Origin of the sequence: Nitrospira sp. ND1 (assembly GCF_900170025.1) — a bacterium.
Classification (GTDB): domain Bacteria; phylum Nitrospirota; class Nitrospiria; order Nitrospirales; family Nitrospiraceae; genus Nitrospira_A.
Genome location: NZ_FWEX01000005.1, coordinates 230,686 through 288,356 on the forward strand (window position 1 = coordinate 230,686; position 57,671 = coordinate 288,356).

Consider the following 57,671-nt stretch of genomic DNA (forward strand, 5'->3'; position numbering starts at 1 on the left):
ACATACTTGCCCGCAATGAGCGAAAGCCGCTCCGTGGACGAGGCCGCCGCAATCGTCCCATCCGCCCGTGAGTACACGTACTTGATCGTGTACTTACCGGGGGAACCGATGAACATCAATATGTCGTAGAGTTCTTCGGGACAATCGAACGAGATCTTCTTGTGCTCGTAGATATCGTGCACTTCGAACCGGAATCCCTGGTGCAGCGTGGGCGCGATGACGAGACCCGCCGTATTGAAGGGATCGGCGAACATCTTATACAGAGGGAGATTCCAGGCACCCGCCGACGTCTTGTCCGCCATGAAAATCAGCACCGGATCGGACTTCCGCTCCACGAATTCCATTTCAGCCACACCCGGCCCCTGCCCGCGGACATTTCCACTGAAGGCATCGGCCAGTAGATCCTGCCCTGCGCCGTAGAGATGCAGCTCCTTCGCGACCGCAGTGCCGGCCTCGAATGTATCCCACGCAAGCCGGTGGATCCCCTCGTGATCGACGCCCTGGCGATGCGTCATGATCAACTGCAGATCATCCCCGCAAGCCGAGACGTGATAATCGACAAGCAACCCGCTGGTCTTCGCTACCGCAAGCTTCTCCTTCGCACAATCCATCAAGGCCGGATGCATGGCCGAATGCCCGACGAACCCGCCGATGTCCGCCTTGATCACACTTAACGTGATGCTCTGTGTGCTCTCCGCTGCCTTCTGTTCAGTCGCCATAATGCACCCCTGGGTGAAGAATGGTTTGAGTTGGTCTCCTCGCCGTAGAGACTCTAGTCCTCGAAGATCTTCATCATGGAATGAGCAAAGGCAATGCCTGGGCGTGGAGAGAGTGGGAAAGTCGAATGTGCGGTGTTTGTCGCTTGAACAGCCGCCGCACGTATCAAACCCGTGGAGAGGCGCTACAATTGGGCGCCGTAGACTGTAGCAGAAGGCAGCAACGGAACAGTCAGAGGTGGCACAGTCCGAAAGGAGGCCGGGAAAGACATTATCGACGAAACGGTAGAATGGACTTTGGCATGAGGATTCTCCGTCCCCAAGATCGGAGGGCGATCGCAGTTACCAATGAGCAGAAGGTTACTGCGCTAGGATGTATGATGCTTTCTGCCGAACCTTTCAACTGCATCCGTGGCGAGTTCTCGAAGAATGTCCCTCCACTGTTGTGTTAGTGATGGTTGATCAAGAACTGGTTGCGCTACGATTGCGCCTCTCTGATCATATTTCGCGTGAACGACGGCATTCCGAAAATCATAGATTGCTGAGCCAAGGAGCTCTCCCTTTGGCTCAGCAATGAGACCTGCCTTAGCCGCACGACGTAGGAGCGAGGTACGCGCAAGTTTGCCAACTAGGCGTATGATTGGTGTTCGCTCATCTCGAGCTATCGTGTTCGCTACCTTCACCAAGAAGTCCCGGTCGGTTAGTTTTCGGTCGTGACGAAGATTGGAGATATTAGTCTCAAGATCGAAGAAGGCGTAAAACTCAAGGATTCGATAGTACTGCACACAGGCAGCCGAATCATCGGATTCGCGACTTGCATGGTATTCAAATCGTAAGGGCTCTAGATCAATCGGTACGGCAGATTGACTGGTTGGCGGCTTCTTATTTTTGTCGGAATCCCAATACTCAATAGGTTCGATACGCATAACTGATGGCTCGATTCTGTACCGGCTACTATACAGCCTCATCGCATTCAGGAAATACGCTTCGGCATACTCGGACGTCACTCCTATTAGCCGGACGCTTGCAAGATCTTGCCACTCACCATGCACATCGTCATCATAGTAACGGTCGAACAAGAATATCCCAAGCGGAGTGATTTCGCCCATGGACACTGCCACAGTTCCAAGCCGGAATGAGCAGTATTCTGGCAAACCTTGGAGAAAGAATTCATGGAATTCCTGGATTGAGTAGCCGGAGTGCCCATGAAAATAGAGCCCCGGGGTATGACGCATTGCTTCGTCGTGCGGTGGATATTCGCGCTTAGTGACCAGGAGTTCGATCCCGATCAGAGGCCATGACACCGTAACCAATCCATCTCCTTCGATTTCATTAAATATAAGATGGCTTTCATCATACGCCGGTGGATCAAACGAGGTAGGTAGGTCAACCATTGATATCACCTCTTACTGGTTCACTACAGTGATCCGTTTGCTCAATACTCGTAATCAGCCATGTATGATGTCGCTCTCAACCCACTCGGACAGTCCTTCATCGTCTAGGCTACTTGGCGATGTTCAGGTCATTCTGACAAGTTCTACTCGTTCCCCATTCTCGGCAAGCACTACACCAATCCTCGCGCATCTCATAGACGGCCAGAAACGGCGAAGGGGATGCAGCCTCAGCTGCATCCCCTTCCCGATTTCTACAGACAGCGCGCTATTTCACTCGCCAAGATTCTTTTGTCGTCCTCTGATACCGAGCTGATTAGCAGGCCTACATTGCATCAAGTTAAACTTAACGGGTTAAATTCGCCTCGGACATTAACCTCGCCACAATGCCTACACGGAACAATCCAATTGCCAGCTTCACGTTTCACATTCGGGCTAAAGCCCACTGGCTTCGCACGTAGGTTGTCCCAGCGGAGAATCGGACGACGACAGTGAAAACAAATGAAAACGCTTTCTCTAGTTCCCACGATCTATCTCCTTTTCTTCTATGAGCAACCGCTCGTTTCTCCGCAGCTCATGCACTTGAGGCAGGTTCCGTTCCGCACCAGCGTGAACTGTTTGCAATTCTGGCAGGGGTCGCCTTCGTAGCCTTTTTCTTTGGCTTCCTGCCGCACCGAAGTGACGGTGACGGTCTCGCGTTTGAGTTCCACCTTGTGCGCGACGCTGCCGGTTCCCGGTCGGTGGCTATGGCCGTTGCCGCCGTTCATGCCGTTGCGTCGCACGGGCAGATGTTCGGTGAGGATCGACGACTTGGCGAGCGCGGTCATGTCCGCTTCTTCATCCACGCATTCCGGATCCTGCTCATCCTTCTTCATCGAATCCATGCGCAGGTCCTCTTCACGCACCTGCGACAGATCGGTCCGCTCAAGATACGTGATCGCGAGTTCGCGGAAGATGTAGTCGATGATCGACGTCGCCATCTTGATGCGATCGTTCAGTTTCACCGGCCCGTTCGGCTCGAAGCGGGTGAACACGAACGCTTCGACGAACTCTTCCAGCGGCACGCCGTGCTGCAGGCCAAGAGAAATGGCGATGGCGAAGTTATTCATCAAACTACGGAAGGCGGCGCCTTCCTTGTGCATATCGAGGAAGATTTCGCCGAGCGTCCCGTCCTCATATTCGCCGGTGCGAAGATAGAGTTTGTGGCCGCCGATGATGGCCTTCTGCGTGTACCCGCTGCGTCGCGCGGGGAGCGACCGACGTTTATGGAGGTAGCGAACCAGCACGCGCTCGGCCACTTTCTCAGCCACGGTCATGACGCTGGGCGACGCCTCCGCGCCCTTGCCGCTGTCGGACGAGGCGTTCAGCGGTTGGCTCAGCTTCGACCCGTCACGATACAGCGCCACGGCCTTGACCATGCTCTTCCACGCGAACAGATACGCCGCCTTCACATCTTCCAACGTGGCATCGGCCGGCATGTTGATGGTCTTGCTGATCGCGCCGCTGATGAACGGTTGCGCCGCCGCCATCATGCGGATATGCGCATCGACGGCGATATATCGCTGACCGATCCGTCCGCAACGATTGGCGCAATCGAAGATCGGCAGGTGCTCGAGCTTGAGGTGGGGCGCGCCCTCGACCGTCATGGTGCCGCAGCAATAATCGTTCGCGGCCGCCACATCTTCCTGGGTAAAGCCCAGGTGCTTGAGCATGTTGAAGGTCGGGTCCGCCAGCTGCGCATCGCTGATGCCCAGTTTCTGCCGGCAGAAGTCTTCTCCCAACGTGTACTTATTAAAAACGAACTGGATTTCGAACGCCTGCGCCAACGACCCTTCCAGCCGATCCAGCGCCGCATCGTCGAAGCCCTTTTGACGCAGCACTTCGTGATTGATGAAGGGTGCGCCTTTCAAGGTTTGATGTCCCGCGCAATAGGCCCCGATGTCCCTGATCTGGGCATCGGTGTACCCGAGCGCCTGCAAGGCCGGCGGCAGACTCTGGTTGATGATCTTGAAGTACCCGCCACCCGCCAGTTTCTTGAACTTGACCAATGCGAAATCCGGTTCGATGCCGGTCGTGTCGCAATCCATGACCAGTCCGATCGTGCCGGTCGGAGCGATGACGGTCACCTGCGCGTTGCGGAATCCATAGGCCGCGCCCAATTCCAAGGCGCGATCCCAGGCGCGTCGCGCCGCCAGCAACATGGCCGGCGGACAATGCTCCGGCTGAATCGAGGTCGGCAGAATCGTGAGGCCTTCATACTCTTCATGCGCCGCGCTGTACGCCGCCCGCCGGTGGTTCCGGATGACGCGCAACATCGATTCACGGTTCTTGTTATAGCTCGGGAACGGGCCGATCTCCGCCGCCATTTCCGCCGAGGTCGCGTACGACTCGCCGGTCATGATCGCCGTGATGGCGCCGCAGATCGCCGTCGCTTTCGGTGAATCGTAGGGAATGCTCTGCTTCATAAGGATGGTGCCGAGGTTGGCATACCCCAATCCAAGCGTCCGGTACTCATAACTCTTCTGCGCGATCGCGCGACTGGGGAACGAGGCCATCAATACGCTGATTTCCAGCGCCACGGTCCACAAACGCACCGCATGGCGGAACGAATCCAGGTCGAACTCCCCTTCCACATTAAAAAACTTGGACAGGTTCAACGAGGCCAGGTTGCACGCCGTGTCGTCCAGAAACATGTATTCGGAACAGGGGTTGGAGGCGTTGATCCGCCCGTCTTCAGGGCAGGTGTGCCACTCATTGATCGTCGTATCGTATTGGGTCCCGGGATCGGCGCAGATCCAGGCCGCCCAGGCGATCTTGTCCCAGAGGTCCCGGGCCTTGACCGTCTTGCTGATCTTGCCGTCGATCCGGCGGCGCAATTCCCAGTCGCCATCCCGCTCCAATGCGTCGAAGAACCCGTTCGGGATTCGCACGCTGTTGTTGGAGTTTTGCCCCGAGACCGTCTGGTAGGCCTTGCCGTCCCAGTTGGTGTCGTACTCGTGAAAAACAAAATGCGTGTAGCCCTGCTTCGCGTAGTCGAACATGCGATGGATATAGGCCTCCGGCACCATATCGCGCCGGGCCGCCGTCACGGCATCACGCAGTACCTGGTTCTTCTTCATGTCCAGTTCGATTTGGCCCAATCCCTGCGCATCCACCAGCAGGCAGGCCTTGAGCACAGCATTGAGCCGTTGCGCGCAAATCTTGGAGCCGGTGACCATAGCGGCCACCTTCTGCTCTTCGACGACTTTCCAATCGATGAACTCTTCGATATCCGGGTGGTCGAGGTCCAGACAGACCATCTTGGCTGCGCGCCTGGTCGTCCCGCCGGACTTGATCGCCCCGGCCGCACGATCGCCGATCTTCAGGAACGACATGAGGCCGGACGAGCGGCCGCCGCCCGACAAGGATTCACCGTCTCCGCGCAACCGCGAGAAGTTGGTGCCGGTGCCGGACCCGTATTTGAAGAGCCGCGCCTCACGGACCCAGAGGTCCATGATGCCGTTCTCGTTCACCAGATCGTCTTCAATCGATTGGATAAAGCAGGCGTGCGGCTGCGGATGCTCGAAGGCATTCGTCGCCCGGACGACCTCGCCGGACTTCGGATCGACATAGAAGTGGCCCTGCGCCGGTCCCGAAAGCCCGTAGGCATAGTGCAACCCGGTATTAAACCACTGCGGGCTGTTGGGAGCGGCCATTTGAAAGGCCAGCATGTAGCACATCTCGTCGTAGAACGCGGTCGCATCTTCCGGCGTCTTGAAGTAGCCGTGGTTCTTGCCCCAGAAAGTCCAGCAACCGGCCAGCCGGTTGAACACCTGGCGGGAGTCGCGCTCCCCGCCGAGCACGGGCTTGCCTGCGGCGTCCACCACCGGCGTGCCGTCCTCATGGACTTGCGGGACTCCGGCCTTCCGGAAATATTTTTGCGCCAGAATATCGATTGCCAGTTGCGTCCAATGCTCCGGGATGTCGATATGGTCCAATTTAAACACGGTCGATCCGTCGGGATTGCGGATCTCCGAGGAACGTTTTACGAACGCAAGACCCTCATAGGGGCTCTGCCCACGCTTGGTGAATCTTCGTTCAATCCTCACTGGTTCCTCCTTCGGCAGATGCGAGACGTTCGGTGCAGAGAACGGTCGGCGATGATGTGTCGGGGTGTGATTGAAAAAGACGGTTTCTCAACGGAGTCAATCTCATCCATAACCGCGTTACCTACTAGATATAGTGATCACATTTTTTTGTCAAACAAAATGTTGTGGCACACCTGTGATTAATGGGGATAAGCTGGTGATAGCGCCGACGCCAGATTTGATGCTGGTTTTATTCATTTTTCACAGAGTTATCCACAGCGATCCTGAGGCTGTGGAAGGAGGTTTTTCACAGGGAGGCGAGAAAATTTCTGGCACAGGCTAAAAAGCCAGCCGACCGACCTTTAACGTCGCCTCCTCGACCCCCCGCAAGGGTACAAATTGACCGGCCACACCCAGCACCAATACCGGTTGATCCAATACGTTGGTCTCGAACACACTGAGCAGGCCCCAGTTGTTTCTCGTGGTGTTCGGCCGAACGACGCCCTCCACCAGTTTGGGGCCCTGCGCGCGAAAGACGGCTTTAATGACGTCGCGATCGTGGCGCGGCCCGGACTGGTCCATCTTTTCGATTTCGGCCAACAGGCGGGCTTCGACAAAATGCACATAGGCATCCATCGTGGGATTGGTCGCCGCCAATCCCACGGCAACCAGCAGACTCCCCACCAACCCGGCCAACGTCACATTACTCATCGTCTCCCTTCGTCGAAGGCAGTACGCACAGGCTTCATGTCCGTCGAGACCACAATCTGGCGGTTTGACAGATTGGACCCCGTCCGTTTAGCTTACGCCCGATTTCTGAGGAATGGAACCCTCACCCGGACTTGAGAGCAGCCCCGGCAGGCTTCGGTCTCAACGCCTCGCGGCGGCATTCATGAATGATCCGGGCCGGCTGATTCGATCACACTGGTTCGACGGTAACGGAAGGAGCGCCTATGTTCGTGTGGAGTAAACGCCTGGTGACAGCCCTCCTGGCAGGGTTCGTCCTCCTTATCGGAGTCTTCCTCATTCAGGGAGAGCCGGAATCGGCCAGCGGATTGAAGATTCACACCACGCGCTGGATGGCCGTGAATTACATCGGCCTGCTCGTGTGGATCTTTATCTGGATGTTCGATCAAGCCCGCGTGCGAGGGAAGAACGTGCTGCTCTGGCTGCTGCCGTTCGCGCTGGCGCCGCTCCCGACCCTGATGCTGTTCATTTTGTTTTTACAGAGGAAGGTGAAGTAGGAGGGAGCAACTTAATGACCTGCCCAGGCCCATACTGATCGCAGGATCCAGCTGTCAGCAGGGAACCTCAGCTCCCTCTCTCCCTGCATTAAGCTCCGCATGCTGCGTCACCGGCTTGCGGAGCACCCACAGCAGCCAAAGGCCGGGCAGCGCGGCGAGGAAGGTCACGAAGAAGAAGGGTCCCCACCCGGCGAGCCCTACCAGCTTCGCAGCGGGCCAGCCGAGAAAAACCCGTCCGAGAGCTTCAACGGAAGAGAGCAGGGCAAACTGAGTTGCTGTGTAGCGATGATTGCAGAGCGACATAACCAGCGCCACGAAAGCCGCCGTGCCCATGCCGCCGGTGAGATTTTCGAATCCGACTGCGAACGCCATAACGGCGTAACTCTTCCCCACCCAGGCCAGCCATAAGAACGACAGGTTCGACAGCGCCTGTAACACCCCGAAGACCATCAGCGAACGAAAGAGGCCTAACTGCGGCATCATGCCGCCGCCGATGAACGCGCCCAGAATCGTCGCCCCGATGCCGAAGGCCCGGACCAGGCCGATGTCTTCCGACGAAAATGCCATCCCGCGCAGCAGGAACGAGGTCGTCAATGCGCCGGCGAAGGCGTCGCCCAGTTTGTAGAGGACGATCAATCCCAGCAGCGCCAGCGCCATAGGGCGAGACAAAAATTCGGACAAAGGTCCCCAGACCGCCTCCGACATCGACTGCGGGGCCGCCCTCGCCGCCTCCGGTTCCGGGATCATTAAGATCGTGACAATTCCGAGCGCCATCAACCCGGCCATGCAGAGATAGGCCGAGGACCATCCCAGGCGCGCCGCAACGATCAAGGCCAGCGAACCGGACGCCATCATCGCGATGCGATACCCCATCACCCAGGTGGCCGCGCCCAGCCCCCGCTCATCCGGTTTCAACAAGTCAGTGCGATAGGCGTCAAACACGATATCTTGCGAAGCAGAGAGAAAGGCGACACCCAATGCCAATGCGGCAAAGATCTGGGCGCCCGAGCCTGGACCGATGAAGGCCATTAGCGTCAGTGCCAGTGCAAGACCCGTCTGCGTGACGATCATCCAACCGCGGCGGTGCCCGAGCCAGGGCGGCACGATGCGGTCCATCACCGGGGCCCAGAGAAATTTCAACGTATAGGGAAGGCCGACGTAGGCGAACAGGCCGATCGTGGTCAGGTCCAGACCCGCTTCGGTCAGCCAGGCTTGAAGCGTCCCACCGGTGAGGGCCAGAGGCAACCCGGAGGCAAACCCCAGGGGCAGCATGATGCCGAGACGTGGAGTGAGAACGGCGCGCAGGGTCGCTCTGTTCATGAGATTGAAGGAGACCGGGAGATCACGAGGTGCAGCATACCACCGCCACGCCTCCCCTGCGCATCAGAATCGAGTTTTTTAAGTGAAGTCCGTTACGAGACCGGCTCTGTGCGGAGATAGACGAACCAATAGACCAGCGCGACCAGCACCGTCCCGCCGATGATATTGCCGAGGGTCACCAACACCAGATTGCTCACAGCCCCCATCACGGACAGCGGCGCCGATCCGCCGGCGGCCAGCGCGATGCCCAGCGGCAGAAAAAACATGTTGGCCACGGAATGTTCAAAGCCACAGGCCACAAAGGCCGTGATCGGGAACACAATGGCGAGGATTTTATCCGCCACGCTCCGCGCTCCCATGCATAACCAAACCGCGAGACAGACCAGCACGTTGCACAGGATCCCGCGGGCAAAGGCCGAAACCGGATCCAGCGCGATTTTGCTGCGCGCGATCTGAACCATGGTTTCCCCGACGGCCCCGTCTGCCAATGTCTGCACGCCCGCGAGCAGGACCAGCACCGCCGTCCCGCCGGCGCCGAGCAGGTTCCCCAGATACACCCATACCCAATTCCTCACCACCTGCCGCGTCTGCACACAACCGACGGCCCAGGCCATGGCGATCAGATTATTCCCGGTGAAGAGTTCCGCGCCTCCCACGACCACCAGCACGAGGCCCAGACTGAATGTCACGCCTCCCGCCACGCGCAACAATCCGAACGGCAGCGCCGGACCGCTTTTCCCGGTCGTGATCGTCACCGTGTAGAACAGCGCACCCAACGAAATAAACGCGCCTGCCAGCACGGCTAACGCGATCATGGTCGGCACAGGGGTGGTGACCTTGGCGAGCCCCACCTTGCAGACTCGTGCCGCAATCTCCGGTGGCGGATAGGCGTCGGCAACAGGATTGGTGGCGGCAGGAGTGGGTTCTACGGTCATGTGATCAACATCACACGCATGGGTGTGGAGGGCGTCCCCGCCGGCAGTATCTTCTCGATTCGCACCGTCGAGACTTTATACTCCGGGCATTTCGAACTCTCATCGGCGCTGGAGGAGAGCAACACGTTCAGATCCGTGTCGGGAAAGTGAAAACTCGTGAACAGTTCCCCCGGTTGTACCCGACCGCTGACCATGACGGGCAGCCTGGCTTCGCCGCGCGCGCTCACCAACCGGACGATCTCGCCCTCGCGCAGATCCAACCGGGCTGCATCGGAGGCATGTATTTCCAACACATCGGTATCGACCACCTGCATGATCCCCGTCCGTCTGGTCTGGGCACCGCAATTATAGTGCTGCAGAATACGCCCCGTGATGAGTACCAGCGGATAGGTCTCCGTCGGCGACTCCCCTGGCGGCAGATAATCGACCGCCACAAACTGCGCCTTCCCTTTTGGAAACGATCGCTCGTGCATCAATGAGGTGCCGGGATGCTCCTTCGACGGCACCGGCCACTGCAACCCCTCCGGCGCCTCCAATCGATCATACGACACGCCGGCAAACATCGGCGCCAGCTGCGCAATCTCATCCATGATGGCAGAGGGGTGTCCGTACCACATGGGATAACCCATCCGCGCGGAGACTTCACAGACCACCTGCCAATCGGGCAGGATGCCGTCCGGTGGTTCGACCACTTTTCTGATGCGCTGAATACGCCGCTCCAGATTGGTGAACGTCCCGTCTTTCTCCAGGAAGGAGGCACCCGGGATCACCAGATGCGCCAGCTTCGCCGTCTCACTGAGAAACAGATCCTGCACGATGAGGAACTCCAGATTCTTGAGCGCCGCATGCACCTTCTTGAGGTTCGGGTCCGTCTGGGCCACGTCATATCCGATAATCCAAAGGCTCTTCAGTGTGCCGGCTAACGCCGCATCCCACATATCCGGCGTCTTCATCCCACGCGTCGTCGGCAAGGGCCGCCCCGTTATCGCCAGATGCGCAGCCACCAGTTCGGGATTGTCGAACGGTTGATAGCCGGCAAAATAAGTCGGCAGCGATCCGACATCGCACGCGCCCTGCACATTATTCTGGCCGCGTAACGGGTTGATGCCGGTGCCCGGCTTGCCGATGTTGCCGGTGGCCAATGCCAGATTCACCAGCGCCATCACCCCATGGCTCCCCCAGCGATGTTCGGTCATGCCCAGGCCATGCACCGCCATCGAGCCGCCGCTTGTGGCATACCGGCGCGCCGCTTCGGCAATCAGATGAGCCGGAACACCGGTCACCTTCGACGTGGTCTCCGGCGTGCAGGACTCCACCACCTTCACCCACTCTTCAAAGCCCTGCGTACGGTCGCGCACAAAACCCCGATCGATCAGGCCTTCCTTTACGAGGACGTGCCCGAGTCCGTTCAAGAGCGCCACGTTCGTGCCGGGATGCATTTGCAGGTGGAGATCCGCGAGGCGGGCTAGCTCGGTGCGCCGTGGGTCGATCACGATCAGCGCGGCACCCCGCCGTACGGCCTGTTTGATACGCGCGCCGACCACCGGATGCGATTCCGTGGGATTGGCCCCGACCACCAGGATCAACTTCGCCAGATCCAGTTCCTGAATGGAATTGGTCGCCGCCGACGCGCCGATCGTGTCCATCATGCCGGTCACGGTGGCGCTGTGGCAGACCCGCGCGCAGTTGTCGATATGGTTGCTGCCGACCACGCAGCGCATGAATTTCCCGAACAGATAATTTTCTTCATTCGTGCCGCGGCTCGATGAAATCGTCGCCAGCGCATCAGGCCCGTAGATGTCTTTCAGACGTACCCACTCGTGTGCGATCCGGTCCAACGCGTCGGGCCAGGAGATCTCCACCCACTTATCGCCCTGCCGGAGCAACGGTACGCGCAATCGGTCCGGCGCATAGTTGTACGTCCAACCGAATCGCCCCTTCATGCAGGCGTGACCCTGATTGGACGGGCCGTCATCGGCAGGCACCATGCTCACGACGTTGCCATCGTGCACTCCGGCGTCGAAGGCACAGCCGACACCGCAATAGGCGCAAGTGGTACGCACGGTCCGTTCGGGCGTCCCCTGCTCAGCGACGGTTTTTTCCATCAGGGCCCCGGTGGGACATTCTTTCACGCAGGCACCGCAGGAGACGCAGTTCGAGGAAGCAAACCCGGCCGCCTCCCCGGTTAACGACGCTGCCCCCGCGACCGGCCGGCTCGCAAAGCCGCGATGGAGCATCGTCAACGCATGGGTCCCTTGAATTTCGTCACAGGCGCGCACACAGCGGGCGCAGGAAATACAGGCTGCATTGTCCAAGGTGAAAAAGGGATTGGATCGATCGACGACATCCAGCCGGTGGGAGGGCTGCGGATACCGCACCTGTCGGAGCCCGAGCGACTTGGCCAACCATTGCAGGGATTCCGGAGCCCGATCCCCCGCCGGTTGTTCGGACATATAGAGTTCGAGGATGTTCCGTCGGAGCCGATTCAGCCGCTCGCTCTCCGCGTGGACCACCATGCCCTCGCGGACCGGAGTCGTGCAGGAGGCAGGCAAGCCACTCTGGCCCTCAATCTCGCAGAGACAGAGCCGGCAGGAGCCGAACGGCGCCAAATGGTCCGACGAGCAGAGTCCAGGAATGACAATCCCGGCTTTTTTTGCCGCGCTGTAAATCGTGTCGCCCGGCGACGCCAGCACCAGACGCCCATTAATTTCCAGCTTCACGCGGGTGGCTCCGTATCTCGTCGTTCGTCTCTCGTAGCTCGTGAACAGCGCTTCACGAGAGACGTTTCACATTTCACGAACAACGCCTCACGTCCTCAACTTGCTCCGGAACTCGGCGGAGAAATGTTCGATCGCCGTCAGCACCGGATAGGGCGCGCGCCCGCCGAGGGCGCAGAGACTGGCGACCTTCATCGTGTCACCCAAATCGTGCAACAGCGCCAAGTCCTCGATGGTGCCGCTCCCGGCCTGAATCCGTTCGAGAATTTCACGACCCCGCACCGATCCAATGCGGCAGGGCGTACATTTCCCGCAGGATTCGTCGGCGGTAAACGCCATAAAATGCCGCGCCAAATCCACCATATCGGTCTCGTGGTCGTAGACGACGATGCCTCCGTGTCCTAACACCGCACCGGCCTTCGCGAATGCGTCGTAACAAATCGGAATGTCCATCTGGGAGGCCGGAAAGAGACTTCCGAGCGGTCCCCCGACCTGCACGGCCTTGAAGCGCGATCCGGGCGCCATGCCTCCGCCGAATTGCTCCAGAACCTGATGCAGACTCAATCCGAACGGCACCTCGACCAACCCGGGATGTTTCACCCTCCCGCCGAGCTGTAATGCCATGGTGCCGCGCGACTGCTCCGTGCCGAGCGCCGCATGCCAGGCGCCGCCGCGCGAAAGAATGTTCGGGATGGTCGCAAAGGTCAGCACGTTGCTGACGATCGTCGGTCGTCCATACAGGCCGGACTGTGCCGGATAGGGAGGTCTCGCCCGTACCACGCCCCTCTTCCCTTCCAGCGACTCCAGGAGCGCCGTTTCCTCTCCACAGACATACGAACCGGCACCTTCCACCACTTCGATTGAAAACGGTTCGCCGTCCAACTCCAACAACTCCGCTTCATCCGCCTTCTGAATGGCTGCCCGCAACGTCTTCGCAGCCGCCGGATACTCCTGCCGGCAGTACACGTATCCGCGGCCGGCCCCGATGGCTCTCGCGCAGATCAACATCCCTTCCAGCAACCGGAACGGATCGCCTTCCAGAATCATCCGGTCGCAGTAGGTTCCCGCGTCGCCTTCGTCGGCGTTGGCGACCACGTACTTTTGGTCGGCCCGCGCCTGTTGCGCCACCTTCCACTTGTTCCAGACCGGGAATGCCGCGCCGCCACGGCCACGCAACTGCGACACCTGCAGTTCTTCGATGATCGCATCCGGGCCGATCCGTAAGGCCGTCTCCAGGCCGGACAGACCGCCGCGCGCCTGATATTCATCGAGCGCCAACGGCTCCGTCTCGCCGAAGTCGGCAAACGTGAACCTGGTTTGCTGAGCAAGAAAGGGAATGGATCGCACCGGAGTGCCATCTGTGCCGGATAGAATGAGCGGTAAATCCTGGGCTGTGACATTGAACCAGGCGACGCGGCCGGCGGGGCTATCGCGCTCCACCATCGGTTCAAGATAGAACGCGCCGCGCGAGGAGATGCGAATGAGTTGGACCTCGGGATGTTCCGACCAGGCGTCGGCCAGCACACCGGCCCCCGCGGCCCGTGCCGACGTATCGTTGGACAGGTAGAGTCTGGTGACCGTACGCATGCTACTTGTACCGCTCCAGCAACGTATCGAGCTGCGAGGGCAGCAGGCGGCCATAGAGGTCACGGTCGATCATCACCGTGGGAGAGACCGCACAGTTCCCGGCACAAGACATGGTATCGAGGGTAAACTTTCCGCCCGCGGCAGTCTCGCCCACGTCCACACGAAGGCGATCCTGCAATTCCCGCAGCAGCCGTCCGCAGCCGTTGGCGTAGCACGATTCTCCCATGCAGACACGGATCAGGTGCCGGCCCGGATGCGTCAGGCGTAAATCGGGATAATAGGAAAGCACGCCGGCGACTTGCGCGGTGGTGGCGCCCAACGCATGAGCGATGTCTGGAACCGCTTCTGTCGGTACATGCCCGAGTCGCTCCTGCAAAGCCAGCAGGGCCTTGAGAATATTGGGCGGCTCACTCCGAACCTTCGCGAGAATGGTCTTCACCTGCTCATGCATAGGTGCGCTCGGTCCACGCATTTCGTATCTCGTCGCTCGTATCTCAATGCGGAACGGGAGCAAATAGCGTATTGCTTATGGCGTATAGTTGGGACCGACGGCAACCCGCGGCGTTCTGCCTTCATCCATTAGCCATACGCTCTTCTTTCCTGCCATCAGCTATGCGCTCGGATGCCTGCTGAGATACGCTTCACGAATCGACGTCAACAAAGCCCCACGTGAGCGCGGAGTTTGTTGTAATCGAAGGCCGTGACACCACTCCGAAGGCGGCCGAAATCGTTCCGTTCCATCTCATCGATCAGCGCCGCCACCTGACTACGCCCGGACTGGGTCGTCATCACATGCCGAGGGGTCTCACCGCCGACTGCGGGAGACTCACGGTCGGCCCACTCGAGGTAGACGGTTTCCAGGAAGGCATTCATCAACGTGCGATCTTCTTCATCCGTGACCACCACCGTCAACGGCTCTGCGGCGGACAACTCCGCCTGCGTCACCTGGCGCATCGGCGGTTGAACCGCTTCACCTCGGAAGTGCAGCGAAAACCCGAAGGCGGCCGCCAAACTATGTTTGACCGTATCGAGCCGCTCCCGCGAGTCACATTCGAGAAACAGTCCTGTGGCCGTCACGGTCACTCTGGCTGTCAGGCTTGCTCCCGCCGCTGCCTCATTCTTCCCCTGCACGAAGCGCCGGAGCTTTCCGGAAGCCGTCGTACCGGCAGAACGAACCGGAGCCTCCTCTTTCCATCCCTCCAGCTCAGCCATACCTCCCGCGATAAACGTGAACTCGTGGTGTTCATACAATGCCATGACATAGAAATAAGAGGCGCCGGCAGTCGTCCGATAACGAATTTCGCTCACCGCCTCGACCAGCGCCGCCAGGCGCATCCGCGCAAAATTCCGCAACAGCAGATGCCCGAACCGCTTGGCGAATTCCGGCCAGTCGCCCAGCTCGAATGAGCCGCCGACGACCTCCATCTCGCGACGCTCTTCACCGGTCGTTTCGTAGAGTGCCTTGGCGTCCTCCGCCGACAACATCAAGACCGGCCCAGCCGGCACAGCCAGCGGGCTTTCAGGATCACCCGGCTCCCGAACGAGCCTCGTGAACAACACCTGTCCGCTTTCTGCGTCCGATCCCAGGCTGTCGGCCGGCACCTCGTACACGCGCCCGTTTCCGATCGACCGTAGATTCCGCCGTTCCTTCCCGATCTCCTGTGGCAGCAATTCGACGAGATCCATATAGGAATGTTTGAGCGGATCCAGCCAGACCCGCTCTTCCTCGGGAATATGTTCAGTGATGACGTCACGCAGCTGCTCGATCAGGGTCAGCTGGCCGTCTTCCGGGTAGAAGTCTGCATAGAGCAACAAATCGGCCAGCCCGACTTCTTCCGGCAACGGCGACAGAGGGGCCTGGCTACCCAATTCAACGTACACTTGCAACGCGCGCGTGAAGGCAATCCGGCGCTGTTGGGCAAAACCCGGCGTCATCGACAGCCGATCGAGCCGCATCAGTATGATGTCCAGCTCCTTCGTCACCGGCACCGATCGCCCGACGACTCGTTCATTCGCGAGCTTCATGAATCTCCTCCATGACGGCCGTTTCCGCATCCAGCCAATCCTGAAGCGCGTGTCCCTCCCGACACCCTCGCTCCCTCCACAACTCAAAGGCCTTCTGAGAGATTCGTTCCCACATGCCTTCCGGCAGCTCGATTGGATTCGTCACGGCCGAGCTGACGGCTCGAACCTTCGATTGCGGAGCGGACGGCTTTTTCACTTTGGGCTTCATGGGGGACTCCTTTACGACAGCCTGCTGGTTATGCTTCCCCGAGAGGCACGACACGTTGATAGTCCGCGCCGAAATTGAACTGACGCACCGTGAGCACAGGACAGGGCGCGTGGCGCAGCATCGCGCCGGCAATGCTGCCGACGAGGACGTGGGAGATGCCACGCCGCCCATGCGTCCCCATGATCATCAAATCGTACCCTTGCTGGGTGACGTAGGATGCGATCGAATCCGCGGGCAGTCCCGGTTTCAAGACATGATCGACTTGAAGACCCTGCGCCTGCACACAGGCGACCAGCACGGTGAGGCGTTTCTCCAGATAGGCCCGCTGCTCCTTCCACTCCTTGGCATGACTCAGACTGAAGTCCAATCCATACGCCACCGGCTCCATGGCATGCAGAATGGTGATCGACGCTCCGAGCGGTTTGGCAAACTGGACGGCATATTCCAAAGCATCGAGCGAACAGGCCGAGAGATCGATGGGCACCACAATCCGTTTGATATTCGCCATCGCGGGGACAGCCTCACTGCCCTTGTCGGCCTTCACCGCCAGGACCGGACAAGGCGCCATACGGACGACCCGCTCCGCCGTGCTGCCGATCAGAACATGATCTAATCCGGTGCGCCCATGTGTACCGACCACCAGCAGGTCCGCGCCGATAGTGTGGGCGACCGTCTGGACCGCCTGGCTCGGAATGCCGGTTTCAATGCGCACCGTCACCGGCTGTCCGGCCGCCTTGGCGCGTGCCTCCACTGCCGCCAGCTGACGGCTGGCCTCGGCGCGCAAGTGATCCAGGTACATCTTGTTGACGGTATAGTCCGGATCCATCCCCGGGTAGAGCTCCAGGACCGTCATCACACAGAGCTCCGCCTTCCAGGCCGACGCCATCGCTAAGGCATAACCCATGGCCCGGTCCGCACAGGCCGAAAAATCCGTCGCAAAGAGCACTCGCTTGATCAGGGTCATGACTTAGACCGCCTCCACGTTCAACAGGAGCAGTTCGCCTTTCATGTTCGGATGAATGGAACAGCGGAACTCATGCCGGCCCGGCCGTTCCATGGTAAAGCGAACGACGGCTTCCTTCTTCGCATCCAAAAACAATCCGCCGATCTGCTTGCCATACGACACGATCCCGCCGGACTCGACGCGCGTCGGAATGCCGTCGAACATGGTCGACCCGAAATCGTGGCGCACCTGATCCTGATTGACGATGGCAATGACCGTCGCCACCCCCAGCCGGAGCGGCACCTGTTTGGTGACAAAGACGGAGTCCTTGATCGTCACTTCGATCCGCTGCTCCGCCTGCGCTCCACCCTGAGAACAGAGGGCCAGAACGAAACAAGCCGCCAACCATACCCGTCCTCCGCTCAACGAGTCCGACACCTTCCTCACACCCATAAGTGACCTCCTTTATAAACTCTTGCCCGTTTTCACTTTCGCCCGTTTCGTGGGGAGCGGCACTGTCAATACAGGACACCCGGCCGTCCGGACAACCTTCTCCGCCGTGCTGCCGAAGAAAATCTTATCGACCCCGCCGATCGCGCCCCCGTAGCTTCCCATGACCACCAAATCGACCCCCTCCACCCGAGCCGTGCGCGCAATTTCCTCGAATGGGCAGCCGTCCGCGAGCAGCCGGCGGATCGTCACCCCCTTCGCGTCATCCCTGGCCAACAGTTGCCGGGCATTGAGGCGGGCGAAATGATGCAGCTGCTTTTTCTGTTTCGCGGCTTCAGTGGCAGGCGCCAGCCCGAGTCGATTCAGCGCGTCTAAACTCTTGGTATCGACGACATGCAGCAGGAGCACCTCCGCCTGATACGATTTTGCGAACGACAGCGCAAGCCGGAAGGCTTCTTCGGAGCAGGGAGAAAAATCCACCGGCACGAGGATTTTCGTGAACAGACGATCGGCCATTACACCTCCACTCATCACTCCTACCTCTAGCACCAGTATTAGCAAGATCAGCAAGGCCGATGCCATGCAGAAAGGAGCGAGGGGCATAGAGCCTCTGGCTTATGGAACAGAGGATTTTGCAGACATCAGGGCCATTGGCCATACGCCCTAGGCTCTTGAACTTCATCTCCGGGGGGTGTCCTGCTACAGCCAATACCAGTGTTCTGTAGCGGAACGCCACAGAGCAACAAAGAGCTTATGGCTTGTAGCAAATAGCACATGCTGACAGAGATTTCTCCTATCGTGCCATCAGCTACAGGCGCTTAGACCTCCCCTTGCCGTCCACCCCTGTGCCGATGCTCGGATGGCATTCCTCTTGCTCCATCAGCGTTCAAGAGGACTGAACCATGTCGAGAACGCAATGGCTCTTGTTCGGAGCTGTGCTGGTGGGAGCAGCAGTCGCACTGTATCTGATCTTCTTCTGTCCGACCGATTGTCACTAACGGTCGCCGAGCTTTCACGTTGCGCGACCTGAGGGCCATGAACCGACAGGATCCACATCAATCTATGGAAGCGGAGAGCATCTTCCAGGTCAGAATCAGCCATGACGGCATCACGCTCGATGGAATCCTGGGTCTCCCTGCGCACCCGAGGGGTGTCATCGCCTTTGCCCACGGCAGCGGCAGCGGACGATTCAGTCCGCGCAACCAGTTCGTCGCCCGCCATCTGGAAACGGGAGGGTTCGCGACATTGCTGATGGACCTCCTCACCCCGGATGAGGCGGACGATCGCCGCAAAGTCTTCGACATCGACCTCCTCGCCGACCGGCTGCTGCTGGCAGAACGTTGGTTACAGGCACATCGCCAGACAGCCGGACTACGGGTCGGGTATTTCGGTGCCAGCACGGGAGCCGGCGCGGCGCTCCAAGCAGCTGCACGTGAACCCCAGGCGGTCGGCGCCATCGTGTCGCGCGGCGGACGGCCCGACCTGGCCGGCCCCTACCTGAGCCGGGTCACGGCACCGACGCTCCTGCTTGTCGGCGGAGACGACGGTCCCGTGATCGAGATGAATCAGGACGCGCTCAGGCAACTGACCTGCCGGAAAGAGCTGGTGATTGTCCCGGGAGCCAGTCATTTATTCGAGGAACCGGGCACGTTGGAGCAGGTCGCCCGGGAGGCGCTCCGCTGGTTTCAGCGGTATTTCCAGCCGGACGCGCACGCAGCAAAGGAGTCTCGATCATGAACGTGCTCTTGGCCGTCGATGGATCCGATCACTCCTATGAAGCCGTGCGGGCGCTGAAATATCTGCGCCGCCCGGATGAGCTGACCCTGCTCCATGTCGTCGATGCTCCCCGACCGGCCTACCCGATGATGGTGCCGGAAGTCGCCCAGGAGCTGTATTCGCAACTGGAGCGCAGTATGAAGGAGGATGGCGAGCATTTACTGACCAGGATCCATTCACTGCTCCCGCCTCACAGCGGGCCGGTCACCAAACAATTGGCCTCAGGATCCCCGGCGGAAATGATCGTCGCGACGGCTGAGTCACGCCATGTGGACCTCATTCTCATGGGAGCCAGGGGACTGGGACCGGTGAAGGAACGACTGTTGGGAAGCGTCTCCCATCGTATACTGAGCCTCGCTCCCTGCGCCAAACTGATCCTACAGGGCTCGCTCCGCGACTTGAAACAGGTCTTGCTCCCGCTGGAAGGACAATCGGACGCCGAGGCGGCGCTGCGGTTCCTCCGGAAGCAACCCTTCCATGAGCCGGTGAACATCAATCTGCTGGCTGTCCTCCCGCCGACCCGTCCGCCCTGGCCCGTTGACGACTCGGCAGCGGAAAAACTGGAGACGCAAGCCCTCAGGCATGCCCGTGACTTTGTGGATGGAGTGGCTACCGAACTCCGGACACTCGGGTATACCACCCGTAGCGCAAGCGTCCTGGGAACGCCGGTGACGATGATTCTCCATGAGGCGGAAAAGATGGGAGTAGACCTGATCATGGTGGGTTCGCGCGCCAGGCAGGGCATCACCCGATTCGTCCTGGGCAGCGTCTCGCATGCAGTGCTGCATCGCGCACCCTGTCAGGTGTTGGTGTTTGAATGAGTGCCGGAGGGTAACACGCGCAGAGGACGGCTGAAACCAATCAGGAGAAACGAGATACGCTTCACGAATGATGAACGTATCGCTTGAACGTTTTCAGGTGAGAAACAACAATAAAGAAAGTCACCACAGTTCCTAGGCTGGTCAGAAAGGCCGTCCGGCAAGGCCGCAGGGAGGCGTGCGATCGAGAACGCCGGTGGCGGTCTTTCTCAATAACCTGACTCAGCAGGGCTGTCCATTGAAAAGGCAGGGCTTATATCGCGCGATATCGAACTCGATGTTCTCCTGGTAGACACGCTCGTTCCCGTTCACCCCGTCCTGATCCGGATCGTTGAACATCGTGTGGTCCCACCAATAAAACAGGGGGTACGGCTCGGTGTAGTACACCGGATTCCCGTAATTGCTCCTCGTATACTCCTGCACCAGACGACCCGTAATATAGTCGACCTTCCCGTCGCCATGTAGCGAATAGAGCATGATGAACAGTCGCGCCTCATGGTCGTACAGTTCATCGAGGCGACTATTCAGGTCGGGCTCGATAGGAAGCGGATCCTGTGACCAAGCGGAGGTAGCCGGAATAAAGAGGAGCACAGCGAGCAGAAGACTGGCGGCAACGCGAAGGTTCGTCATGGTTCAGAAAGCAGATCGACGCCATGATGGAGACAATTTCACTCATGCTACCACCCAGCTATACCCCGTTCAAGCGCTCGGCTGACTTTTTCGGGTCCTCGTCACCTTGCCGATCGAAGGTGCGCGCTCTTATAATCGCAGACGATGTCCACCAGCATGCCACGCGCGTCACTTCATACATTGGGCTGCCGTCTCAGCCAATCCGAGACCTCCATGTTAGCCGATACCCTGGCACGCCGGGGGTACCGACTGGTGGAGTTCGGCAAGGAGACGGACCTGCTCGTCTTGAACACCTGCTCGGTGACGGAGAATGCCGAAAAAGATTGCCGTTATGCCGTCCGCAAGACCTTGCGCCACTCGCCGCATGCCTTCGTCGCGGTCACGGGCTGTTATGCCCAGACCGGTGCCACGCAGCTGCAGAAGGTACCCGGCATCGACCTGATCGTCGGCACCCAGTTCAAAATGAATCTCCCTGACTATCTCCCGGCGCCGGCCAAACTCCTGAAACAGCCGGAGCCCGAACTCCGCCATACCCGTACGATCGATCGCGAAGACTTCGTCCTGCCCGGCACCGCCTATTCCGACTCGACCCGCGCCCTGCTGAAGATTCAGGACGGATGCGACTTCATGTGCAGCTTCTGCCTGATTCCGTTCGCGCGCGGGCGGGAGCGCAGCCGGACCGCCGAGGATGTCTTGCGGGAAGCCCGTGAGCTCGCCGCCCATGGCTATCGCGAACTCGTTCTCACCGGGGTGAACATCGGCCAATACTCATATCAGGGTCTCGGACTGGTTGAACTCCTGCGGGAACTCGAAGCGATTCCCGACGTCGCCCGGATCAGGATTTCCTCGATCGAACCCACGACCGTCCCTGCTGCCTTGCTGGAGCACATGGCCGGCTCCACGAAACTGTGTCATTACCTGCACCTTCCCCTGCAAAGCGGCGACGATGGAATCCTGCAGGCGATGAACCGGCGTTATGCCGTTCGCGAATATGAGGAGCTGGTCGAGCAGGCCATCGCGCTGATGCCGGATCTCGGATTGGGAACCGATCTCATGGTCGGATTTCCCGGCGAAAACGAACAGGCGTTCGCGAATACGGTCCGGACAGTCGAGCGACTCCCCTTCTCCTATTTCCATGTCTTCAGTTATTCGGCGCGTCCGGGTACGGCAGCTGCGCGACTGGAGGGCCAGATTCCGCCTGCCGTCATCCGGCAACGCAGCAAGGCCCTGGCGGAACTGTCACGGACGAAAGCGCTGGCTTTTTATCAGCAACAGATCGGCCGCACCCTCCCCGTCCTCTTCGAACAAGGGGAACGCGATGGATTTCGCACCGGCACCACAGCCAACTTCACCCGGGTGGCAGTCGCGGCCGATGCCGTCGAGGCCGGCTCGATCCACCAAGTCACCATCACCGGCATCATGGACGGGCTGGCCTATGGCCGGCCCGTCGCCACAGTCTTAGCGCCCTCGCACAGGCCACTTGTATGACACAACCCAATAAGCCCCATACCGTCCATATCGAAACCTTCGGCTGCCAGATGAACGAGTACGATTCCGAACTCGTGCGGTCGTTACTCCGCAAAGCGGGATTCGAGTTTACCGAAGATCGCGAGCGCGCCGATGTCATGCTCATGAACACCTGTGCCATCCGTGAGAATGCGCATAACAAGGTCTATGGCCATCTCGCCGAGTTGAAGGCGGTGAAGGAACAGCGCCCGCTGGTCGTCGGGGTGCTCGGCTGCATGGCGCAAAACCTCAAAGAGGAGCTGACGGAGAAACAACCGCTGGTGGATGTGCTCGTGGGCCCGGACGGATACCGGCAATTGCCGGGACTATTGACGAATGCGCTGAATGCGGAAGAACAGGGCCTGGTGCGACGGGGCATGGCCGTAGACCTGTCCGAATATGAAACCTACGACGACATCCTCCCCGAGCGCGACGGCAGCAGCAACGCCTGGATCGCCATCATGCGCGGTTGCGACAACTTTTGCAGCTTCTGCGTGGTGCCCTACACGCGAGGGCGCGAGCGTTCACGCGATCCCCAGGGAATCCTCCGCGAGGTCGAGGCGTCGGTCGCCACCGGTCATACGCAGATCACGTTGCTCGGACAGAACGTGAACAGCTACCGGTATGAAGACTGGGACTTTGCCCGCCTCATCCTTGCGGTCGCCGAGGTGCCGGGAGTCCGGCGGGTCCGCTTCACGTCTCCGCACCCGAAGGACTTTCCTGCTGCGTTGCTGGATGCCGTCGCCGGCCATCCGAACATCTGCAAACATATCCACCTGCCCCTGCAATCCGGCAACGACCGCATCCTGGAACTCATGAACCGGACCTACAGCCGGAAAGAATATCTCGATCTGGCCGCGCATATTCGACGCCGCCATCCCGGGATCGCGCTCACCACCGATATCATCTGTGGCTTTTGCTCGGAAACCGAGGAGGAGTTTCTGGATACCTATCGGGTCGTCGAGGAGGTGCAGTACCACTCCGCCTATGTGTTCAAGTATTCGGAGCGGAAAAATACCATCGCGGCGCGGAAGTTCCCGGACGACGTGCCGGAGGCCGTGAAGGGCGAACGGGTCAGCCGCCTGGTGGACCTGCAGCGCCCTATCACCGCGCGCCTCAATCGGGAATTGATCGGACAGACCCTGCCGGTGATGGTCGAAGGCGACTCCAAACGCTCCAGCGATCAATGGATGGGCCGCACCGATACCGGCGTGTACGTCATTTGGAACAAGAGCGACGCCCCGGCGTTACTCGGCAGCATTCAACCGGTCACTATTCTCGACGGCAGCGCCGCAGTCCTGATGGGACGGCGCGAGCCCTCTACGAGAGTCGCGTGAATTATCCCCGCACTCCGCACAACTCATCGCCCGGCCGCCTGCGACAGGTCTACGAGAGACCAAAGATTGCCGTCGAACGGCGACATTCTTGCCCAGTCCTGAACAACAGTTGCCAATTTTTAGACACCCGCACTCGTCAGACTGACGGGAAAAGAGCAGGCATCGGCGCCTCTCGCCGTCTTCAGCGCCTGGCTCGCGTGTCGGCTCACCATCACCTGCCTCTCAATGGAGCGACTTCACCGCCTTGAAACTTCAATAGCTTAGACGGCATCTTTCGCCCGCGATCAATCACGTCGCATCAGCCGCAGCCACAGCAGAGATCGACTCTCAGGGGATTACCACTAGGGTCTCCGAAGTCCATGGAAAGAGGGCATAGCCCTTGCTTGGTCCATTCTGGCGTCCACAATTAACCAGGTTCATCAACCACCGACCGGCCCCAGAGGATTTCGCATCATGAAGAAAGACATCGCCCAGAGTCATGCAGAAGAGGCCCCTCGGGGCATGAGCCTGGAAACCATTATCGCCGTCGGGGTCTTCGGGTGGATGGCCCTCGGCGTGGTGATGATGGGCTTGGGAATCTGGTAGTCCCGATTCGTTACGACGCGCCTTCGTCCTGAAGCCGCGCCGCCTCTGTTCGCACCGCATCGACCAGCCGAGAAGGATGACCGCCATGCGAATTCACGGCTCCCGCACTCCTTTCACCAAGACCCTGAACTCCGGACTCCTTGGGTTGACCCTGTTGGGAGCCATGGCTGCCGGTTGCTCATCGACCGCCGCCACCGTTCAACAGAAGGCCGCTGCGCAACCCCAGGGTTCTGTCCGGCTCGAAGAAGTCGCCGATTGGGAATTTGAGGCCAGCCACCCCAGCACGATCGCTCTCGCCACCCTCGATAGCCTGCTGCGTGGGGTCATGATCTCGGACGCACAGACGGATCTCTCGAATCTGCCCGTGGATGGCAGCAAGCCGATGAAAGTATTCAGCGATGAGGACGTGCACTATCTTGCTCCCCTGCTAGCCCAAGCGTTGTCTCAAGCGCAACCCGAATATGTGGTCGCTTTCCGTCTATCCTCATCGGCAGGGTCAGGCTCTGAACCCACCGCGGGCACCCTTTACGTTCAGAACGAACGGTTGTATCTCACCGTGACCGAGCACAACGGTACGCTGGCGAAAGTCGAGTCTTCCCTGTTCAGCAGCGGGCGACCGGCTCGCATCGTGAGCATTACGCCGGAATCAGCCGGAAAAATCGAGCAGGCATTACCGGCGATTGCGCAGGGCCGGCAGCCGCTCAAATCCCTCGCCATCGACTACAAACTGTTTGCCAAGAACCCAGAACCGGCCCCGGCGGTCGCGGCAACGATCGCAGCGCCGGCGCCTCAACCGGTCCAAACCTCTGCACCCCGGATGGTCGTCGCCTCGGTGGTAGAAGAGGCGCCGGTTAAGAACGCCCCCCCTGCGCAGCCGGCAGGCCCGGCATCCCATGCGTCGAAAGCTTCTTCCGCCGAGGATGAACGATTGACCGAAACACTTCAGGAGTTACAGGACGCGCGGGAAGCGATGGCCCGGAAAGACGCCAAGATCAGCGCCCTGCGAAGAGATCTGGAATCGATGCGTACGCAGTTGGAAACGAAGGACAAGGAACTTCGGGCCGTGAAGAGCACCCCGCAGACTCAACCCAAACGCGAGACCCGGAACAAGGCCGAACTCACGGTTCGCTGACCGCCTGCCCGTTCATTCAGCCCACATCGATGACTTCCGGCCGCAGAAGCACGATCTCCCGTGAGATCGGCTGCCGGAAATTCATGCGGCAATAGCAGCCATACGTGACATAGGTATCCTGCAGGCAGTAGAGAGCGATTTCCTTGCCCTGCCCGTCCGCCCACATCTGCGCCACCTGCGACCCGCTGCCCGATTTACTTTCCACGTTCAACGCCCGCGCGAGCACGTCCAGCTTGACCCACCCACGATTGTCCCAGTTGCTCCAGATCGCCATGGTGTCGTACACCGGCTCCGCCCGAAACTTGGCCAGGTTGATCTCCATGGTCGGCTTCACCTGCTGAATGATCGAGCGTTTCTTGATGAAGGGCAGGTCGAAATTCAGGCCGTTGTGGGTAATGAACAACGAGGGCCGGAGCTGCCCGAGATGACTCCAGAAACGACGTAATAGCTCCTGCTCGTTCGCCCCGTACCAGGAGGTGGCGCCACGCGGTTCGAGGTTGTCGGAAAACTCCAGCAACCCGATACACACGATGCGGCTGAAGGTTCCGTCGAAGGAGGATTTTTCATAGAGTTCTTCATCGAGCCGATGCTGCGCCTGCGCCTCCCCGACTGCGAACAGATCCCCTCCGGTCTCGGAAAAAGCCGCCTCCCCCGAAGCCAGTTGGCGACCGGCCAGCCGGGCCCATTCCTCCCGGGGAGCCTGGACCGTTTCGATGTCGAGGACCACTTTCATACACCCCTACACTTTCCCCTGCTGAAGCGCCGCGATAACGGGCTGATCGGCCGAAGGAAACTCGAACGCGGCCATCTCATGAGGATAGACCCATCGAAGTTCCGCGCAGTCCAGCGCGATCGCAACACCGGTCTCGATCCGGCAGCGAAAGAAATGCAATTCCACAATCTTCTCGGGATATTCATGTCGTACGACCTGAAAGGGAGTGGGAGGGCCGATACGCACATTCAGCTCCTCCCTTAACTCCCGATGCAGACACTCCTCCAACGTTTCGCCCGTTTCTCGTTTCCCGCCCGGGAACTCCCATAAGCCGCCGAGATGCACCCCGGCCTTCCGCCGCGCGATCAGATACCGACCCTCGTGAACAATGATCCCTGCCGCAACCTCGATCACTTCCATCATGCACCGCGTCCGGGAGAAGAACGTATGGCCTATGGCATGTAGCTCGGCACTGAAAAGCAGGTACGTCTCGCTTCCAAACTATGGGCCATTGGCTATGCGCCATATGCTCCTGATCCGCTACCTGGCCGGATCGAACGGATAGGTCTTGCAGAACGGTTTCATCGGGCACAGGAGGCAGTAGGGGTCGCGCGCCGTACAGACCGTAGCGCCGAAATCCATGAGGGCCTGATTGAAGTCATACCCCTTACCGCGCGGGATCAGGGTTTCAGACAACTCCCAGAGGGCGGCCTTTTGCGCCTTGGGGTCGCCCTGCGCAATGAACACACGATGCAGCACGCGGATCACGTTCGTGTCCAGAATCGGAGCGTCTTCGTTGAACGCAAACGAACGAATCGCCCCCGCGGTGTACCGCCCGATGCCCTTGAAGGACAACAACTCCTCCGCATCGTTCGGCAACTGCCCGCCGTAGCGGGCTACGGTTTCACAAGCGATGCTGTGCAACCGTTCCGGCCGGATGTTGTACCCCAGCGGATACCAGGTCTGCTTGACCTCCGCAACCGGCGCATCGGCTAACTGTTCAAACGACGGATACCGTTCCAAAAATTCATGGTACTTGGGAATCACACGATCGACCTGGGTCTGCTGGAGCATCACTTCCGACACCAGGATGTGATAAGGATCGGAGGTCCTGCGCCAGGGTAGGTCACGCCCATGTTCCTTGTACCACTTCAACAACCGGTTCTGAAAACGCTGCTTCAGCCCGCGTGCAAGCGGGACCGAGGACTGAGGCGACTTCTTCTTACGGCGCGGGGATTTCTGAACGCGAGACTTTGTAGACATAACTGTTCGTGATGAGTGGCGGCATTCTAAGAGGCGGGCGGGCTGAAAATCAAACTACGACGCCTCGACGAGCGGAGCCGCAGAGCGCGATCCACCAGGACGAATCCTTGCTTCGCGCCCTGCGGTCCCTCGCAGCGCTTGTGATACCGCTCGCTACTGCGGCGAAGCCTGCACCTTGGTCCCTTCCTTCACCGGCGGATCGATCACAATCTGAGGGCCTTGCACCTTCGGCAAGATCCCGGCCCCCGGTTTTTCCAGGAGTCGCTGATTCTGCTCGTCTTTCGGAAGCTGTTGCGACACATGCCGGTCGTCGAACGCCGCCGCTCCGTTGAGCGCCTTCTCCCCGACCGCATTGGCGCGGCCCGGATCGTTGGCAAGAGACTGCCCATTGACTGGATCAGTCGCCTTGCCCATTGGATAGCCGGGATGTTGCGGCAACATCACAGGGTTGCCGAACGCCACGCCGGCCATCAGCATTCCGGTCAGAGTAAATGGAATGATAATGATATGGAATGAGGCTTTCATATCAAACCTCCTGTTAAGCGGGTGAAATGAAAACGCCCTCCTGTCAGGACGATCAGAAGGGCGCAGGAAGACATCGATGGAATAACAGGGAACTGACGAGCGTGGTTGGATCGAGGTCACCCCGGCTTCATGGTCACCTCCAAGACTATTGTATTCAGCTTGCTCTCGTTGAACCCAACAATCAAGTCCGCCCAACCTCGTAACAACATCCACGACGCCGGGAAAAGTCCCGGCGCAGGCCCTCCCATACCCTAGGGTTTTTCCCAACTCCAAATGGTCGGGGACATTATCCTGATCGCGCCGCGATTAGGGACATGTTATGTCCTTCTGACGAAACACATTATCCGCGCTCGTTGCTCGCTCCCCATTACAGAGATCACGAGGCGGTTTCCGACGCTGATGGCGCGGCTCTACGCACCGCCTCCCGCCGGACTACAGATTCGACAGCTCGCGCGATGATTCAATTCACGTAAGGATACAGACCGGCCCATGACCATGAAAGTTCACTATCAGGTCTCTCTCTCGAAGGAGTCGACCACAAGCGGAGAAGGACGGCTTCTGGATCTCTCGGTGGAAGGCTGCCGTATCGAGGGTGCGCACCATTTGCCCGTCAACACCTACCTTTCCCTGCGGCTGATCATTTCACCGAAGGAGATGCCGGTCCTCGTGGATCTGGCCGCCGTGCGATGGACGCGTGGAATCGTCTGCGGCATACACTTTCTCTCGCTCCAGCCGTTACAGACCGCACGGCTGAAAACGTTTCTCGCCTCCGCCGCGCCGCAAAAACCACCGAACACACCCGACAAGGGCTAAGTCACCGGCCCCCTCTCTTCTTCTCACCCCCCCTAGGATTTTCCCTTGCCTTTTTCGTGCCGCTCTTGCATCCTTGGGCCGCCCCTAGAGATAACCCTAGGTCTCTCGAAGCCCCATCGACTACTCAAGAGGAACGATGTCATGAACGAAGAGAATCAAACTCGGCGCATAGACGTGCTGGCAATCGGCCTATTCGGTCTGGCAGTGGGCGCGCTGACGCTCGGGGTGGCGCAGTTAGGATGGATTCAACAGAAGAACATGGTCGGCGCGCTGGTCATCGCCTTGATCTTCGGCGGGGTGGTGCAAGTCTTGGCCGGCATTACCGACATTCGCTACAACGAGCAACTGGGCGGAACCGCGCTGACCATGTACGGTTTCCTTTGGATCACGCTCTGCACCGTCAAACTCGTGAGCACAAGCGGCACGTTTCACTTCGATGCGGTGCTCTATCTCCCTATTAATCTGGTCTACGCGGTCTTTTCAGGGGTCATGGTCTTTCTCACGGCCTATCGAAACCTCACGCTCAGCGCCCTCCACGTCGTCATCACCCTTACGTTTCTTGCCACCGTATTCGCCCGCCTGGATTTCATCAGCGAACTCCTGCCGGGGTGGGGCCACATCATTGTCGGTCTGATGGCCTTTTATCATGCGGTCGGCAGTTTGACTCAGGCCTTTACCGGGAAATCCATCCTCCCGCTCGGCCCGCCGCTCCTGTTTCACACACAGAAGCACGTGCACTCGATCGCCAAGGTGGTCTAGCCCGGACCATTCTTGAATCCCTGCTCCGTCGTCCGATTCTCTCGCCCGGCGAGGCTTTTCTCGTTCGGCCTCCTCGACGGACTGCAAGTACGCCTGCGTCGGCCTTACGTGCGAGAAGCCTCGGCGGGCTTCGGTCTCGAACGTCTCGCGCCGGCATTCATGAATAGTCCGGGCTAGCGGCGCGCTCCTCGTCGTGCGTCGTTCGTGAAACGTCGCTCTTCTCTGGTCCGCATACGTTTGACGTTTCACGTTTGACGCTTCAACAGCCTCCTACCAGTCCGCGCCCATCCGGTCCACCACGATCTGATGCACGGCCGACTGGGGAGCGAGGCAGGCCAGGTAGAGCGCGGTCTCGGCGATGTCGAACGGATCGATCTTTTCGCTGCCGGCCCGCTCCCCAGCCGAGGCATCGACCAGATCATCCGCCACGCCGCCGGGACAGATCGCGCTCACTTTGATACGGTGCGCGCGCCCCTCGTCCGCCAGTGCCTTACTCAACGCCATGATCGCGTGTTTCGACGCGCTGTAGGTCCCCGTTCCGCTCCAAGCCTGCACGCCCGCCACGCTCGACATATTGAGAATCGTGCCGCCGCCCTGCTTCTTCATCTGCGCAAAGGCGGCCCGGCAGCAGAAGAACGTCCCGCGCACATTCGTATTCATCACTTCGTCGAAGGCTTCGGTGCTGGTCTCGGCCAGCCGGCGTCCGCCGAAGATCCCGGCGTTGTTCACCAGGATATCCAGGCGCTGGAAACGTCGAACGATTTCACCGATCAGTCGCTCCACCTGCGACTCGTCCGCCACGTCGGTCTGCAGCGGTAAGGCGGTTCCTCCGGCCGCCTCGATCTGAGCGACGGTTTCTTCGCATTTGTACAATCGCCTGGCTGCAACGACGACCATCGCGCCCTCTTGCGCGAACCGGAGCGCGATGGCCTTGCCGATCCCGCTACTGCTACCGGTGACGATCGCGACTTTGCCGTTCAAGCGTTTCATAGCTCCGACCTCCTCAATGAATTGCTCCTGCCGGACTGAGAGCCGCCTCTACCATACAGGGAAACGGATTGCAGAAATAAGCCCTGACGTGAATGGATCGAAGCGTGTGAGGTCAGGCGGCGGGTCGTGCCGGCACAGCCTGCCAACGGAAAAGCAGCTAACGGGGATTTTTCTCGGTCGGGTTCTCTACACGCGAGGTATGACGATCGACATTTCGCCCAAGTACTTCGCCGACTCGTGCCAGCACTTCCTGTTCGGCCGCTTCCGGTGTGGAGCAAGGCCCTGAGGCGACCGATTGCTCGGCAAGGTTGTGCCCCACCCCGCAACCGACGGTGGCATCCGCGGACCAGCGACCATCACCGGCGGCATGGAATGTCACATGGACGTCGCACCCGGTGATGCGGATATCCTTCGTGTCATTCGACATCTATCAAACTCCTCCCCTGCTGGTAGAAACCGGAAGGCATGAGGCACAGGTTCAAGGTAATCCTGCAATCGGAAACCGCACACTAGGAGGACCCCCTGGATGCAGAGGCACGCTCTCAGAACCGAGCATGGATGAAACCGAAGGCGTTATGTGTCTCCGAGATGATGTGCGACGAATGCATGATCGCCGATCGTTCCTCGAGCCAAATCCAGGAGATGCCGATGGTGCGTGAACAGCATGACCTGGCTGCCCTCGGCGAAACGCGCCAGGGCCCGCAGGATGTTGACCGCACGCGCGTCATCGGATGTGATGAGGGTATCATCGAGCACCAGCGGCATTGGCGGATGGGAGGGGCGCCGTAACTCCAGTGCCGCCAGCCGTAGCGCCAGGTACAATTGATCGGCGGTGCCTTCGCTCATCTCCTCAATCCCGATCGTCAGGCCGCCGGCCCGTTGTGCGCACAGAACCGGCCTGTCCTCACGCTCGTCCGTCACCAGCCGTTCGTAGGCGCCGCCCGTCATCAGCGAAAAGTAGGCAGATGCGGCAGACACCATGGGCGCCTGGGCCCGTTCACGAAACCGGTTCAACGCCTCCTGCAGCAACGAGCGGGCGAATTTCAGCCTGGCCCAGGGCCTGATGGCCGAACGGTATCGCGCCGCCGCAGATTCCATCGCCTCACGCGCCAACGCCGCGCGATCCGACGCGTCGATGACTTCCAACGCTCGCCTGGCCTGCTCCTCCGTCCGTTGCGCCGCGGCCTGTTCCTGTTCAAGCCGTACCATCTCGGTACGGCAACGTTCACGCTCGCCCTCAAGGGCCGGCACATCCAACCCCGCAAGACGCGCCCTCAACTCACCTTCCGACTGAAGCGAAGCCTGAGCCAGTTGCTGGCGCAGGAGCGCGAGCGATTTCCGGAGCTCCCGTTTTTTCGCCGCCTGCTCTTCCAATTCCGGCAGCTGGTCGATCGTGGCCCCCTTCGCGCGCGTGCAGAGTCCGGCCAACAAGGCGGCCTCCGTGACCTGTACGGCCGCGGCCTGTCGCTTCCTCTCCTGGGCCTTCGTGCGCTCGCGAATGAGCGCATACCCTTCCTGCTGATGTTGCCGCGAAACAGCCAACCGTTTGCGGAGACGATCCGCAAAATCATCGAGCACCCGGGGAACCGCCTCCCCGAGTAACTCCGCCACCTGCACAGCCTGTGTCATGAGGTCATCGACCACAGCCTGTAGTTGCGCCTTTCGTTGTTGCGCGTCCGCTAAGGCCGACGCCTGTCGTGCCAGCCCATCCAGTTCGTCGAGCCGCGACTTCAGGGCTTCGGGCAGCGCGTCGCCCGCGAGGAAGAGTCTGGTGTGCCAGGCCTGCAGCGCGTCCAGATGACGGCGACGTTCAGCCTCGGTCTCGCTCACCTGACGACCGACCTTCTCCCGCTCGATCCGCTGGGTATGAGCCGTCTTGAGACGAGCCTGCTGCTCGGCCTCCGCTTCGGTCGCCGATTGTTCCCAACGCACGGCCTGTTCGATCAGCGCGGAGAGTTGTTCCGCCTCTCCCGCTTGCGTCGCGGCGGGAGAACAGCCGACGGCACGCAACCCTTCAATAATCGCTCCGACGGAGCCTGCGGCATCGGCCAGCAACCGGTCGCGGTCGGCACGCAGGGCCGTCACACGCTCAACCAGCTGCAGCGCCTCATGCCGGCGCCCCTGCCATTCACGCAACGTCTCGGGATCCAGGTCCGGCAACCCGGCTTGCGTCAGGCGCTGCCGCCAGGCTCCTTGCAACCCGTCGCGTTTCAGGCGCAGCGCAGCCATCTCACCGGCCAGTTCCTTGCGGCGCAATTCCATCTGCTCGATGCGCACCGAGCACTCTTCCAATCCGGCCGCGCGTTTGGTGTCCGCACGCAGTAGGTCCGCCTGACGATCGGCTTCGCCCACTGCCGCTTCAAACGCCTCCGGCAAGGCCTTCGCGGCGTCGAACCCCAGCGCCAACTGATCCGTTCCGCCGGTCCTCTCGATGTAGGTGCGACGAATCGCCGTCCATTCTTCAAGACGTTTGGCGCGGGCCTGGCGCAGCGTCTCCGCCGTCACCACCTCACCTTCCGCAGCGAGCTGCCGTTGCCGCAACCGTTGCCCGTCGAGGTCGCGACCGACCAGTTCGGATTCGTCACGCCACTTGGTGAGTTGTACCTCAATATCCGTCAGATCCTGTTTCGCCTGCGCGATCTGAGCCTCTAAAAGCGGTTGGCTGCGACGCAACGCCTGCTCCGATTCGAGACCGAGTTCGGAAAGCGCCAGGGTGAGCCGGCCGTCCAGTTCACGAAGCCGGCGATCCAGCTCGCTCTTCTGCCTGACCACATCACCCTGTGCCTGCCCCGCTCGTAGTGCCGCCGTTAACGCCTGCCTGTGCAGTGAATCCGGTACTGTATCGGGCAATGCGCTGGCCGGTTGCAAGGCTGCATCCAACGCTTCGGCACGCTCACGATAGCCTTCAAGCCGCTCGCCCAATCGACTCACCTCGGCAAGGTGCCCCTCCAACGCCACACGGTCGGCGGCGGAAGGCACGGCCGCTAGAATGGTCCGCCGATCCACGCCCGGCGCCAGCCTTTCCACGACCAACTCCAGCTCACCCTCGATCTTCGCAATGAGGCTATTTTGCTGATGGATTTCATGGCGGTTTCTGGCCGCGGCTTCCACGCCCGAGATCAGGCGCTCGACCGCTTCGGCATGGTCGAGCAACAACGGTTCGATGACGAGTCCATCCAGCGCGGCGGCGCAACGCGCAAGCTCCTCTTCGGCTTCTCGAAGATCTACCTGCGCGCGCTGCAACGCCTGTTCCGCGGCCAGCCGTTCCTCGCGTTGCTGCTCGGACAGATCGGGAACCGCCGCATAGGACTGGAGCGCGCCCGCCAGGCGATCATGCTCACGCAGCAACGGTTCAACCGTGCGTAGTTCGGTCAATTCGTTCTCCCGCCGACGCAACGTTTCCAAGGCCTTGGTGAGGTCGTCGAGAGCCGCCTTGGCGGTTTCATGCGCGCGATTCAACGCCTGCCACTCAGCCGGTTTGGTCTGCGCTTCGCGCCAGGCTTTCCGCTGCTCATCGAGCTGACGGCGCGCCTCGTTGATCACGGCATTCTGCGCGCGACCGTGCTGGCTATAGAGTTTTTTGGCATCGCCATCCAGGGCTGCCAGCAACGCCGCAATGCCGCTGGTGCCGGCGCTCGCCTCAAACAGCGCTGATCCCAGATCGCCTTCGCCGCTCAGCAACACGGCGCCGCCCTCGCGAAGCCGGGCATGATTCAACCCGAACATGGCTTCGAATTCCTGGCGCTCTAACCCGCCGGTCAGTTCCCGCTCCAACCTGCTGTCCACGGCAAAACCAGGATCCGTCTGTTCCGTGCGGACATCGAGTCCAGAGAGGGTCGTCCCCCTGCCCTTGCGTCTGATGAGTCCGACCGGTCTGCCCGCCTGGTCGATGAACACACCGCCGATCCGCAATTCGCCGGCCGGGTGGACGAAGTCGTCCGGGCTGCGCAGCGGAATGCCGAAACGGAGATCCGTCATGGCCCGCAAGGCTGACGACTTGCCTGCTTCGTTGGGTCCATAGATCAGATGCAAATTGCCGGAGCCGGTGGAAAAGTCCAACGTCTTATTGGTGAAAGGGCCGAAGGCGAGCAGCAACAGGCGCGCGAGTTTCATGCCTCTTCTCCGGAGGCGGACAGGCGCGCCAAGACTGTGGCTTCCGCATCCATCAGGAGACTTCGCAATTCGGCAGGATCGTCGAGACGCGGCACATCACCGGCCGTGACTTCCGCGGGCATGGCGCCAAGGAGGTCGCCCAGTTCAACCTGTGCCCGGCGCATCAATTCCGTATCGTCGCCCGCAATCGTATCGACCAGACGGACCAACTCTCCCACCGCATCCTGACGCTGCGCAGCCCGGGCACGATCCAGCGGGGTGGAAAGATCCAGCCGCACCTGCTCGATCCAGATCTCCGCCGTGCCGATGTCCTGCGCCGCCGCATGCATCGCCGCCGCGAGCGTGCCCGGCTGTGCCGCCTCCAACCGGTGCAACTCGGTCGATCCCGTCAGCGTCACGCGCACCGCATGCAGCCGATCCGTCGTCCCGGCCAGCACCGGTTCCAACGCGCGGGCGAAGGCCTCGTTAAGCGATTCCAAGCGGTCCACGCCATCGAGCGGCACGGAGAGCTGACTCCAACGAACCACATCCAGCGCGATAAACTCGGCCTCGACCCGTCCCGCTTCCACCGTGACCAATTCGCAACCCTTCGCGCCCGTTTCCTTCGCATGACGGCCCTGCAGGTTGCCGCAAAATACGATGCGCGGCCGCTCGTTCAGCACCTCACGCGCGTGCACATGGCCCAGCGCCCAGTAGTCGTATCCCTTAGCAACCAGCGTCGGCAGATCGGTGGGCGCATAGGTATCGTGGCCGGCACGCCCTGTCAGACTCGTGTGCAACAGACCGATATTAAAAAACCCGGGTACCGGCGGCGGGTAAGACGGGACCAGGTCTTCGTTCACCTCGCGCTCCGGAAAACTTCGGCCATGAATCGCCACGGAGAGGTCATCCAGCCGGATCGTCTGAGCTGCGCGACTCGAAAAGACCGTCACGTTCGACGGCAGGGTCAACTGGCGCGAGATCACCCCCTGCGCGTCGTGGTTTCCCTGCACGATGAAGCAGCGGATGCCGGCGCGCTCCAATCGCACCATCTGACCGCGAAAGAAGAGGCCGGTGTGAAAATCCTGCCAATCTCGGTCGTAGATGTCGCCTGCGAGCAGGAGGAAATCCACTCGCTCGGTCAGCGCCCGGTCTACCAACCGCTCCAACGCACTGCGGGTGGCGCTACGCAACCGATCAACCGGCGCACCGTCGTACCGGTCCAAGCCACGTAACGGACTATCGATGTGAAGGTCGGAGGCGTGGATAAAGCGCATGAGGAATTAGCTCCCGCCGGTTTCTTCGAGAAACGACGATCGAAACGACCTATGGCCGGGACGATTCGAGGTCAATATACGATCCCTCATATACCACATCATCTCCATCGTCGCACTTGAGTCGTATATGTCACGAATGCCAGGCCGAATAGGCGGGTGAGCGCCCTTTCCTCCGGTTCGATTTGGAAACGATTCATAGAGAGGGCGAAGCCGGGAAGAACCAGGAAAGCCGGCGCGTTCGAAAGGAATATGCCCCAGCCGGGCAAGATCCACAAGAAAGCCCAGATACATCGCCGGCACACATGGCCCTGCCTGTAGAAATCTGTGTCCCCGCCCGCCACAGTCCGGCGGGCGGGGCACAACCGCCCTACCGACCCGGAGTTTGCGCGCGGCAACCACATTGGCAGTTGATTTGCTCGCAGCGACAGGCATTTGCCTGGCATCCGCAGGAACAGGATGCGCATTCGCAGGTTCCGCAACAGCTTGTCTTGGCAATCTTCTGCGCGGTGGTTTTTTTCATTTCGGCCATGTGGGTCTCCTTTGAGATGCCGACGCGTGATTGCGCCGTCACAGAGGCTGACGGAGGGCCACCGGAAACCTTACAGTTCCGCACACAGTTTGGTAAGCTGCTCCCATGAACCTCGAATCCAACCCCTCGACAGCACTTTCGCCGGAGGCCATCGCGCAACTGGTGAAAGGACACCGTGAGTTCCTGGCCTTCCTGGAACGGCGCGTGGAATCTCGCGCTGTGGCAGAAGATATTTTGCAAGCGGCCTTTACCCGTGGATTGGAGCGCGGGGGCGACGTGCAGGACGAAAAGGTCGTCGCCTGGTTCTACCGGGTGCTTCGCAATGCCGTAATCGATCACTACCGGCAGCGGTCCACCACTGCGCGAGCGATGGAAGCCTGGGGGCGGGAATTCCCGGATGTGCAGGAGCCTGAAGCGGAATTGCGGCAGGAGATCTGCCGATGTGTCTCGGGCCTGTTGGAAACGCTCAAGCCGGAATATCGCGAAGCCCTGCGGATCGTGGATCTGGAGGAAGGCAAACTGAAAGACCTCGCTCAGCAGTCAGGCATCACCGCCGAAAATGCGGCCGTGCGCGTGCACCGAGCCAGGGCCGCGCTTCGTCGCCGGATCGAACAGGCCTGCGGCACCTGTTCCGTGCATGGGTGTCTGGATTGTTCGTGCGAGACAGCCGACGGGGAGCCGTGCAGTGGGTGAACGCTCCACCTGCCCGGATCAATGCAGTTACACACGGCTTTGCTGGGCCAATCACCCCACTGTCACAGGCATGAGCGTCATGGTGTCGTTGCCGAAGATGTCGATGACTTTGACCGCAATGACATAGCGGCCAGGTATCGCGGTAGGCGATCTGTTCGAGGAGGTTCGGCTCCTTGTGGAAGGTCTCACCGCCGATCTCGATGTCCATGCTGAAGTCCGCGCCCACGTCGAAGGGCGGGTCGATGTAGATGAGCTTGAGGCCACCAGCCTCTTCGATCTGGCGTCGAAGCGCCCCGGCCTTGAGGGACGAAAGAATGAGCTTGTTGTCGCCCCAGATGAGTTTGTTGGTCCAGCCCTTGACCTGCCCGCCCGCCCATATCGAGATCCAACTCCCCATCGCCGCGCTGTTCTTTCCGGGGCTCGTCGATGTGCTCCAGCGTTTGAAAGGGCAGGACTGCAGTGCAGACTTCGCGGGATTTGCCGTTCCACACCAGTTCGACTTCGCGCTTGTCGGCAAACAGGAGGAAGCGATACTTTTCCGGCAGCGGCTTGCCCTGCTCGATGAGCTTGATGAGGTCGCGCTTCTCGGCGTCGGAGAGGTCGTATTTTCAGAATCGTGCGGTCGCGCCATGTCTCAGCTATTACCCTCTCTCTTACCCTCTTTTAAGGGTAGTACCCAATTCAGCACCCATTTGATCGGGTACTACCCATTTCCACCGCCATGCCTCGGGCATACATGCGGTAAGAACCGTTAGAAACAGGGCAATAATCCCTCACTTATTACCCCATTTCGGCTGCGCATTACGCCATTTCGCCCCGCGGCCTTTCCCGACCGGAATAATGACGCCGGCCTCCCGGAGTTGGCCGAGCACATGGCGAATCATGTCCCGGCTGACTTTAGGGCAGGCCTTTTCAACCTCAGTAATACTGAAGTCGGCGATAAAACCGTCTATCGCATTGCGGATCATATCGGTCTTGCTGCCGTGCCCCTTGCTGATCGTGCCGAACCGGCTTTCGAATTCGTCGTAGGCCGCCAGAAGGGTCCCGAGAAAGTATTCCGTCCAGGGGAGAACGTCATGCTGGCCCTCGTGCCATCCCTGTGATGACTGATACAGAGTGTCGTAGTAGGACTGCTTCGACTGCTCGATGATCCGCTCAAGACTCACATACCGTCCAACCTCATAGCCCTGTTGGTAGAGCAGCAGCAACGCAAGCAGGCGAGCCATCCGCCCATTGCCATCCAGAAAGGGATGGATGCAGAGAAAATCCAACACGTAGAAGGGAATGAGGAGCAGCGAATCCAATTCTCGCACCCGTTCCACATTAGCGAATTGCCCATGCAACGTCCGCATGAACTCCTCGGTCAGATGCGGGGCGACCGGTGTAAACCGGACACGCGTGTTCCCTCCCGGCAACGTCTCGGTAATTTCGTTCTGCGTGGCCTTCCATACGCCACCATGACCACCGGCATATTTCATCAAGTCGCGGTGGAGCTGGAGGACCACACGCTCGGTAAAGGGAATATCCGCATGACTCTGGTGGATCGTATTGAGCACATCCCGATAGCCGGCGATCTCTGATTCGGAACGGTTGGCAGGTTTCACTTTCTCTTCGACAATGGCCCGCAGCCGCTTGTCGTCCGCGACAATGCCTTCAATACGGTTGGAGGACTCGGTACTCTGAATCAAGGCCACCTGCCGGAGATTCTCCAGCATCTCCGGCGCCTGCTTCTTATAGAGCTCCTGTTTGCCCTTGTGTTCGCCCAGCTTGCGAATCATCGTAATGATCCGCTGCGGAACGACCAGCTTGGCCAGATAGGCCTGTGTCAATGAGGTCATGATGCTCGGGCATCCTGTTGGATGAATGACAGATCCGGATCGTGGACGCGATTCGACGCGGTCATGAGTCGGTGAAGGAGAGGGTGGAACAAGCCAGTACACGGCCGTGGTTTCTTCTGCGACGACTGGCGGGTGAACAATTCCTGCTTGCCTCTGGCCTCGGCGAGATCGGTCAAATACCAGGTCGTCTGCGTGGGCAACGCGGGCGGTTCGGCAGCGAGTTGGCGGAGCGTCATCATGATTTGTGTTTGTACTCCGTAAAGCTCGATGCGAGCGAGGCAAACGTGCCCGGCGTATGTTTTTCAATTCCTAGTTGATCCACGAAGACGAAGTCGTACCGCCGTCCGTTCGATTCGGCAGCCGTCGCGTCGGCACACCACAGCTTGAGCCGCGCCATTTTCTGCGGCAGATCCAACTCCTCTCGTCCCTTGGTCTCGACGACCCAGACTGTGCCGTCGATGGTGCGGACGATAAAGTCCGACGTATAGGTGGAGAGGTCGCCGTCGGACGAGACCGCGCCGGACGCGTCGAATCGGAGCAGATCGTACTTGTCGCGCGCGCGACGGACCTCAAACAGCCAGATGACCGTCTCCACCGCCTCGCGCTGAGCAAAGTAGTAACGGAAGGGGGAGAGAGAACCATCGGCGTTTTCGACCAGGTGATCGCTCTCGAACCAGTGCCGGAGCAACGCTGCCGAAGTGGCAGACGCACTGGCATATCCTTTGGCTCGCCAGACAAAGACTTCCTCCCGCACCTTGGCGACCAACGGCGGCAGCAATTTCTCATAGGCCGTGCTTCTCAGTGCTTCGTCGGCTGGGAACCAGCGCTGGTCGGGGATGAGTGGTTCGTAGGGCGAGCTTGGGAAATCTGGGTGAAGAGACATGCGACGTTGCCTTTGATTGATCGCCCGCTTACGCGGGCGCAGAATACCTTGTTCTGAGTGAGAAATCACGTGGTCCGGCTACACACGTCGGCCGAAATACGCCTCACGATTCCACCCCTGTCTTGCAATTCCAGAGACCAGCCCCGTATGCTCCCAGCATGATTTTGGTGACACGATGACAGAACCCACAACGACCGTTTCCAATCTGAGCCTGGCCGAATTGAAGAACCTGGTCGAAGGCATCGTCGATGACCGGTTGCGCACGCTGCTGGGTGACCCGGATCTCGGCGCGCCCCTCGGCGAGTCGGTTCGCGAGCGCCTCAAGCAATCGCTGACTTCGACGGAACGCATCACTGGTGACGAAGTGGCCGACAAGCTCGGCCTACGGTGGTGACATGCCCTGGTTTCGCTTAGCCTTCCGGCCCGATGTGATCACCGACCTACGCGTGGCGGATCCCGCCATGGCTCAGCGGCTGTTCGACAAGACGAAATGGCTGGCCTCCAACGTGGACAATCTGCGTCATGAACCGGTCGCTGCCGACCTGCCCGGGATCCATAAGTACGCCGTCGGCGACTGGCGGATTTTTTATTCGATCGACCGGACCGAACAACTCGTGGACATTCACCACATCCACCACGCAGCGCCGACACAGCCGACAAGACCGGCCTGACCATGCTGAATCTCACCTGGACCGCCATCGAACGGTTGCGCAAGCTGATCGAGGAGCATCCGGAAGATCCCGTCGTGCGCATCACGCTGCGCGACCTCGATGACCAGCGCCTCTCCTTGGCGATCACGCTGGAACCGGCTATCCAGGAAGAAGACGAAGTGCAGCACATCAAAGGATTAACGATTGCGCTGGAGCGTTCGAGCGTGCACCGTACGAACGGAATGACGGTGGATTATCAGGCAGACAAGGGATTCACCTTCGTGCATCCGCCGGCAGAGGAATTAGGGCTCATCATGCCCAGCAGCAACTGAAGCCCGGTGAACGTAAAAAGTGAAACGTATCGCGTGCGGAGATGATCACGAACTGCGCAACAGGATCACCAACGAACGTGATGAGCCCCGCGTCACGGTCCCGGGTGACCGTTTTACGTTTCACATTTCACGTTTCACGCCCGCTTACGATTTCATCCGGGGAAAGACGCTGCCGAAATGCATGGGGAAGGTGCCACGGGCCACATCGGCGACGTAGCGTTCGAGGGCTTCGGTGATCACGGGAAAGGCCAGATCATCCCAGGGAATATCCTCCAGCGAGAACAGTTGCACATCCAGGCTCTCCGTACCCGGTTTGAACTCCGGGGTACGCATGGAGCCGCGAAAGACCATGTGGACCTGGCTGATTCGGGGCAGACTCAAGACGGCATACAGGGACGTAATCTCGACGTCGGCATGCGCCTCTTCAAACGTTTCGCGGATGGCCGCCTGCTCGGTGCTCTCCCCGATCTCCATGAAGCCGGCGGGAAACGTCCAATGGCCGGTGCGCGGTTCGATCGCCCGGCGGCACAGCAGAATTTTATCTTCCCACTCGGGAATGCAGCCCGCGACGATTTTCGGATTGATGTAATGGACGACCTGACAGGTATCGCACACAAACCGCGGCAGGTTATCGCCGGGAGGAATTTTTTTCGACAGCCCGGCCCCGCACTCGCTGCAGAACTTCATTGCGGCCCCCGATCACGACAACAGAAAGACAGAAATGGATAGCACAAACCACGCCTTCTTTGCACCCTGCCCCCGCGGACTCGAAGCGGTCCTCGCCGACGAACTCACCGACCTCGGCGCCGCCGACGTGAAGCCCACGGCCGGTGGAGTCGCCTTTCACGGCCCCCTTGCCCTCTGCTATCGAGTGAATCTGCAGAGCCGCATCGCCAGCCGCATTCTCTTACGTATTGCCGAGGGCTCCTATCGCGACGAACACGATGTGTATGACGCGGCGAACGCCATCCGCTGGCAGGATTGGTTCACGCCGCAACAGCGCATCAAGGTGAAGGTGAGCGCGCACCACTGCCCGCTGAAGAGCCTGGATTTTGTCACCCTGCGGGTGAAGGATGCCGTCTGCGATCGCTTTCAATTTGCGAGGGGCAAACGCCCGACGGTGGATACCCATGCGCCGGACATCTTGATCGCGGTGTATTTGGATGCGTCGACCTGCACCTTCTATGTGGATACCTCGGGCGAGCCACTGTTCAAACGGGGCTGGAGGAAGTCGGCGGGCGAAGCACCGATCAGGGAAAATCTCGCCGCCGGCATCCTGCGGCTTTCGAAATGGACTGCGGACACGGTGCTCTACGATCCCATGTGCGGAAGCGGCACTTTCGTCATCGAGGCCGCCTTGATGGCCCGGCGCGTCGCGCCGGGAATCGGCCGGCATTTCGCCTTCGAAAAACTGCTGTCATTCGATGCCCAACGATTGAACGACCTGCGCACAGAACTCAAGGCTATGGAAATCCCCATCAAGCCGGGCCTGATCCACGCGGCCGATGACAATGCGCACGCGATGACATCGATCAAGGCCAACCTCACCATCGCCGGGAGCGGCGATGCGGTCACCCTTCAACAGGGCGATGTCCTGCAACTCCCCGCCCCGGCCGAATCCGGCCTGCTTGTCACGAACCCGCCCTACGGGCACCGCATGGGAGAGGCGGAAAGCCTGCGCACGTTTTATCCGCAATTCGGCGATCACCTGAAGAAACATTTTTGCGGCTGGACCGTGCAGATTTTCACCGCCGACTTAAAACTCCCCGGGCAATTGCGGCTGGCCCCTTCCCGCCGGGTCCCTCTCTTTAACGGGGCGATCGAATGCCGCCTCTTCGAGTTTCGCATGGTCGCCGGCAGCCTCCGCAAGAAGAGAGCCGATAGCGAATAGCCTCTAACCCGGATTATTCATGAATGCCGTCGCGAGGCGTTCGAGACGGAAGCCCGCCGAGGCTGCTCGCACGCGAGGCCGACGCAGGCGTACTGGCAGTCCGTCGAGGAGGCCGAGCGAGAACAGCCTCGCCGGGCGAGAGAATCGGACGCCGGAGCAGGCATTCATGAATAGTCCGGGCTCAGAGCACATGGCTTATGGCTAATAGCTTATGGCAAGAGGGCAAGTAGTGAAGCGTCCCTGGTCCGCCGCCACATCTCTCATTCCTGCTCCCAGCCATAGGCACTAAGCCATCAGCTCTAGCCCGCATTGTTCATGAGCGCTTCTGCTGCAATCGCGGATTCGCGGCTGCGACAGGCCTGTCGGCGGGCGGGCTCGCCGCTCGGTCGGTCGACATCCTGTTCAAGGATGCCTCCCTTCCTTACGGCTCCACGCGCCCGTCTCGCTTCGCGACTCCGCCATTTCGCGACGAACCGTCATGAATAATGCGGGCTAGGCTCTCGTTTCGGCCATACGCTCTTCTCTTTCCGCCATACACTCTACGCCATCAGCTCTTGTTGGCTCCTGGAACCTCGCCGCTTGACAGCGTCGCGAAAGACTCCTATTTTCAGCATATGAACGCGTCTCACGCGCCCCTCGAAGAGCTGAAGCCGGAGCAGGATCTCTCCCTTTCGCGCCTGATCGTCGTCTCGAATCGCGAGCCATACGAACACCGGCTGGTCAAAAATCATCTGATCTGGGAACGCACCTCCGGCGGTCTCATCTCGGCACTCGATCCGGTCATGCGGCGGCTCGGCGGCACCTGGATTGCCTGGGGCAGCGGCAAGGCGGATCGCGAGGTAGTGGACCAAGACATGATCGTGGAAGTGCCCCCCGACGCCCCCACCTACCATTTGCGCCGCGTGTGGCTTGAGCCAACTGAGATCAAGGGCGGTTATCAGGGCTATGCCAATCAGGTGCTCTGGCCCCTGTGCCACCTCACGCTGGATCGCGTGGCCTATCGCAAAGCCTTCTGGCATGCGTACCAGGCCATGAATGCGCGCTTCGCGGCAGCTGTCCTCGGTGAATTACGCGGGAAGTCCGGTTTTGTGTGGGTGCATGACTTTCACCTGGCCCTGGTACCCGGCCTCATCAAGGCCGCGTTGCCGGCCCAGCCGGTCGCAGTCTTCTGGCATACGCCCTGGCCAGGCCCTGACGCGTTTCGCATTCTCCCGGAACGTCGCGAACTGCTCGAATCCCTGTTGGCGAGCGACTTGCTGATGTTCCAGACCCACAACTTTCTCCATTGCTTTGCCGAATGCGTGAAGGAATTCCTGGGCGTCGAGGTCCGGAGCGATGACCATCACATCGAATATAACGGCCATACGACGCGACTCGTCGCCCGCCCGATCAGTGTGAGTTTCCAAGCCTGGTCGGAACGCGCCCGAACGTCGCAGGTCACGCGCGCCATGGACGTGTTGCGTAATCTGCATGTTTTTCAGCCCGAGGTCCGCATCGGTCTCGGCGTCGACCGGCTCGACTACACCAAAGGTCTCCTCAAACGATTCTGGGCCATCGATGCCTTCTTCGAGCAGTACCCTCAGTATCGCGGCCGGTTCACCTTTGTGCAGGTGGCCGTGCCGACCAGGGGCGATGTCGAAGCCTATCGCAGTTATCGGGAACTCATCCGCGAAACCGTGAATGACATCAATATGCGGTATGGCAGCATCTCCAACGCCGGCAGTCCCCAGGCCTCTCGTTGGCGACCGATCGAGTTCCGGGAAGGCCGCATCGGCATGGACACCCTCGCGGCCTACTACCGGATGGCAGACCTGGCGCTGGTGAGTTCTGTATACGACGGGATGAACCTGGTCGCCAAAGAGTATGTCGCCAGCCAGGTCGACGAGAAGGGCGTGCTGCTGGTGAGCCACATGGCCGGCGCAGCCGAGGAACTGACCGATGCCCTGGTCATCAATCCCTACGACCTTGAGGGTGTCGCCGATGCCATTCGCCAGGCCATCGAAATGCCCTTGGAGGAACGCCGGGAGCGTATGCATCGCATGCGGACCTACCTCGCAACGCATGACATCCGGGCCTGGTCGGACGAGTGCTTGCGCGATGCAGGAATCCTCCCACCCGATGATAGCCCCACGCTTGAATAGCCGACGCCCACATCAACGCGCCTGTGGAGCAGGCCCGTGATCGATACTGCCTCGTCGCCACACGACATCACATCATCGCCCGTCCGCCCACGACGTCTGGATCGGCATCGTACAAACACCCACCGCTTCCATATCCTGGGCCGATTACTTTCCCTGGTTGTCACCATGAGCCTCTGTCTTGCTTTCGGCGGCTGTGCTCAAATCGCGCATCTGTTTGCCGTCACTCAACCCTCAGACCAACCGGTGGATCGACAACAACAGGCAATCGTGACGCGCCTGAAAGCCCTGGTCGAGCCTGACCTCCAGGACAATCTCAATACGGCGCTCCCGGCGGTTCGGAAGAGCCTGGCTGATCAGACCAACAAGATTGCGAAGTTCAAACGCAACCTGCTCCTGCGGACGCTGGCCGATCCCTGGGACGGCCTGGCAGCCGCCGAACAGGCCGGTCTATTAGCGGCGACTGCGGCCGAATCGGGCGTTGAAGGACTGCCGGCCGTGATCGACATCCTCGAAGGCGGCATGGATCGTACCGGCGCCTCCTTTGCGCCGCTGACCTTTCCGGTCACGCTCGCCACTGAGGATCTCCTGACCTTTCTCACCGACGTACTCGAACAGGCCTACCAGGACCGCGAACATGCGCTCCGCCATCTCTCGCCACAGGACCGGGATTTCTTGTTCACGCAGGCTCGCCCGCTGATGGAACATTTCACTCCTCAGGTCGCCCCGCCCGCGCAACTTTCAGAGGCCGAAGCCGCAGCCAGGTACGCGACCCTGCTCATGCAGCAGGTGGACTACGCCTCGCTCATCAGCGCCGCGCAACGGCTGGCGCGGCTCGGCAACCGGAAATTCCTACAGCAACTCGATATCGCGTTGCACAACCGCAAACCGATCGGCCAGACCGTGCCCGGCATCACCGGAGATCTGCTCCTGGCTCAACAGACGTCGTACGGACTAGTAGTAGTGGGAGGCCACGGCCCGAACACCTATGACCTCGAAAAGGGCGCCGCGCTGATCATCGACCTGGGCGGCAACGACACGTATCGTGGAACGATCGGGGCGAGCCCGAACAGCGATCTGGGCAACAGTGTCGTCATCGACTTGAGCGGCAACGATACCTATCAGCCGGCCCCGCTGGGCCTGGCCGCCGGACGCGCAGGAATCGGCATCGTGATCGATCATAGCGGCGACGATACCTATCGGCTGGCACCCGGCTCCGGCGGGGTCGGCCTCGCAGGCCTCGGCATCCTGTATGATGGAGAAGGACAAGACATCTACGAAGGAAACCGGTTCACCCAGGGGGCGGCCTTCGGCGGGGTCGGCTTACTGGTGGATCGCGCCGGAGACGACCGATATACCAGCTTCGGCTACGCGCTGGGCTTCGGAGCGCCGTTGGGTGTCGGCGCGTTGATCGACGTATCGGGGAACGATTTCTACGAATGCGGCGGGCGTTACCCCAGTGCGTATAACGAAACCGACGCCCCGAATGCGCATCCGCAGGACCCTGCGTTTCAATACGATTGTTTCGGGCTTGGAACCGGATCCGGGCTTCGGGTCTTCAGCAAACAACCGGCCCACCGCGCGCTCAGTCTGGCCGGGGGGTGGGGACTCTTTGTCGATCTCGATGGTCGCGACCGTTATCGCAGTGCGAACTTCTCTCAAGGGCACGGGTATTTTTTCGGTCTCGGCGTGAAGCTGGATCTGAACGGTGACGACGAACACCAGGCCGCACGTTATGGTCATGGCACCGCCGCACACTTCGGCGTGGGCCTGAACATCGATTACCAGGGCAAGGACCGCTATGGCTCCAAAGGTCCCTTCTATAACGGCGGCGCAGCCTGGGACGGCAGTGTCGCCCTCGCCGTGGACGGCGGTCCGGACAGCGATTTTTACGATCTCCCCGTCTCGACTGGCTTGGGAATGGGCGACCTCGGGGGATGGGGGCTGTTCATTGAAGAAGGCGGTGCGGATCAATATGCGGTGAGCCGGGGGCTCGGGCAAGGGGCTGAGCACAGCCTCGGCGCATTTTTCGACCTGGAGGGAAGAGACGATTATTCCTCCGTTTCCCCGCCCGCCAAAGGGGCGCGTCCCGAACGGCTTAATGGGAAAACGTTTATTGAAAACCCTGGCAGCCTCTTCATCGACCGATAGCAGGATGGTGAAAAAGTCCATCAGCTTTGTTCTCGCATCGCGCAGAAGCTCAACGTATCGCAAGGGTACGCTTCGCCTCTTTGCTCGCTGCGGCCTCGCTGGACGGCCTTTTTGACCATCCTGCATGCTCGCTCCGCGTTGTCTCCAACTCCCGCGCTCTCCCCTTTCCTGCCCTGCGCTTGACTCCCCCTCTCTTATGGCTATCTTAACCGGTAAGAACGAGCGTGACCGTGCCTTCTGTACCCGTCATGCCGCTCTCACCGGATGACCATCCGAGCACAGCGGAGGATAAAATGAACGAATCGAATGCCCCGATACTCACGCATCTGCCCGTGTTGCCCTTAAAGCGGACGGTGTTGTTCCCCGGCACGATGATGCCCTTGACCGTCGGCCGGGACCGTTCCATAGCCGCGGTCGAGGCGGCGCTGAAGACTGAAGATAAAACGCTCCTCGTCGTGGCCCAGCGGGATGCGCAAACCGATCAGCCCACGCTGGAAGATCTCTATCCCATCGGCACCAAGGCCGTGATCAAACAGACGGCTCGAACGCCTGAAGGGCACTACAACATTTTGATCCAGGGGCTGGAGCGGTTCGTGCTGCTGAAGCTCGACCAGATGGATCCGTATCTCCAGGCCCGTGTGAAACAGCTCGCTCCTCCGAGTGAGCAGAGCACGGAAGTCGAAGCACTGCATCGGGCCATTCTGGACATCATCACCGAACTGCCGAAACTGATCCAGACTCCCGGCGTGCATGAAGCGGTCGCCGCCCTGGGCACGGAAGAAGATCCCGTGGTCCTGGCCTATCGCATCGCGTCCTTGTTGAATCTCACCTTGGACGGCGAGCAGCAGTTGTTGGCGGCCCCTACCCGGGCCGATCTGTTGCGCGGACTCTATGCGGCGCTGTCGCGGGAAGTCCAGATTCTCCAGTTACGCGACAAGATCACCAGCGAAGCCAGGGAGAAACTGGGCAAGACACAGCGGGAATATCTCCTCCGCGAGCAGCTCAAGACGATTCAGCAGGAGCTGGGCGAGGGGAACGGGGAAGAGGATGAAGTCGGCGTGCTGAGATCCAAGATTCACGAAGCCGATCTCCCTGAACATGTCCGGAAAGAGACGGACCGTGAACTGGCGCGCCTCGCCAAGACGCCGAGCGCGTCGCCCGAGCATCAGGTGATCCGGAGCTATTTGGAGCTGGTGCTCGAACTGCCGTGGAACAAGTCCTCGGAAGAAGGACTCGATCTCGCTCATGTCCGTCAGGTGTTGAACGAGGATCACTACGGTATCAAGGAAGTGAAAGAACGCATTGTGGAGCACCTGGCGGTCTTGAAACTGAACCCGTCCGCCAAGGCGCCGATCCTCTGCCTCGTCGGCCCTCCCGGCGTGGGCAAGACCAGCCTGGGGCAGTCCATCGCCAAGTCCATGGGGCGCACGTTCGAGCGCTTCAGCCTCGGCGGGTTGCATGACGAAGGCGAATTGCGCGGCCACCGCCGCACCTATGTCGGGGCCCTTCCCGGCCGGATCATCCAAGCGGTGCGACGAGCCGGCGTGAACAATCCGGTGGTCATGCTGGACGAAGTGGATAAACTCGGACGCGATTTCCGCGGCGATCCCGCGGCGGCGTTATTGGAGATTCTGGACCCGGCGCAGAACCATACGTTCCGGGACCACTATCTGGATTTGCCGTTCGATCTGTCGAAAGTGTTTTTCATCACAACGGCGAATACGCTGGAGACGCTCTCGCAACCCCTGCTCGACCGTATGGAAATCATCCGGTTGAATGGATACAGCGAGCGGGAGAAACGCGAAATCGCCCTGCGGTACCTCTGGCCGAGACGGTTGAAGGAAGCCGGTCTGCGAGCCGAGGAAGTGAATCTTCCCGAAGCGGTGCTGGACCATATCATCGGCCGCTATACCAGGGAATCGGGCGTACGGCAGCTGGAACAGATGTTGGGCCGCATTACGAGAAAGGTCGCCGTGACCTTCGCGGATCGGCCGGCCGATGCTCCGGCGAGCCCCGTGGACATCACGCAACCGCTCCTGGACGAGTGGCTCGGACAGGAACGATTCCAGCCGGAAGAGGCGCGAAAGAATCTGCCGGCCGGAGTCGCCACCGGTCTGGCCTGGACTCCGACAGGCGGTGACGTGCTCTATATCGAGACGACCCTGCTGCCCGGCAGTCACGAGTTGACCCTGACGGGACAGTTGGGCGATGTCATGCAGGAATCGGCACGCGCGGCGCGCAGCTATCTCTGGTCGCATGCCGAGAGCATGGGGCTGGATATCTCGCGCTTCAAACGCAACGGAGTGCACATCCATGTTCCGTCGGGCGCCATCCCCAAAGACGGCCCCTCGGCCGGAATCACCATGGCGACCGCGCTGGCTTCGGCCTATGTCGGCAAGCCGGTGCGCAGCGATACGGCGATGACGGGAGAGATCAGCCTGACCGGGTTGGTGCTGCCGGTCGGCGGCATCAAGGAGAAAGTCCTGGCCGCGCATCGCGCCGGCATCCGGCGGATCATTCTGCCGAAGGCCAACGAGAAGGACTTGAAAGAAGTCCCGCAGGAAGTGCGCGATGAACTCACGGTCATTCCAGTGGAACGGATCGAGGAAGTGCTCCCGGCTGCGTTCAATCAGGATGCCGCGCCCTCATCCGAACGGGGCGAACCGCTGGCGAGCGCGACCGCCTCGTAAGATCCAGGGGCCCCGGCTGAACAGCCGGGGCCCGCGGTTCCGGGCGCCCACACATCCGCTTGTCTTGCCCTTCGGTAATCTCTTATGTCAGGATCAAAGTGTTGTTCGGCCCACACGCACGTCAGGCGAAGACGTGAAGGAGATTGCCATGCCACCGAAAGTTGAAATCGGGGACATCATAAAAGTGACCAAGACCGACGACGAATGGAAGAAACTGCTCTCGCCCGCGGTCTATCAGGTCCTGCGGCATGAAGATACCGAACGGGCCTTTACGAGTCCGCTCCACGAAAATCACCAGGCGGGTACCTATTATTGTGCGGGCTGTGACCTGCCCGCCTATTCCTCGGAACATAAGTTCGATAGCGGCACCGGTTGGCCAAGCTTTTGGCAACCGATCGACCCCAAGGTGGTGGAGAAACGTACGGACTCCAGATTTTTCATGACGCGGGTGGAAGTCCACTGCGCCCGGTGTGGCGGCCATCAAGGACATGTCTTCGATGACGGCCCGCGACCCACCGGCCTCCGCTACTGCATCAACGGCGTCTCCTTGAAGTTTGTTCCAGCCTAGTCGCGGGGACATGCGCCTGCCGACGCATGCCGCAGGCCGGACGCTGCAGCAAACACAGCTTCACCGCCGGAGCCTGGCAGCGCACCTTGCAATTTGTCGCCGAACCCTCCTAGACTGCGCATGCCATGGCGTACTTCTCCCTGATACGACCGCTCCTGGGCCTCTTCCTGGCCGGGACTGCAATGCTCGCTTGTTCACAATCCTCCGACGTGATCTCCTCCAATCTCAACGCCTGCTTGATCGTCACAGAGGCCGAGGTCGAATTGGCCATCGGAACCCCCGTGACGCCGGGCCTGCGCCAGAATGGTCGCCAATGCCTGTACCAGGCGAAGCGTAATCCCCAGGAAACCGTGACGGTGGAACTGAACCCCGGTCCTGACGGAGACACAAAAAGTCTGTTTCACGATCAGCGTTCAAAGGCCGGTCACCAGCCGGTTCCCGGGGTCGGCGACGGCGCCTTCACCCTGCGGTCGCCTATCGGCGGGATTCAGCTGACGTTTCTGAAGGACGATGCGCTCGTCACTCTGTCACTCTCGTCCTCGAAACAACCCAACCCGCAGACAGCCGTGACCAACCTCGCCAAGGTCGCCGCGACCAGACTCGGCGGCCCTCTCCGCAGCGGTCCTGCGGCGGCAACCGAACCGGGGCTGACCGCCACGCCCTCCCAATGGGCCGGTGATTGGTATGGTTGCCCGCCGGTCGGATTAATGTATGGGAAAGGCCATCTTGCGCTGAGCGAGGGCGGCACCTGGTCCCTGACGACTGCCGTATTGATGCCGGGCACCGTGACCGCAGACCGGGGACGCTGGCAGGCGGAATCCTATCAAGAGATCCTGCACGGAACCTATCAAGTGGCCGGGAACGACCGCTTCTCAACCACCGGCATTCTGAGTGTCACCTGGGACAAACTCGCCAAGAATCAGGGGCCGAACAAGTTCGACCCGCTGCTCTGGCAATCATTTGCGGCTGTCCCGCGCAAGGTCACCGTCAAACGGTTGCCACCGGTCGAGCCCTCCCTCGTGGGCACGTGGGAAGGTTCCGCCAAGTTCGTCGATCGACAGGAAGAATTCGTCTGGACCATCACGCCGGCAAACGTCTCGGAGTTCTACAGGGCAACCTCGCAGTCAGGTCGCATCGAGAAGGAGCAGGATCGGTTTCGCTTGATCGTCCCCCAAAGCAAAACTCCTCCCCTGTTTGTACGGGTGTTGGCACAGGACAAGCTGGAGCTGACCGACAACAGCGGCACGGTTTCTCAATGGAACCGGAATGAGAAACTACTGACGCGCTGTTAACCGACCGCTTGACCTCACCAGCGACGTCGCTCCCCCGGCTTGACCCATTTTTTTTTGCTCGATAGACTGTTGGCATGACCCGTTGGCTCATGGTGACCCTGCTCTGTACTGCGCCGCTGCTCCAGGCCGTGCAGAGCCAGGCAGCGCCCGGCGACACAGCACAGACTCCCGACTCGATCGAATCATTCGATCCGCCTACTCCAGACGCTCTCCGCAGCCTCTATAACCAAGCTCTCGGCGCCTTACAGGAATACATCGAGGTCGATGGAAGCCTACCGCAAGATGGTGAGACACAGACACGAGTGGGAGAGTTTCGACTCAAAGTCTTTCCTCAGGGGAAATCCCGTTCGCAGGAACATCTGAGCGCCGAGGGATCGTTCCGCCTCTCGCCCGACCACGGACAACAGGAGTTCTCCCTTCGTTTCAAATCCTCCAAACGCCCGTCGACGCCTCAGCCAAGCGGCGACATCATTTAGCCCGCGTCAAGCAGGTGACAACTCCGCTGTATGGCAAAATCGGTGGACCTAAGGCCGTCGTCATCGTCCGTCGTTCGTGACCCGTCGCTCGTCTCTCGATGCAGAACAGGAGCAAAATGCATATTGCTTCTGGCGTATGGTTGAGAAAGACAGCAACCCGCGGCGTTCTGCCTTCATCCAGAAGCCATACGCTCTTCTTTCCCGCCATCAGCTATCAGCTCGGTGCCTGATGAGATACGCATCCACGATGCACGCTTCACGGATGTCGAGAATGCCGGCGGCAGACCAGGTCAACAGCCTGCTAGAAGGTGAAGCCGATGCCGCCGGAGATAATATGAGCCCGATAGTTCATGGTGAATGACGGACCACGCGCACCGTTCGCGACTTCACTCTCCCACTGATAATTCGCCACAAAATATTTGTATTCCGTGAAGAGGAACATGCGCTCAGTGACGTTGGCGCGCACCCCGCCGAGAAACTGATAGGCGAAGGCGCCGTCGGCGGCATTCTCATGCACCGTGCCGATGGTGCTGTGCTGGAGATTCAAGTCCCGTGCAAACCCTCCGGACAACCCTGCACCGATGCCGATATACGGTTGAATCGTCTCGCCGGGGTAGCGCAGCAATACATTCGCCATGACGTTGATGGACTGGAGACGGAAATTCGCGCTCCTCGTCACACCGCCTGTCGTGGCCGAAGGCGCATTGACCTTGCCATCGAGTCCGGACAGGTCCGCCTCCAATCCGACGAACCGGCCGGCGAACGCCGGAAAAATCCCGACTTTCAACCCGCCTCCCAACCCGCCCTGCACGTCGGTATTCGCGAAGGGATCCTCCTGCAGCCTCACCGGACGATTCAGGGGCCGGCTTCCCTGGAGATAGACACTGACATAGAACTCGGTTTTCTCCCCGTCCTGTTTGGCCTCGGGAGATGTTGACGGAGCCTTGGCTGCGCTGGGAGCCGGTTCCGCTGCCGACGCAACGGAATGATGTGTCTCGAACAACGAACAGCTCAATATGAACGCGGCGAGGAACCATTGCGCTGATTTCATGGGTCACTCCTGTGGGCTAAACGGCCTAGCAGAACTACTCAGCTCTGCAATAGGCCACTCATACCACGGGGACTCTTGACGACAAACTGATTCGGCAGTTTCTGCAGCGAGGTGGGAACGCGTGAGCCAACCGGTTACGTACCGGGATAAACTCGATGATCGGCGGAAGACGGATCGAACCAGGCGCTATTTCCCGGAGAGAAATTCTTCGAGGACATCCGCCGGCATCAGGCCGACGAGCAACGTTCCGTCCGGGCGTTGCAGGAGCGGCACGCCTTGATGATCCGCCTCAGCCCACTGATCATTCCAGGCTCGAAGAATCGCATCTACGGTGGTGGCCTCTGTGCCGACAATCTGCGCGGAGGCAAACCCCTGACGTTCGGCCTCCCGCTGTAGCACCGTCTCATCGGAGAGATCCTGCCCGTCCACCCAGAACGATCGATACAACGATCGCACAAACTCCCCGCCCCGAAGCGGGTCCATGTGAAGCGCGCGCGCAGACGCGGCAATCGCCCGCCCGGTATTGGGTTTTCCCGGCGGCACAGCAATCGGCAACTCGGGCGCGAGCCGGCGGACCATCTGCACCTCCTGCTTCAATTCAGCTGCAAGGTGCCCTGCCCACCCAGCCATCGGGACCGGCAGATGCGGTGCATGCTGAACCCCATGCCAGGAGATGCGATCCATGACGCCCAATGTATGAAGGCGTTCGTGCATCGCGTAACAAAAGGGACAGTTGAAATCGCTGTAGAGCCGATACGTATTCATTTCAATTCCACAAGATGAATGAAAACCAAGGAAGTCAGGATGGTCAAAAAGGTCGTCCAGCGAGGCCGCAGCAATGTGAGGAGGCTCAACGTACCCTTGCGGTACGTTGAGCCTCGGAGCGATGCGAGAACGAAGCCGGCGGCCTTTTCACCATCCTGTCAGCCCGGATTATTCATGAATGCCGTCGCGAGGCGTTCGAGACGGAAGCCCGCCGAGGCTTCTCGCACGTAAGGCCGACGCAGGCGTACGTGCAGTCCGTCGAGGAGGCCGAACGAGAAAAGCTTCGCCGGGCAATAGGATCGGACGACGGAGCAGGTATCCATGAATAGTCCGGGCTAAGGCAGAATCGCGATGATACGAACCGGAGCCCCTGTCCCACCGGCAATTTTCATCGGGAGAGCCATGACCGTGGCACCGGACGCCGGCACCTCATCCAGTCGCGCCACATTCTCGAGTCCATAGAGGCCGGCTCCGTTCACAATCCGGTGCACCACAAAATCCCGGGAAGGACCATAGTCGATGCTGGCTGTATCGATTCCGATTCCGGAGATGTGTCGTTCCGCCACCAGAAACTCCGCGACTTCTTGTGAGAAGCCCGGAAAATGCAGCGTCGTCGGCACATCCGGCGTGGCGCTGCCGAAATACCGTTCACGATCCGTCCAGTAGACACCCCAGCCCGTCAGCAGCATCACGATCGCTCCCGCTGGAATCGTCCTGTGCGCAGACTCCCATCGATGTATATCCGACAAGGAGGCGCGATAGTCGCGATCTTCCTTCACCGCAACGCGCACATCGATGACCACCGCAGGGCCGATCAGGCGGTCGACCGGAATGCCATCGATTCCCGCTTGCCCCTGCGCAAAATGAACGGGCGCATCCATGTGCGTTCCGGCATGCTCCGACAGCGCCACCTGCCCTGTGGCATACCATTTTTCCGTCGGCGTACCTCCCTGTTCGGTCGAGTCACGATGAAAGGGAGGATTGGCGGGCCAGACTTGCGTGGTCTCATCGAACGTGTAGGTCAGGTCCACGAATCGTTGCGCCGCGTCGGCGGCACTCCAGCAACTCAACACCATCACTAGGACCACCCGGCCCGCAACCGGAACTCGCATCATCCACTGCTTGCCTTGTTGCTTCGGCACCATCATCCACGCTCCAACAATCGGCCTCGTACGAGAACCTGCTCAGAACGCCCCACCTATCGGATCAAACGGAAATACGGTACCCTCTCCTCCTCGAACAGTGCAACCAAGAAGAGAGCGGACATGCCCAACGGTTCAAGCCGGAGTATCGACCTCCAGTTTTCAGAAGAGCGCTTTTCAGTGGAGTATCGTCTTCATGGATCGGCCTCCGATGCGCGCAGGCGGGCAGACCTGCTCTGTATCGACCAGACCGTTGAAGCCGCCGATCATGTCATTCCCTCCGGAGCGATTCGAGATCAGCTTCTGGGCCGAGTGATTCAGCTCGAGGCGCTCACCCCCGAATCTCACCGCGCAGTGGTCAGTTTCCCCGTTGAACTCCTCGACGGAACCATGAGCGCTCTCCTTCACATGATCATCGGCATGGCCGGACTGCAAGGACAGATCCGCGTCACGGATCTCTCATTGCCCGATACGGTCGTCTCCCGACTGACTGGCCCTCGATTCGGCTCGCGAGGCCTCCGCGACCTGCTGCGGGTCCCCCGACGGCCGTTAATCTGCGCGGTGCTGAAGCCGCTCGGGTATTCTCCGCAACAGCTGGCTGAACTGGCCCACGAATTTGCCCTGGGCGAGGTTGATCTGATCAAGGACGACCAGAGTCTGCGCGATCACCCCTTCTGTCGATTCGAAGAGCGGGTCGCACGTTGCGCCGAAGCCGTCGCCAAAGCCTCGCGCCAGACCGGAAAACGGTGTCTCTATGCGCCGCATGTCTCAGGCCCCTGGCCCTCTCTCATGGAACAGGCCGCCAAGGCAACGCAAGCGGGCGCGGGCGCACTCCTGCTCTGTCCCGGCCTGACAGGCTTTGACGCCATGACGTCCCTGGCTCAGCTTTCCTCATTGTCGCTACCCCTCATCGCACATCCGGACTTTCTCGGGAGCCACTATGTGACGTCGGACAGCGGCATCGCTCCCGCGCTTCTCTTCGGCCTTCTCCCGAGACTGGCCGGCGCCGATATCACCATTTACCCAACCTATGGCCTGAACTATCCGATATCGGAACAGGATTGTCGTCAGATTGCCACGGCGTGCCGACGAACGCTCGGCAGCTGCCCACCCATCCTCCCGACCGCCGCAGGACGAATGACCGCGGCGCGCATTCGCGAGATGGTCACCCTCTACGGTTCGGACCTCGTCTTTATTCTTGGCAGCGACCTACGACGAGAGCCGACACACCTCCGCTCTGCCTGTTTGGATTTTCTTCGTCTTGTCCAAGCAGAGACATCCCCATCCCCTTGATACTGCTTCTCATGCTGAAGGCAATATCTATCTTATGCTATTGATATTACTGGCAAAATTGAGTCATCCCCATCTAAATACGATGCAGATCCAGGAACCGGATCCGACCTTCGCCGAAAACAGGACGACTCGCAATACGTGGAGAGACATCAGCTATCCCCTTTCTTTATCAAGTTTCCTCTCCCCCTGTCCGATATAGCCCATAGCCTGAAGTGCTTACGTATCGACCGCCCGTTCCCGTGCAAAAGAAACACCCATGGCGCTGCTTCGAACCTCAGACGAGATATCTAAACTCGACACGTCCGATACGTTGGTGCTCCGTCCGGAGCATCTCCGTCTGGGCATGTATGTCGACCTGAATTGCTCCTGGTTCAAGCATCCCTTCCCGCGCCGGTCGTTCAAACTCACCTCCCAAAACCAGATCACGACAATCAAAGGACTCGGATTGGCCACCGTGTTGGTCTACCCGCGGGAATCGGACCCGGAGACGGATGAAGAGGGCAACGCTATCCTGCCGCCTCCGCCTTCGACCGGCGTTTCGGAAACGACTGCACAGACCAGCGCAGCCGAGGCCATCGTCGAACCGGAGGCTCCGACCCCGGCCGAAGAAGAGCAGCCGACCCATGGCGACTACCATCAGGCAGTAGAACTCGCCTCCACCGCCTATCGGCAGATGCTCGATCAGAGTTCGCAGATGATGAAAAACCTCGTGAGCGGTTCAGAGGAGGGCTTGCGGCACGCGCAGTCCATGATCGGCGGGCTCAGCACGCTCTTGACCAACACGGAAGCCGCCGGCACGGTCGCAAGTGCCTTCGACTCGGAAGATGTCGCCAACGCCAACCAACTGCACGCCCTCAATGTGGCGACGCTTTCCATGATCGTGGCGCAGCAATTCGACATCGATCAGGAGGCGCTCCAATTGATCGGCATGGCCGGACTGCTTCTCGACGTGGGGGAACAGCGCATTCCGCGTCACATCTTGCAGACCCGTGCCCGCCGTTCAGAAGTCGAGAATGTGAAATATCAACTGCATCCCTATCTTGGCGTGGAGATGCTCAGACGATTCCCGGGGTTTCCCGAGGAAGTGCTGGACGTCATCCGCAGCCATCATGAACGGCTGGACGGGTCCGGCTACCCCGAGAAACTCAAGGGAGACCAAATCTCGCTCCCTACCAGAATCGTCAGCGCCGTGGACCACTACGACGCACTCGTCAATAGCTTTCATCCTGAAGACGCCCTTTCCCCGGCGGAAGCGTTGGCAACGATGTACAAGCATCAACACCGACTCTTTTCCTCGGAAGTCCTGATCGCGATGATCCAAACGCTGGGCGTGTTTCCGCCCGGAACCGTCGTGACACTGACCGACGGCTCTTTCGGGCAGGTGCTCAATATCAATTTCAAATACCGTCTCAAGCCCCTCGTGCTGCTGCACGACCAGGCCGCCCCGGCCGACCAGCCCCGCACCGTCGAT

At 60.1% G+C, this 57,671-nt stretch carries 52 protein-coding genes and 1 pseudogene (2 of these 53 only partly in view); 23 read left to right on the plus strand and 30 right to left on the minus strand.

What is annotated here, in order from left to right; all coding sequences use genetic code 11:
• From fbp to NSND_RS01215, 4 genes are all read right to left on the minus strand, one after another.
• Positions 1-719 carry the 5' portion of a fructose-1,6-bisphosphate aldolase/phosphatase gene (gene fbp, locus NSND_RS01200; protein WP_080877230.1) on the minus strand. 409 nt of this gene lie to the left of the window's left edge, so 719 of the gene's 1,128 nt are visible here — the first part of the coding sequence; the start codon lies at positions 717-719; its stop codon lies off the left edge, out of view.
• A 365-nt stretch (positions 720-1,084) separates the two neighbouring features.
• On the minus strand, positions 1,085-2,110 hold the full coding sequence (locus tag NSND_RS01205; RefSeq protein WP_080877231.1) for a hypothetical protein: 1,026 nt from the start codon (positions 2,108-2,110) through the stop codon (positions 1,085-1,087).
• A 542-nt stretch (positions 2,111-2,652) separates the two neighbouring features.
• The gene (locus NSND_RS01210) at positions 2,653-6,195 is read right to left on the minus strand and encodes a vitamin B12-dependent ribonucleotide reductase (protein WP_080877232.1); all 3,543 of its coding nucleotides are present in this window, start codon (positions 6,193-6,195) and stop codon (positions 2,653-2,655) included.
• 318 nt (positions 6,196-6,513) lie between these two features.
• A complete protein-coding gene (locus NSND_RS01215; RefSeq protein WP_080877233.1) occupies positions 6,514-6,885 on the minus strand; it encodes a DUF4359 domain-containing protein in 372 nt (123 codons plus the stop codon).
• Positions 6,886-7,127: 242 nt separating this feature from the next.
• Here NSND_RS01215 and NSND_RS01220 point away from each other — a divergent pair, with 242 nt between their 5' ends.
• Positions 7,128-7,418: a hypothetical protein gene (locus NSND_RS01220; protein ID WP_080877234.1), complete on the plus strand. Its 291-nt coding sequence runs from the start codon at positions 7,128-7,130 to the stop codon at positions 7,416-7,418.
• Between the two features lie 54 nt (positions 7,419-7,472).
• Here NSND_RS01220 and NSND_RS01225 read toward each other — a convergent pair whose 3' ends face one another.
• The 10 genes from NSND_RS01225 to NSND_RS01270 form a co-directional block, all read right to left on the minus strand.
• Positions 7,473-8,738: an AmpG family muropeptide MFS transporter gene (locus NSND_RS01225; protein WP_080877235.1), complete on the minus strand. Its 1,266-nt coding sequence runs from the start codon at positions 8,736-8,738 to the stop codon at positions 7,473-7,475.
• A 92-nt stretch (positions 8,739-8,830) separates the two neighbouring features.
• A complete protein-coding gene (locus tag NSND_RS01230; protein WP_080877236.1) occupies positions 8,831-9,673 on the minus strand; it encodes a formate/nitrite transporter family protein in 843 nt (280 codons plus the stop codon).
• Positions 9,670-12,393 carry a formate dehydrogenase subunit alpha gene (fdhF, locus tag NSND_RS01235; RefSeq protein WP_080877237.1) on the minus strand — a complete coding sequence of 908 codons (2,724 nt, stop codon included), beginning with the start codon at positions 12,391-12,393 and terminating at the stop codon, positions 9,670-9,672. Before fdhF ends, NSND_RS01230 begins: the two co-directional genes overlap by 4 nt.
• A gap of 87 nt (positions 12,394-12,480) precedes the next feature.
• Positions 12,481-13,977 carry an NADH-ubiquinone oxidoreductase-F iron-sulfur binding region domain-containing protein gene (locus NSND_RS01240; protein ID WP_080877238.1) on the minus strand — a complete coding sequence of 499 codons (1,497 nt, stop codon included), beginning with the start codon at positions 13,975-13,977 and terminating at the stop codon, positions 12,481-12,483.
• Position 13,978: 1 nt separating this feature from the next.
• The gene (locus NSND_RS01245) at positions 13,979-14,428 is read right to left on the minus strand and encodes an NADH-quinone oxidoreductase subunit NuoE family protein (RefSeq protein ID WP_235000127.1); all 450 of its coding nucleotides are present in this window, start codon (positions 14,426-14,428) and stop codon (positions 13,979-13,981) included.
• A 203-nt stretch (positions 14,429-14,631) separates the two neighbouring features.
• The gene (locus NSND_RS01250) at positions 14,632-16,002 is read right to left on the minus strand and encodes a hypothetical protein (RefSeq protein WP_080877240.1); all 1,371 of its coding nucleotides are present in this window, start codon (positions 16,000-16,002) and stop codon (positions 14,632-14,634) included.
• Positions 15,986-16,210: a DUF2934 domain-containing protein gene (locus tag NSND_RS21125; protein ID WP_159450566.1), complete on the minus strand. Its 225-nt coding sequence runs from the start codon at positions 16,208-16,210 to the stop codon at positions 15,986-15,988. Before NSND_RS21125 ends, NSND_RS01250 begins: the two co-directional genes overlap by 17 nt.
• Before the next feature lie 28 nt (positions 16,211-16,238).
• Entirely contained in the window at positions 16,239-17,174 is a 936-nt protein-coding gene (locus tag NSND_RS01260) for a universal stress protein (RefSeq protein ID WP_080877242.1), read from the minus strand.
• A 3-nt stretch (positions 17,175-17,177) separates the two neighbouring features.
• Positions 17,178-17,606 (minus strand): cupredoxin domain-containing protein, encoded by a 429-nt coding sequence (locus NSND_RS01265; protein ID WP_080877243.1) that lies wholly within the window; start codon positions 17,604-17,606, stop codon positions 17,178-17,180.
• Between the two features lie 12 nt (positions 17,607-17,618).
• Complete coding sequence (locus NSND_RS01270) at positions 17,619-18,119, minus strand: universal stress protein (RefSeq protein WP_159450567.1); 501 nt, start codon at positions 18,117-18,119, stop codon at positions 17,619-17,621.
• Positions 18,120-18,505: 386 nt separating this feature from the next.
• On the opposite strand from NSND_RS01270, the gene NSND_RS21560 reads away from it, so the two are divergent.
• The 3 genes from NSND_RS21560 (at position 18,506) to NSND_RS01280 (ending at position 20,200) form a co-directional block, all read left to right on the plus strand.
• The gene (locus NSND_RS21560) at positions 18,506-18,601 is read left to right on the plus strand and encodes a DUF2116 family Zn-ribbon domain-containing protein (protein ID WP_235000128.1); all 96 of its coding nucleotides are present in this window, start codon (positions 18,506-18,508) and stop codon (positions 18,599-18,601) included.
• Between the two features lie 64 nt (positions 18,602-18,665).
• A complete protein-coding gene (locus NSND_RS01275; RefSeq protein ID WP_080877245.1) occupies positions 18,666-19,340 on the plus strand; it encodes a dienelactone hydrolase family protein in 675 nt (224 codons plus the stop codon).
• Positions 19,337-20,200 (plus strand): universal stress protein, encoded by an 864-nt coding sequence (locus tag NSND_RS01280; protein WP_080877246.1) that lies wholly within the window; start codon positions 19,337-19,339, stop codon positions 20,198-20,200. Before NSND_RS01275 ends, NSND_RS01280 begins: the two co-directional genes overlap by 4 nt.
• Before the next feature lie 219 nt (positions 20,201-20,419).
• Here NSND_RS01280 and NSND_RS01285 read toward each other — a convergent pair whose 3' ends face one another.
• Positions 20,420-20,827: a hypothetical protein gene (locus NSND_RS01285; protein WP_080877247.1), complete on the minus strand. Its 408-nt coding sequence runs from the start codon at positions 20,825-20,827 to the stop codon at positions 20,420-20,422.
• A 156-nt stretch (positions 20,828-20,983) separates the two neighbouring features.
• On the opposite strand from NSND_RS01285, the gene mtaB reads away from it, so the two are divergent.
• From mtaB to NSND_RS01300, 4 genes are all read left to right on the plus strand, one after another.
• On the plus strand, positions 20,984-22,315 hold the full coding sequence (gene mtaB / locus NSND_RS01290; protein WP_159450568.1) for a tRNA (N(6)-L-threonylcarbamoyladenosine(37)-C(2))-methylthiotransferase MtaB: 1,332 nt from the start codon (positions 20,984-20,986) through the stop codon (positions 22,313-22,315).
• Positions 22,312-23,670, plus strand: coding sequence for a tRNA (N6-isopentenyl adenosine(37)-C2)-methylthiotransferase MiaB (miaB, locus tag NSND_RS01295; RefSeq protein WP_080877249.1), 1,359 nt, complete (start codon positions 22,312-22,314; stop codon positions 23,668-23,670). Before mtaB ends, miaB begins: the two co-directional genes overlap by 4 nt.
• A gap of 453 nt (positions 23,671-24,123) precedes the next feature.
• On the plus strand, positions 24,124-24,255 hold the full coding sequence (locus NSND_RS21790; protein ID WP_013248468.1) for a hypothetical protein: 132 nt from the start codon (positions 24,124-24,126) through the stop codon (positions 24,253-24,255).
• Between the two features lie 85 nt (positions 24,256-24,340).
• Positions 24,341-25,387 carry a hypothetical protein gene (locus tag NSND_RS01300; protein WP_080877250.1) on the plus strand — a complete coding sequence of 349 codons (1,047 nt, stop codon included), beginning with the start codon at positions 24,341-24,343 and terminating at the stop codon, positions 25,385-25,387.
• A 16-nt stretch (positions 25,388-25,403) separates the two neighbouring features.
• On the opposite strand, the gene NSND_RS01305 is transcribed toward NSND_RS01300, so the two are convergent.
• The 4 genes from NSND_RS01305 to NSND_RS01320 all read right to left on the minus strand — a co-directional run bounded on the left by NSND_RS01305 (position 25,404) and on the right by NSND_RS01320 (position 27,887).
• Positions 25,404-26,120, minus strand: a complete 717-nt coding sequence (locus tag NSND_RS01305) for a 3'-5' exonuclease (RefSeq protein ID WP_080877251.1) — start codon at positions 26,118-26,120, stop codon at positions 25,404-25,406.
• Between the two features lie 6 nt (positions 26,121-26,126).
• Positions 26,127-26,522 (minus strand): 8-oxo-dGTP diphosphatase MutT, encoded by a 396-nt coding sequence (mutT, locus tag NSND_RS01310; RefSeq protein WP_080877252.1) that lies wholly within the window; start codon positions 26,520-26,522, stop codon positions 26,127-26,129.
• A 117-nt stretch (positions 26,523-26,639) separates the two neighbouring features.
• Positions 26,640-27,362, minus strand: a complete 723-nt coding sequence (locus NSND_RS01315; RefSeq protein WP_080877253.1) for an A/G-specific adenine glycosylase — start codon at positions 27,360-27,362, stop codon at positions 26,640-26,642.
• Between the two features lie 153 nt (positions 27,363-27,515).
• Positions 27,516-27,887, minus strand: a complete 372-nt coding sequence (locus NSND_RS01320; protein ID WP_080877254.1) for a hypothetical protein — start codon at positions 27,885-27,887, stop codon at positions 27,516-27,518.
• Between the two features lie 489 nt (positions 27,888-28,376).
• On the opposite strand from NSND_RS01320, the gene NSND_RS01325 reads away from it, so the two are divergent.
• On the plus strand, positions 28,377-28,700 hold the full coding sequence (locus tag NSND_RS01325) for a PilZ domain-containing protein (RefSeq protein WP_080877255.1): 324 nt from the start codon (positions 28,377-28,379) through the stop codon (positions 28,698-28,700).
• A 141-nt stretch (positions 28,701-28,841) separates the two neighbouring features.
• The gene (locus NSND_RS01330; RefSeq protein ID WP_080877256.1) at positions 28,842-29,459 is read left to right on the plus strand and encodes an acetate uptake transporter; all 618 of its coding nucleotides are present in this window, start codon (positions 28,842-28,844) and stop codon (positions 29,457-29,459) included.
• A 270-nt stretch (positions 29,460-29,729) separates the two neighbouring features.
• Here the strand turns inward: NSND_RS01330 and NSND_RS01335 are convergent, their stop codons facing one another.
• The 4 genes from NSND_RS01335 to NSND_RS01350 all read right to left on the minus strand — a co-directional run bounded on the left by NSND_RS01335 (position 29,730) and on the right by NSND_RS01350 (position 35,818).
• Positions 29,730-30,449: an SDR family NAD(P)-dependent oxidoreductase gene (locus NSND_RS01335; RefSeq protein ID WP_080877257.1), complete on the minus strand. Its 720-nt coding sequence runs from the start codon at positions 30,447-30,449 to the stop codon at positions 29,730-29,732.
• A gap of 157 nt (positions 30,450-30,606) precedes the next feature.
• Entirely contained in the window at positions 30,607-30,876 is a 270-nt protein-coding gene (locus NSND_RS01340) for a hypothetical protein (protein WP_080877258.1), read from the minus strand.
• A 146-nt stretch (positions 30,877-31,022) separates the two neighbouring features.
• Complete coding sequence (locus tag NSND_RS01345) at positions 31,023-34,562, minus strand: ATP-binding protein (RefSeq protein WP_080877259.1); 3,540 nt, start codon at positions 34,560-34,562, stop codon at positions 31,023-31,025.
• Positions 34,559-35,818 (minus strand): metallophosphoesterase family protein, encoded by a 1,260-nt coding sequence (locus NSND_RS01350; protein ID WP_080877260.1) that lies wholly within the window; start codon positions 35,816-35,818, stop codon positions 34,559-34,561. The genes NSND_RS01345 and NSND_RS01350 overlap by 4 nt, the downstream gene beginning before the upstream one ends.
• A gap of 634 nt (positions 35,819-36,452) precedes the next feature.
• On the opposite strand from NSND_RS01350, the gene NSND_RS01360 reads away from it, so the two are divergent.
• Positions 36,453-37,040: a sigma-70 family RNA polymerase sigma factor gene (locus NSND_RS01360; RefSeq protein WP_080877262.1), complete on the plus strand. Its 588-nt coding sequence runs from the start codon at positions 36,453-36,455 to the stop codon at positions 37,038-37,040.
• A 130-nt stretch (positions 37,041-37,170) separates the two neighbouring features.
• Here the strand turns inward: NSND_RS01360 and NSND_RS21985 are convergent.
• From NSND_RS21985 to NSND_RS21445, 3 genes and pseudogenes are all read right to left on the minus strand, one after another.
• A pseudogene (locus NSND_RS21985) lies at positions 37,171-37,612 on the minus strand (site-specific DNA-methyltransferase); the annotation flags it as partial.
• Between the two features lie 201 nt (positions 37,613-37,813).
• Positions 37,814-38,878, minus strand: coding sequence for a Fic family protein (locus NSND_RS01370; protein WP_080877263.1), 1,065 nt, complete (start codon positions 38,876-38,878; stop codon positions 37,814-37,816).
• Positions 38,879-39,113: 235 nt separating this feature from the next.
• On the minus strand, positions 39,114-39,761 hold the full coding sequence (locus tag NSND_RS21445; RefSeq protein WP_200810453.1) for a hypothetical protein: 648 nt from the start codon (positions 39,759-39,761) through the stop codon (positions 39,114-39,116).
• 175 nt (positions 39,762-39,936) lie between these two features.
• On the opposite strand from NSND_RS21445, the gene NSND_RS01385 reads away from it, so the two are divergent.
• The 3 genes from NSND_RS01385 to NSND_RS01395 are packed head-to-tail and all read left to right on the plus strand — an operon-like array spanning position 39,937 to position 40,743.
• Positions 39,937-40,155, plus strand: coding sequence for a hypothetical protein (locus tag NSND_RS01385; RefSeq protein WP_080877265.1), 219 nt, complete (start codon positions 39,937-39,939; stop codon positions 40,153-40,155).
• 1 nt (position 40,156) lies between these two features.
• A complete protein-coding gene (locus NSND_RS01390; RefSeq protein ID WP_080877266.1) occupies positions 40,157-40,432 on the plus strand; it encodes a type II toxin-antitoxin system RelE family toxin in 276 nt (91 codons plus the stop codon).
• 2 nt (positions 40,433-40,434) lie between these two features.
• On the plus strand, positions 40,435-40,743 hold the full coding sequence (locus NSND_RS01395) for a hypothetical protein (protein ID WP_080877267.1): 309 nt from the start codon (positions 40,435-40,437) through the stop codon (positions 40,741-40,743).
• A 144-nt stretch (positions 40,744-40,887) separates the two neighbouring features.
• Here NSND_RS01395 and NSND_RS01400 read toward each other — a convergent pair whose 3' ends face one another.
• Entirely contained in the window at positions 40,888-41,430 is a 543-nt protein-coding gene (locus tag NSND_RS01400) for an NUDIX hydrolase (protein ID WP_080877268.1), read from the minus strand.
• Positions 41,431-41,464: 34 nt separating this feature from the next.
• On the opposite strand from NSND_RS01400, the gene NSND_RS01405 reads away from it, so the two are divergent.
• The 7 genes from NSND_RS01405 to NSND_RS01435 all read left to right on the plus strand — a co-directional run bounded on the left by NSND_RS01405 (position 41,465) and on the right by NSND_RS01435 (position 51,949).
• Complete coding sequence (locus tag NSND_RS01405; protein WP_080877269.1) at positions 41,465-42,634, plus strand: THUMP domain-containing class I SAM-dependent RNA methyltransferase; 1,170 nt, start codon at positions 41,465-41,467, stop codon at positions 42,632-42,634.
• 614 nt (positions 42,635-43,248) lie between these two features.
• The gene (locus NSND_RS01410) at positions 43,249-44,775 is read left to right on the plus strand and encodes an alpha,alpha-trehalose-phosphate synthase (UDP-forming) (RefSeq protein ID WP_159450569.1); all 1,527 of its coding nucleotides are present in this window, start codon (positions 43,249-43,251) and stop codon (positions 44,773-44,775) included.
• A 165-nt stretch (positions 44,776-44,940) separates the two neighbouring features.
• The gene (locus NSND_RS01415) at positions 44,941-46,923 is read left to right on the plus strand and encodes a hypothetical protein (protein WP_080877271.1); all 1,983 of its coding nucleotides are present in this window, start codon (positions 44,941-44,943) and stop codon (positions 46,921-46,923) included.
• 293 nt (positions 46,924-47,216) lie between these two features.
• The gene (gene lon, locus NSND_RS01420; protein ID WP_080877828.1) at positions 47,217-49,613 is read left to right on the plus strand and encodes an endopeptidase La; all 2,397 of its coding nucleotides are present in this window, start codon (positions 47,217-47,219) and stop codon (positions 49,611-49,613) included.
• 148 nt (positions 49,614-49,761) lie between these two features.
• The gene (gene msrB, locus NSND_RS01425) at positions 49,762-50,181 is read left to right on the plus strand and encodes a peptide-methionine (R)-S-oxide reductase MsrB (RefSeq protein ID WP_080877272.1); all 420 of its coding nucleotides are present in this window, start codon (positions 49,762-49,764) and stop codon (positions 50,179-50,181) included.
• A 182-nt stretch (positions 50,182-50,363) separates the two neighbouring features.
• Positions 50,364-51,473, plus strand: a complete 1,110-nt coding sequence (locus NSND_RS01430; RefSeq protein ID WP_080877273.1) for a hypothetical protein — start codon at positions 50,364-50,366, stop codon at positions 51,471-51,473.
• Between the two features lie 74 nt (positions 51,474-51,547).
• Positions 51,548-51,949, plus strand: coding sequence for a hypothetical protein (locus tag NSND_RS01435; RefSeq protein ID WP_080877274.1), 402 nt, complete (start codon positions 51,548-51,550; stop codon positions 51,947-51,949).
• 301 nt (positions 51,950-52,250) lie between these two features.
• On the opposite strand, the gene NSND_RS01440 is transcribed toward NSND_RS01435, so the two are convergent.
• From NSND_RS01440 to NSND_RS01450, 3 genes are all read right to left on the minus strand, one after another.
• Positions 52,251-53,000: an outer membrane protein gene (locus tag NSND_RS01440; RefSeq protein ID WP_080877275.1), complete on the minus strand. Its 750-nt coding sequence runs from the start codon at positions 52,998-53,000 to the stop codon at positions 52,251-52,253.
• A gap of 186 nt (positions 53,001-53,186) precedes the next feature.
• Complete coding sequence (locus tag NSND_RS01445; RefSeq protein ID WP_080877276.1) at positions 53,187-53,765, minus strand: DsbA family oxidoreductase; 579 nt, start codon at positions 53,763-53,765, stop codon at positions 53,187-53,189.
• Positions 53,766-54,100: 335 nt separating this feature from the next.
• On the minus strand, positions 54,101-54,913 hold the full coding sequence (locus tag NSND_RS01450) for a cyclase family protein (protein WP_235000131.1): 813 nt from the start codon (positions 54,911-54,913) through the stop codon (positions 54,101-54,103).
• Positions 54,914-55,030: 117 nt separating this feature from the next.
• Here NSND_RS01450 and NSND_RS01455 point away from each other — a divergent pair, with 117 nt between their 5' ends.
• Complete coding sequence (locus NSND_RS01455) at positions 55,031-56,200, plus strand: RuBisCO large subunit C-terminal-like domain-containing protein (RefSeq protein WP_080877277.1); 1,170 nt, start codon at positions 55,031-55,033, stop codon at positions 56,198-56,200.
• 256 nt (positions 56,201-56,456) lie between these two features.
• On the plus strand, positions 56,457-57,671 hold the 5' portion of the coding sequence (locus tag NSND_RS01460; protein WP_080877278.1) for an HD-GYP domain-containing protein. Its footprint extends 132 nt past the window's final position; only the first 1,215 of its 1,347 coding nucleotides appear in the window; the start codon lies at positions 56,457-56,459; its stop codon lies off the right edge, out of view.

Bases quoted from the DNA above. Each gene is read 5' to 3' on its own strand.
- NSND_RS01440 (WP_080877275.1), bottom strand. From the start codon at position 53,000: ATGAAATCAGCGCAATGGTTCCTCGCCGCGTTCATATTGAGCTGTTCG.
- NSND_RS01270 (WP_159450567.1), bottom strand. From the start codon at position 18,119: ATGGCCGATCGTCTGTTCACGAAAATCCTCGTGCCGGTGGATTTTTCT.
- NSND_RS01205 (WP_080877231.1), bottom strand. From the start codon at position 2,110: ATGGTTGACCTACCTACCTCGTTTGATCCACCGGCGTATGATGAAAGC.
- NSND_RS01220 (WP_080877234.1), top strand. From the start codon at position 7,128: ATGTTCGTGTGGAGTAAACGCCTGGTGACAGCCCTCCTGGCAGGGTTC.
- NSND_RS01430 (WP_080877273.1), top strand. From the start codon at position 50,364: ATGCTCGCTTGTTCACAATCCTCCGACGTGATCTCCTCCAATCTCAAC.
- NSND_RS01370 (WP_080877263.1), bottom strand. From the start codon at position 38,878: ATGACCTCATTGACACAGGCCTATCTGGCCAAGCTGGTCGTTCCGCAG.
- NSND_RS01390 (WP_080877266.1), top strand. From the start codon at position 40,157: ATGCCCTGGTTTCGCTTAGCCTTCCGGCCCGATGTGATCACCGACCTA.
- NSND_RS01285 (WP_080877247.1), bottom strand. From the start codon at position 20,827: ATGACGAACCTTCGCGTTGCCGCCAGTCTTCTGCTCGCTGTGCTCCTC.
- NSND_RS01330 (WP_080877256.1), top strand. From the start codon at position 28,842: ATGAACGAAGAGAATCAAACTCGGCGCATAGACGTGCTGGCAATCGGC.
- NSND_RS01450 (WP_235000131.1), bottom strand. From the start codon at position 54,913: ATGATGGTGCCGAAGCAACAAGGCAAGCAGTGGATGATGCGAGTTCCG.
- mutT (WP_080877252.1), bottom strand. From the start codon at position 26,522: ATGATGGAAGTGATCGAGGTTGCGGCAGGGATCATTGTTCACGAGGGT.
- NSND_RS21445 (WP_200810453.1), bottom strand. From the start codon at position 39,761: ATGTCTCTTCACCCAGATTTCCCAAGCTCGCCCTACGAACCACTCATC.
- NSND_RS21125 (WP_159450566.1), bottom strand. From the start codon at position 16,210: ATGAAGCCCAAAGTGAAAAAGCCGTCCGCTCCGCAATCGAAGGTTCGA.
- NSND_RS21790 (WP_013248468.1), top strand. From the start codon at position 24,124: ATGAAGAAAGACATCGCCCAGAGTCATGCAGAAGAGGCCCCTCGGGGC.
- NSND_RS01240 (WP_080877238.1), bottom strand. From the start codon at position 13,977: ATGCGTACGGTCACCAGACTCTACCTGTCCAACGATACGTCGGCACGG.
- NSND_RS01335 (WP_080877257.1), bottom strand. From the start codon at position 30,449: ATGAAACGCTTGAACGGCAAAGTCGCGATCGTCACCGGTAGCAGTAGC.
- NSND_RS01345 (WP_080877259.1), bottom strand. From the start codon at position 34,562: ATGAAACTCGCGCGCCTGTTGCTGCTCGCCTTCGGCCCTTTCACCAAT.
- NSND_RS01415 (WP_080877271.1), top strand. From the start codon at position 44,941: ATGAGCCTCTGTCTTGCTTTCGGCGGCTGTGCTCAAATCGCGCATCTG.
- NSND_RS01340 (WP_080877258.1), bottom strand. From the start codon at position 30,876: ATGTCGAATGACACGAAGGATATCCGCATCACCGGGTGCGACGTCCAT.
- NSND_RS01245 (WP_235000127.1), bottom strand. From the start codon at position 14,428: ATGCATGAGCAGGTGAAGACCATTCTCGCGAAGGTTCGGAGTGAGCCG.
- NSND_RS01250 (WP_080877240.1), bottom strand. From the start codon at position 16,002: ATGAAGCTCGCGAATGAACGAGTCGTCGGGCGATCGGTGCCGGTGACG.
- NSND_RS01405 (WP_080877269.1), top strand. From the start codon at position 41,465: ATGGATAGCACAAACCACGCCTTCTTTGCACCCTGCCCCCGCGGACTC.
- NSND_RS01360 (WP_080877262.1), top strand. From the start codon at position 36,453: ATGAACCTCGAATCCAACCCCTCGACAGCACTTTCGCCGGAGGCCATC.
- NSND_RS01350 (WP_080877260.1), bottom strand. From the start codon at position 35,818: ATGCGCTTTATCCACGCCTCCGACCTTCACATCGATAGTCCGTTACGT.
- NSND_RS01410 (WP_159450569.1), top strand. From the start codon at position 43,249: ATGAACGCGTCTCACGCGCCCCTCGAAGAGCTGAAGCCGGAGCAGGAT.
- mtaB (WP_159450568.1), top strand. From the start codon at position 20,984: ATGCCACGCGCGTCACTTCATACATTGGGCTGCCGTCTCAGCCAATCC.
- NSND_RS01400 (WP_080877268.1), bottom strand. From the start codon at position 41,430: ATGAAGTTCTGCAGCGAGTGCGGGGCCGGGCTGTCGAAAAAAATTCCT.
- NSND_RS01325 (WP_080877255.1), top strand. From the start codon at position 28,377: ATGACCATGAAAGTTCACTATCAGGTCTCTCTCTCGAAGGAGTCGACC.
- lon (WP_080877828.1), top strand. From the start codon at position 47,217: ATGAACGAATCGAATGCCCCGATACTCACGCATCTGCCCGTGTTGCCC.
- NSND_RS01455 (WP_080877277.1), top strand. From the start codon at position 55,031: ATGCCCAACGGTTCAAGCCGGAGTATCGACCTCCAGTTTTCAGAAGAG.
- NSND_RS01315 (WP_080877253.1), bottom strand. From the start codon at position 27,362: ATGTCTACAAAGTCTCGCGTTCAGAAATCCCCGCGCCGTAAGAAGAAG.
- NSND_RS01280 (WP_080877246.1), top strand. From the start codon at position 19,337: ATGAACGTGCTCTTGGCCGTCGATGGATCCGATCACTCCTATGAAGCC.
- msrB (WP_080877272.1), top strand. From the start codon at position 49,762: ATGCCACCGAAAGTTGAAATCGGGGACATCATAAAAGTGACCAAGACC.
- NSND_RS01300 (WP_080877250.1), top strand. From the start codon at position 24,341: ATGCGAATTCACGGCTCCCGCACTCCTTTCACCAAGACCCTGAACTCC.
- NSND_RS01395 (WP_080877267.1), top strand. From the start codon at position 40,435: ATGCTGAATCTCACCTGGACCGCCATCGAACGGTTGCGCAAGCTGATC.
- NSND_RS01385 (WP_080877265.1), top strand. From the start codon at position 39,937: ATGACAGAACCCACAACGACCGTTTCCAATCTGAGCCTGGCCGAATTG.
- NSND_RS01230 (WP_080877236.1), bottom strand. From the start codon at position 9,673: ATGACCGTAGAACCCACTCCTGCCGCCACCAATCCTGTTGCCGACGCC.
- NSND_RS01225 (WP_080877235.1), bottom strand. From the start codon at position 8,738: ATGAACAGAGCGACCCTGCGCGCCGTTCTCACTCCACGTCTCGGCATC.
- NSND_RS01260 (WP_080877242.1), bottom strand. From the start codon at position 17,174: ATGACCCTGATCAAGCGAGTGCTCTTTGCGACGGATTTTTCGGCCTGT.
- miaB (WP_080877249.1), top strand. From the start codon at position 22,312: ATGACACAACCCAATAAGCCCCATACCGTCCATATCGAAACCTTCGGC.
- NSND_RS01305 (WP_080877251.1), bottom strand. From the start codon at position 26,120: ATGAAAGTGGTCCTCGACATCGAAACGGTCCAGGCTCCCCGGGAGGAA.
- NSND_RS01445 (WP_080877276.1), bottom strand. From the start codon at position 53,765: ATGAATACGTATCGGCTCTACAGCGATTTCAACTGTCCCTTTTGTTAC.
- NSND_RS01275 (WP_080877245.1), top strand. From the start codon at position 18,666: ATGGAAGCGGAGAGCATCTTCCAGGTCAGAATCAGCCATGACGGCATC.
- NSND_RS21560 (WP_235000128.1), top strand. From the start codon at position 18,506: ATGTCGAGAACGCAATGGCTCTTGTTCGGAGCTGTGCTGGTGGGAGCA.
- NSND_RS01435 (WP_080877274.1), top strand. From the start codon at position 51,548: ATGACCCGTTGGCTCATGGTGACCCTGCTCTGTACTGCGCCGCTGCTC.
- NSND_RS01265 (WP_080877243.1), bottom strand. From the start codon at position 17,606: ATGGGTGTGAGGAAGGTGTCGGACTCGTTGAGCGGAGGACGGGTATGG.
- NSND_RS01215 (WP_080877233.1), bottom strand. From the start codon at position 6,885: ATGAGTAATGTGACGTTGGCCGGGTTGGTGGGGAGTCTGCTGGTTGCC.
- NSND_RS01320 (WP_080877254.1), bottom strand. From the start codon at position 27,887: ATGAAAGCCTCATTCCATATCATTATCATTCCATTTACTCTGACCGGA.